Consider the following 57,671-nt stretch of genomic DNA (forward strand, 5'->3'; position numbering starts at 1 on the left):
TCAAGAGCCGATGTAGCTTCATCAAAAATCATTATTGGCGGATTTTTTAAAAGTGCGCGCGCAATTGATAACCTTTGTCGCTGACCACCGGAAATTTTTGTTCCATGCTCGCCAATTACAGTTTCATATTTATTTGGTATTTCCTCAATAAAATTATGGGCATTAGCAATTTTTGATACTTCAATTATTTTTTCAAGAGGATAATCTTTTAAACCATATGCAATATTTTTCTTAATCGATTCATTAAATAAAACTGTTTCTTGAGTTACAATTCCCATTAATTTTCTTAAACTTTCAAGAGAAATTTCTTTTGTATTAATTCCATCAATTATAATTTTGCCGGAAGTAGGATCATAAAATCTTGGTATTAAATCTACAAAAGTTGTTTTACCGGCACCGCTTCCACCAACGAGTGCAATTATTTCTCCTTTATTAACTTTGAGTGAAATGTTATCCAAAACAATTTCATCAGAATCATCATATTTAAAAGTTACATTTTGGAATTCTAAACTTTCTTTAAATCCATCGATGGTTATTGGGTTTGCAACATTTTTAATTTTTGGTTCAGTATCAATAACTTCAAAAATTCTATCACCGGCGGCAATTGCTTCTTGAATTCTATTATTTACGGTTGCTAATGTTTTCATCGGAGGAATCATTTGGAAAACTGCTAACAAGAATCCTAAAAATTCACTTGCTTTCATTGTTTGATCAACCAATACTAAAATTCCACCATAATAAATAATTACAACACCAACCAAAACCGCAATAAATTCAGTACTTGGAGACGATATCGATTGTATTCTAATTTTCTTAAGAGCTAATTTAAAATAAGTTCTAGTGAAGTTCATGAATTTACTGTTTTCATAATCTTCCATTCCAAATGCTTTTACAATTTTTACACCCGTAATTGATTCTTGTAAAATAGAAGTAATGTTTCCCATTTCTTTCTGAAGCATTTTGGTTTGTCTTCTTAATTTAACTCCAATTGTTCCAATTACAGCTCCGGAAATAGGCAGAATAAATAGTGATACCAAAAACAGTTTCCAGCTAATCGAAATAGCAATTCCCATAAAAACTATAATTGTAACTGGTTCTCTAAAAAGACTTAAGAAAAAAATTGAAAAACTATGCTGAACAACATTAACATCATTTGTAATTCTTGAAATTAAATCTCCGGTGCGTTCATTTTTAAAATAACTCATTGGTAATTTGTGCAAGTGTACATAAGCCGCATCTCTAATTTTTTTAATTGTACCCTGCTGTACATATGATAAATAGTAATCTTGCAAATAATCAAAAATTCCTTTAGCAAAAAAAGTTATTACAATTAGAATACAAATTTTGAAAAGTATTTCTGTTGTATCACCCATAAAAATAAAGTTGTGAAATGAATCAGAAATTGAATTTATAAAATCTATAATAAATTGCGGCGTAAAACTATTTTGAAGATTTTGTTTTACAGAAGAAGTTTTTTCAACATTTCCGGATTGGTTAAAAAGTGTATCAAGCAAAGGAATTGACAAATATACTGAAGCTCCGTGCATCAAAGAATAAAGAAATGTAAATAAAATTGCTAATATTAAATGTTTCCAAAAAGGAATAACAAAAGCTAAAATTCTTCTATATGTATTCAAATTTATTTACGTCTTAGTGTGTGATATGTAAAAATAGGCAAAGCTGAATAGGTAAACAAATAGATGAAATAAAAACTATTTTATCGAAATTCCTTTCTTGGCTAAAAATAATTTAATTTTTTCTGACATAATTTTTGTGGCATTTCCATTAAAATTATCAATCATAATTTTTGAATGATGTTTTCTTTTTTCAGAAAGAAGATTTTTATTTTTTAATGAATTTGGTAAAATATTTATTAATTCTTCAAAAGAATTTACTCTAAATGAAATTTCATCCAACATATTAATAATTTTCAAATTTAATCGACCTTTTTCTTCAATTCTAAAAGTAATTATTGGCTTATCAAGTGTGCAGAATTCGGCAATAATTGAAGAAGAATCGCCAATTAAAATATCTGCAAGTAATAAATAAGGAGCAGCTTTTTCATTTTCAATAAAATAAATATTATCCTCTGATTTAATTTTTTCAATAATGTTTTTTTCTGTAAATGAATGAGCAGTTACCAAAATATTGTAATCATTTGTTAATAATCTTAATTTATCATACCATTTTGTAATTGCAGATAATTCCGATTTATTCCAAGTTGCCGAAAACAAAATAATTGGTTTACCATTATTAAATTTTAATTTTACTTTTAGATTTTCTAATTCGTCAAATGAAATTTGTCCATTATGCAAAACATCAATTTTAGGAAATCCGCCAACATCGCCAATTGTAATTCCAATCTCTTTTGCTTCATTCAACTCATTTTGCGATGTGAAAAAATACAAATCAAATTTATTGTATTTCTTTTTGCTAATAAAACTTTTAAAATTATAAGCTCCGTGTCGCATTCCAATTTTAATTATTTTTTTCGCGGGAAACATATGTAAAGAATGTCTCGCCATAAATACAACTTTGGGGTAAACCGGCCATAGTATTGACGAAACGCCATGTTCAAAAAGTTTTTCTTGCACATTTCTGTTTTTTGAAACTATAGTAATTTCTTCAAATTCATTTAGAATTGGTTCGAATATTTCGTAATCAATAAAATCTGTACAATAAAAAACAATTGGGAAAGGATTAATTCTAGAATTTGTGAGATACCAAGCAATTGTATAAGGAATTTTTAATAATATTTCTGAAAATACCATTGCTTAATTTTCTTTTTTTGAATGAATAAATTTTGTTAATCCGTAAGCAATTTCATTTTCAATAGTATTTTTACTTTTTATAAATTTCCATTCATCATTTTGATTTTGATAAAAACCTTCCGAAAGTATAAAAACATTTAAACCAAAATGTAGTGCTTGAAATTCAAAAGTATAAAATTGATTTTGCGATTCACAAATATCTATTGATAAAAACGGCGTGTCAAATTTATCATAAAATGATTTTGCATAATTTAAAAGTTGAACATCAACATCAAAATTAAAATCAAATTTTTTTGCACCACTTGCTCTAAAATCGTTATCTCTATTATGTCTTTTAGTAATATAATATTTATCGTAAATAACTAAAATTCTGTAATCTGCTTTTAAGTTTGGGACAAATTCTTGCAGAATAAAATTATCCCTTTTAGTTACGTAATCTTTGTATTCGTAATAATCAACTTTGTTATTATAATTTGGGTATAGTTTGTAACTTTTCTTTTTTCTAAAATATTTTCTTCTGAGCAAATCTATTTTAGTGAACAATCCAATTTTTTCAAACTTGCTAAGTTTACTCACTAACTCATCTTTATTATTTACAAGGAAAACATTTTTTCCATTTGAGCCATTCACATGTTTCAATACAATCGGAAAAAATAAATCGGAAAATTCAACTTGTGATTTATCATTGAAATAAAAACTCTTGAGAGAATCAACATTTAACTGTTTTCGCAAAAGTTCTTGATAGCCTTTGTTTTCATGGCACAAAAGCAATTGGTAGGAAGGAATTATCAGATTATTAAAATAACTTAAATGTTGAATTAAATCTTTTATATAATCTCTTACATTTTCATTTTGACTAAAAGTGTAAAATATTATTGAATTTTCAATTCCAATATTTTTATTTATAACTTGCTGAAATTCATAGCTTTCAACCTTAAAACCATTTTTATTTAATTGAGTAATAATATTTTTTGTAACCATACTAACCCAAGGTTTTCTGGTTTGACCAAAAAAATTATTTTTCCCAGTAAGAAATACTATTTTGTTAAAATCAATTTGTTCTAAATTTATCATTATTAAATAATTTTTGTTTTATTTCTTGATAAACATAATCCGGTTTTAAATCCAGCATACATTTAAAATGACCAAGCGGACATTTACTTCCGCCGTGTTTCCCACATGGACGGCAATCTAAATCAATCTCTAATATTTTATCATTTCCTCTATATGGATAAAATCCAAATTCTTTTACTGTTGGACCAAATATAGCAATTACATCAGTCTTAACAGCATTTGCAATATGCATCGGTGCACTGTCATTTGATAAAAGTAAATTTAGATTTATAATTAGTGCCGCCGAATCAAGCAATGAAAGCTCTCCGGCTAAATTATGAATTTTCATTTTATTAATTTCAACAATTTCATTGCAAAGAATTTTATCTTCTTTTCCGCCGATTAAATAAATTTCAATATCATCGTCATTCATTAATTTTAAAAGTTCTTTAAAATATTCTTTCGGCCATTGTTTTGTAAATTGTGCAGAACTGGGTGCAATTCCTATTTTGAATCTACTCATTGAATTATTTAAAATGGAATTAATCTTTACTTCTTCCTTTTCACTATAAAATAATTCTGTATCATCATTCAAGGATTTATAACCAAAAGGTTCCAACAATCGCAACACGCGTTTACGCAAATGTAAACCTTTGACTAATTTAATTGTATGTGTGAGTAATTTTTGTCGAGGATATCCAATTCTAATTTTTATTTTTCCAATCAGCATCAATATTGAAGAGGTTAAAGAGCTTTGAACCGATATTGCCGCATCATATTTTTCAATATACAATTTGTATGAAATTTTAATGAAAGAAATAATTCTCGATGTAAATTTTTTCTTATCAAATTCTATTATGTTATTTACATGCGGATTATACCTAAACAAATTGCTTGTCTGTGGAATTACCAAAATGTCAAGAATTGAGTTTGGATAAATATCTTTTATTGCTCTTAAAATTGGAGTACTTAAAATTGCATCACCAATAAATGCAGTTTGAATTACGAGGATTTTTTTAATTGATTTTTTTTCAATCTCATTTAATAATAATTCTGGCATTTTTATTTCAATAATAAATCGTTATAAAGTTTCTTGTATTGCTCAATATTTTTATCGATAGAATAATTTACGGAATCTTTCTTTGCATTTTCAGAAACTAATTTTCTAAGTACCTTATTCTCAATTAGTTCAATAATTGCTTTTGATAAATCATTTGGATTTTTTGGTTCAACTAAAATTCCGTTATGATAATTTTTAATTAACTCCGGAATTCCTCCGGTATTTGTTGCAACAATCGTAAGCCCAATAGACATAGCATCAATAATTGAGGTCCCCAATCCTTCTTTTTTTGATGACAATACAAATAAATCAAAAATTTTTAAATACATTCCAATATCGTTTTGAAATCCCACAAAATAAATATCATAATAAATATTTAATTTTCTGGCAATATTTTCAATTTCATTCTTTAATGGACCATCGCCAACAATACATAATTTTGCATTTTCATATTTTGCTTTAACAATTTTAAATGCTTTTAATAAATTAGGATAATCTTTATGTCCCGCAAAAGCTGCAACTGTGCCGATTAAAAATGTATCAGAATTATTTTTCAAAGTTTTCATTAATTTATCATCAACTGAAATATTATCAAATTTATTTACGTCTGTTCCACTTCTAATTGATAATAGCTTATTTTCATCTATTCCATCTTCCATTAAAACTTTCTTTATAAATTCAGATATGCAAACAATCTTATCGACCTTTTTATTTGAATATTTTAATTTACTTAAAATATTTTTTCTAATATGAAAATCAACTCTTCTAACTGCAATTAGTTTTAATTTTGAATAAAATAATTTAGCAATAATTGCAATAGTTAGAGCATGTGCCGAATGGGCTTGAATTATATCAATTGTATTAGCTTTGCATAGTTTTGAAATTTTGTATGCAGAAAATAAATCAAGTTCACCTAAAATGTTTATTTCAATAAAGGGAAGATTTTTTTCTATGCAGCGATTCTTTATTTCAGAATTTTTATTACAAATTAATAACGATGATATTCCTTGTTTAATTAAACCTTCGTGAAGGTATAAAACTTGCTGCTGCCCGCCTCGCCAATATTTCTCGGTATCAACGTGAAGAATATTCATTATGCTTTTGCCAAACTTTAATATACTTTAGGTAAACTCCAATTGCTGAATGCAGACTTAACAAAAAACCAATTTTTCCATCAAGAAAACCTTTTTGTAAAAAATACATTTTCATGAATTTATTAATACCAAAAAATATCGAACTTATTATTGAATATTTTTTCTCTTCAGAAATATTTTCAATTGCCAAATCCGAATATCGGTTCATTTTAGAAATGTGCAAACTCAATGTAGGATAAGTATAATGAAGCAGCGGTTCATATATTTTTGTTTTCTCACCATTTAAAACAACTGATTCATGAACTAAATTGTCATTAAAATTTCCAAAATTTCTATTGAATAATCTTGATGGAAAATCTTTATCCCAACCGCAATAATTAATTTCCTTTCCAAGATAATATGATTTTCGTTTAATGTTGTAGCCGTTAAACATTGGGTTTACTAAAATATTCTCAATTTTTTTTTTAAGCTCATCAGTTACAACTTCGTCGGAATCAATCGAAAGTATCCAATCATTGGAAGAATTATCTACGGCAAATTTTTTAGTTATGCCAAAACCTTTCCATTCGGTTTGAAATATTTTGCAATTATATTTTTTGCAAATTTCAATTGTTCCGTCAGTTGAGAAAGAATCAACAACAATAATTTCATCAACCCATAATAATGATTTTAAACATCGTTCAATGTTTGCTTCTTCATTATTTGTAATAATTGTTGCGGATATTTTATTTTCTCTTTTTGACATAATTCAAAATTTAATTGCTATTAAAATTAAAGATTTTTCTTAATTCCTTTGCGCGATTTATCCACAAATATTTTTTTGCATAAATAAATATTTCATTCCGCATTTCATCAATTCTGTTTGGATTTAGAATTAATTCATCTATTCTATCCGCAAGTTCATTTATGTTTCCATTTCGAAAAAATAATCCGGTTTTATTTTCTACAATTAATTCGCGAGTAGTTGGTAAATCGCTTGCAATTACTGGAATGCAAAAACTATAATAATCAAATAATTTTAAGGGCGATGTTAAATATTTATTAAAAAAAGTTTTTTCCAACGGAACTATTCCGATTGCAGTTTTCTTTAAATATTCCTTTAATTCAATTTTATTAATCCATCCGGTTATTTTAACCAAGGATGAATCATAATTTTCATCAGCAAAATTTTGAATTGCGTCAATTTCAGATTTTGTTTTTCCGCCTATTATTAATAAATATGGTTTTGATTTAGCTAAAGACGCAGCCTTAATTAATTGAATAACTCCTTTGTGCTTATCCAGCGAGCCGATATAAGTTATATATTTTTTCTCTTGATTTATATTTTCTAAATTTTGAAGACCAGTTCGTGCAAGATGGATTTTGGTGTTTGGAAATTTATTTTCGTACAATTCTTTCTGCGAATTCTGAAGACAGATTACTCCATCAATTTGAGGGATATATTTGTTTTCAATTTTTTCAATTTTCTTTTTCTTTTTTTTATTTATGTCCTCACGCAATTTTGTATCCGCATAAAAATCATGTGATTCAAAAAAAACTTTTACATTGTATTTTAATTTAATCTTCATTAAATATTTTAGAAAAGTTGGATTCCGCGAAATTACAACATCAATTCTATTTTGCTCAATCAGAATTTTCAATTTGTTAAAAATTATTTTATAGTAAAAAATATTAGAATTAAAAATCCATGAATAATTAATTCTTTCAATAAATAAATTTTTAGGAATTGTTAAATCAAATTCTTGTGAAATAATTTCATCTGATGTTTTTTCAGAATTATTTTTTACAAACAAAAAACATTCGTCAAATTCTTGTGCAAGTGCGATTGCATTATTTGTTACAAAGGTAAAACTCGGTGAGTTGGAAGGCCATTTCCCAGTATGTACATAAGCAATTTTCATTTTTATTTTTTACACAACACTGCAAGATATGCAGCTTTATAGGGAAAAAGTAAATTCATAATTTTATCAATAAAAAGAGTAAAATTATTTATTGGAATTTTAAAATTTGAAAAGAGTTTATTTGATCTTTTATTTACAATTAAAAATGTTTCAACCAATTTGAAGCCGGATTTTTCAACACTTCTTTCTAATTTTTCCTTTGTAAAACTATGCAAATGTCCAACTTTGTGAATTCTATTTCCCGTTAATGGATCATCAATCATTTTTGCATTTAAATTTTCGTTGTACGGAACACAAAATAATCCAATGCCATCTTCCCTTATAAATAAATTCATCTTTGCAATTGCCGATTCATAATCTTCAATATGTTCCAAAACTTCTTGAGAAATTACCATATCAAAATTTTTCAAATTTATGTTAAACAAATTCTCGTGAACTTGAGTTATTGTAAATTGATTTGCAATTTCTTTAAACATATCTAAACTATTTTTTGATAAATCTACTGCTGTAATTTCTTTTCCGTTTTTAGAAAGTAAATAATCTAAGTATCCGGTTCCACATCCAATATCAATAATATTTTTAACGCCATTTTGTTTTTTAATAATTTCAAAAAGTTGATTATTCCTCAACATTTCATTTTTATACAATTTGGTATTTTTATTTGCAATCCAAATATTATAAAGTTTTTCATTTTCATAAATTGAATAATCGCTCATTTTAATCCTTCAAGATATTCTGGAATAAATTATAAAGTTGTTCTGCTTGCTTCTTTCTTTCAAATGATTGAATAAATTTTTGATTATTTGATTTTACCAAATTATTATTCTCAAAATTAGCAAGAATTTTTAAAATGCTATTTTGGATTTCTTCCAAGTTTGAATCAATCGCAATATAAGAATTACCGTATTCTATTAGTGTTTCGCTTAGTTCTCCTTCAGAAGAAATAATTGCAAAAACACTTTTTCTTAATCTAAAATATTCAAACATTTTTGCCGGAAACAATTCTGTAATATTCATATTAGTTGCAAACAATAAAAGTACATCAGCTTCATTTAATTTTAACAGCATTTTATCATGTGGAAGATATGATACAAATTTTATAATTTCATTTAATTCCGGATAATCTTTTAGCCATTTTTCATTACCGGAACCGCCAATAAATGTTACGGAAATTTTTTTGGAATTAATTTTATTACTTTTAATTAAAATTGAAAGAGATTTAAAAAAGCTATTTGGAGAATGAAGTTCATTAAGTCTTCCTGCGTATGAAATATTTAAAATATTTGAATTTATTAAAGATTTATTAAAATTCAAATTTTTAAAATCATCTTCGTCATAACCATTTCGAATTACGGTAATTTTTTCCGAAGAAATTCGTTGAGAAAAATTTTGTTTTGCTTTATTTGTGATTGTTGTAATGTGCGTGCAATTTTCTAGAATTCGTTTTTCAAAAATTTTATCTAGATCTTTTAATTTTGCTTTGTGAAATAATGAATTGTCCACCCATTCATCGCGAAAATCCGCCACCCATTTAATTCCAGATTTCAAAGAAATTTGTTCAGCAATAATTTGAGTTGAGTGCGGCGGTGATGTAGAAAAAATTAATTCTATATTTTGTTCTTTAATTATTTTTAATCCTTTTTTAACAGCAGTATATTTCCACAATGCAGATTTATCAGGAGTAAAAAAATTTTTAAATATTTTTTTAAGATCTCCGCTAACATAATCTCCCAAATCATAACTTTTATAAATTTCGCTTTTTTCAATATCAATAAAAAGTGAGTTGTCAATAATTTTATTTTTTTTTGCTGCTGTAAGAACAAATACTTTTGCATTTAATTGAATTAAATATTTCACAAATTTTGAAATTCGCTGAACTGCCGGTCCGCCTTCTGGAGGGAAATTGTATGCAATGATAAGAACATTCATTTAATTTTTACTTATCCAAAAGAATATAATTTTTAAATCCGCCAATTGAATTTCCGCTATTTAATATTTTTTCAATGTATGAAATTGCTCTATATTTTAAAGTTTCGTGTTTATGCAGCTCTCTATATTTATTGGGTTTCCCGAAAAATTGCAATTTACTTTTCCAATTAAAATTACTTATCATTTCTTTCATAACTTCCGGATGCGAATCTTTAAATTCTGCAAGTAAATTTAGTGGACCGTAATCAAATTCTTTGGGAGCTTTTTCATAAAAATCTTTCGCGCGGTTTAATCCCCAATGTACCGAATCTAAAGCTCTTTTTTTATTCTGCATTAAATGAGGAGGACGAACCCAGCCGTAATGATAAACCTCTGCATCGACTTTTGCTACTTTTAATTTTGTATGTCCGTTTTCTTGTCGCGGATTATCATAAAATTCAAATTTCCTAAACGATTGTGCGCTTTGCCACGAATGAATATCCGGTAAATTTCTTACAATTCTAATTTCATTCGGATACCAGCCATGACCATTATGATAATGATGATAATCACCCCAAAAATGTTTATATCTAAAAAGTAATCCCTCAACTTCTTTATCCTCAAGTAATTCCTCGCACCTATTTTTTATGTTTGATAAATATTTTTCATGAATTACTTCATCCGCTTGCAAATAAAAAAGCCAGTCTCCAATACATTTTTTCATTGCAATATCTGTCTGAATTGAATTTATAATTCCTTTCTTAAAATATTTTTCTTCCCAAATTGTATCTATAATTTTTACTTTCGGATCGCCAATTTTCTCAATTCTTTCACGAGTATCATCGCCTTCGCTGCTTTTTCCAACTGCTATATAAAATTCATCCACAATTGGCAGTATTGATTTTATTGATTCAACAATTGGGTAGTAAAGTGAAACTCCATTTTTAACAAAAGAAAAACCGCTAATTTTCATAATTTAGTTTTACCACATTTCAGATTTGAAAAATACTAACTGTTTGTTGCTTCTCAAAATATTTCTTACATACTAAAAAATCCGTTTACCCAATTCACAACATTCATAAAAATATCCCAAAGCGGACTGTAAATAAATAAAAATAATAATACCGTTCCATAGATTCCTAAGTTGAGCATTTTTGCTGTGTATTTATTTGGAAAAATATCAAACAAAATATGTGAACCATCCAACGGCGGAATAGGAAGTAAATTAAAACAGAAAAGAAATACATTAAAAATTATTGTAAGACGAAAAATATTATATAAAATATTGTTTAATTCAATTTGGGATGAAGAGATAAAAATGTAAACTGCGTAAGTTACAATTGCCAAAATTAAATTTGATAATGGCCCAGCAAACGAAACAATAGCATCATCGCGAAATTGATTTTTTAATTTACTGCGATTTACCGGAACCGGCTTTGCCCAGCCAATTAACATAAATCCCGATGTGAATGCTAAAATCGGCATAACAATACTGCCAATTAAATCAATGTGTTTAATTGGATTAAGTGTTAATCTACCTTGTAATTTCGCGGTATCATCTCCAAATTTGTTTGCAGAGAATGCATGAGCAAATTCATGAATGCTTAGCGAAATTAAAAATATTGGAAGGAAGTAAAACATTAAAATTAATTTTTCGTTTATTTGAATTTCCGGCAATTTTAACCTCGTGGATGAAAATCTTTATGAACTTGTTTAACATATTCTCTATCAATGTGCGTATAAATTTGAGTTGTTGAAATATCCGAATGCCCCAGCATTTCTTGAACTGCTCGCAAATCAGCTCCGCCTTCTAATAAATGTGTTGCAAACGAATGGCGAAAAGTATGAGGATGAACTTCTCGTTTAATTTCGGCTTCATCACAATATTTTTTTACAATTTTCCAAATTGACATACGAGAAAGTTTTGAACCTTTTGAATTCAAAAAAACTAAATTTTCACTCTTCATATTTTTTTGAAGAATTGGTCTAACTTTAGTTAAATATTCTTTCAACCATTTAATTGCGCTTGATCCAATTGGAACAATTCTTTGTTTTGAACCTTTTCCCAAAACTCTTATAACGTCATCACTTAAAAATAAATCTGAAATTTTTAAATTAATTGCTTCTGAAACTCTTAATCCGGAAGAATATAAAATTTCTAAAATTGATTTATCACGCAAGCCTAAATTTTCAGTAATATTTGGTCGATCTAGAATTTTCTCAATTTCATTAAAGGATAAAACTGCCGGAAGTTTTCTTGATAATTTAGTTGAATTTAAATTTGAGGTAGGATTTGATTCAACATATCCTTGCTGTTTTAAATATAAAAAAAAACCTTTTACCGATGAAGAATATCTGCTTACAGAAGTTGAAGTTATTCCGTCTTTCTTCTGCTGTTCAAAAAATTCTGTAATGTGTTTAATTTTAATTTGATTAAAATCCGAAAGATTTTTTTGCTCAAAAAAAATAATTAATTTTGTCAAATCATTACGATATGAAGCAATAGAATTTTCTGAAAGATTTTTTTCAATCCGCAGCAATGACAAATATTCTTTAACAAACTCTTGCATTACTGATCTGAGTCTTCCTTAATTTCGTTTTCCATTTCATCTTGTTTAGGATAACGAATTCTTTTATGATGTAAAGCCACCAAAGTTGCGTAAAAAGATTTTCTAATTTTTGTCAAATCAGAAAATGTTAAAGGAGATTCTTCCAATTGTTCATCTTTTAGTCTGCTGCTAATTATATTTGAAACAATATTTTCAATTTTTTCCGGTGTTGGTTCTGCCATTGCTCTTACTGCAGATTCGCAAGCATCAGCAAGCATTAATAGAGCAGTTTCCTTTTTCGTTGGCTTTGGTCCCGGATAACGATATTTGTTTACATCAACATTTTCAATCCCCTTTTCCTCAGCAGCTTTATCATAGAAAAAAGAAACCAATAATGTTCCATGGTGAGTAGTAATAAATTCAATTATTTCTTGAGGTAAATTATATTCTTGAGCCATTGTAACGCCTTGCGTGACATGCTCAATTATCATTTGGGCACTTTGTTCTGTGGTAAGCTGATCGTGAATATTATAATTATCAATTTGATTTTCTACAAACGCACTTGGATTTTGTGATTTCCCAATATCATGATACAAAGCTCCAACTCTTACGAGCAAAGGGTTTGCTCCAATTTCTGCTGCGGCACTTTCTACCATATTTCCCATTGTTAAAGAATGATTAAAAGTTCCTTGTGCATTTCTTGCTAATTCTTTTAAAAGCGGATTATTAAAATCAGTTAACTCAAGTAAAGTTATGTCAGTTGTAATTTTAAATAATTTTTCAAAGAAAATAATTAATCCGTAAGTTAAAACCGGACTAAACAAAGCGTTAGAAGCCGCAAATCCAATCTGCACGGCAATTTCTTCCCAAGGTGCAAATCTTTCCAATCCAAAAGCAAGAATGCTTACCATATAACCTAATAAAATAAATAGGAACGATCGGAAAATTTGATTTCGATTTTTTATATCTCTAACTGTATATGCCGCTAAACCGCCGGCTACTACATTCATAACGGTTAAAGAATAATCATTGCCTCTCAATCCTCCAACAATTAATGCTATTACTATTGTTGCATAAAATCCAATGCGCGAATCAAAGAAAATAGTTACAAGCATTGATACAACGGGAACTAAAATTAATAATTCAATTGGAGCATTTACGTTTATTTGATTTATGAGAAACGCAATGAAACTTATTAAAACTATAATTACTGTGATTAAAAATACTTTAGAATTATCATTAAAAATTTTGGGTCTGAATAAGAAAATATAAACACTAAATAAAGTTATAATTACCAATACGTGTAAAACTTTTCCAATTCCTTGAAGTAGTTTTGACCAAAATCCTCTTTCTTCACCTCTTGCAATTCTATATGAATCAATTTTAAGTTTTATATCTGGAGTAATTCTATTGTGCTTTGCAACTATTCGTTCATCTTCCTCAACAATTCCAACATTTCTTGATACTCTATCTTGAGCTATTTTTATTTCAAGCTCAGAAAGCTCCTTGCTAAATCTCACCGAAGGTTTAAAAAAGTATTGAGAATATTCAAAATAAATTGCCATTAAAGCGGGATCATCCGGAAGAGTTGAACTAATTAAGCTATTTAATCTTCTATCGTTTGCATTTCTATCTAAAATTTTTCCTTTAGGAATTAAGTTCTCAAATTTTCCGTCTCTTAAGGCAATTGTATCTTTTTCAATTTCACTATAATTCAAATTAAAAAAATCTTTTCTATAAACTTCTTCCGTAATATTTATGATATTTGAAAATAATTTTGCAGTTGTAATTGGATAACTTACAGAAAGTGAATTTTCGTATTTTCTGATTTCCTTAATTTTATTAAAACTTTCAATGCTCAGAAAACCAATATTTTTTCCGTCAATATTTTGCTCAATTTGTTTATCAATTTCTGAAAGAAGTCTTTTATTAAATATTATAATTGAATCCGAAACACTTTTCTGAATATTTCGATCAATTTCAAAAACCGGTAAAACACTTTCCGAAGCTTTCAATTTTTCAATTCGATAAGTTTCCGGATCTTTCAATATTTCGAATGGCATAGTGGCAATTAAATCATCTTGAATCCATATTGATCCAACAGCTACATCGAATTCAAGAGCTTCGCCCCTTGGAAACATAAGCGCAATTAGAACAGCTCCAACTAAGATAATAGATATTCTTATTCTTCTGCTTTTCTTAATTCTGCTAATAGAATCTTTGCTAAATATTTTAACCATTTTTAGCTCTAAGAATCATTTCTAAAAATTCTGCGGTTCCGTCTTCTACATTTGTTTTTGATGTAATAAAATCCGCCATTTTTTTTATTTCATCAACTGCGTTAGCAATTGCAACTTTTAATGCTTTAGTTTGAAAAAGTGATTTATCATTATACCAATCGCCCATTACAACCGTATTGTTAATATTTATTTTAAGATGTTTCAGCAATTTCAATAATCCATCGCCTTTTGAACAATTTTTATTTCTGATTTCTAAAAAATAAACTCCGTCTTGATCTTGTGATTTATAAAACGAAGTTTTCAAACCAATCGCACTCGGAAACTTCATTTTACTTTCAATTAATTTTATTGAATTTTTATAATCTCCGGTAATTACAATTTCTAAAGTTTTATCCATTAAATTTTCATAAGATTCAATTTCTTCAAACTTAGCTTCGTATTTATCCATAAGTCTTGGTATTAAAGAATTTTGTTCGGTATAGTAAATTGCTTCATCATGACTTAACGCAACTTTTAATAATAATTCATCCGCCATATCAATTGCTTTTTTTACATACTTTTGTTTTATGTATGATTCAAAAATAATTTCATTTGCCGGATAACTTTTTATAATTGCTCCATCCAAAGAAATTAATGGAGTCTGCAGATTTAAAATTTTTGCATATTCAATCATTGAATTATGAAGTCTGCCGGTTGCAAAAGTAAATTTTACTCCAAACTTTTTTAATTCATTTACCAACTCAATTGATTTCTCTCCAATTTCAGCATATTCATTTAACAAAGTGCCATCAAGGTCAAAAACAACTAATTCAATTTTCTTTAATCTGTTTGGATCAATCATAAATGTAATTCTGTTGTAGGAATAAAATTTATTTTTTACTTAAGTAAGATAAAAAAGTTCCAAGTAGTATGGTAGCAGTAACTCCAATAAGTGTAAACCAGGTCCATGCAGCTAATTTTAATGAAATAACCGTAATCATGATAAAAATTCCTCCGGTAAATGCAGCAAGCGCATCTTCTTGCGAGGCTTTTTTAACAAATAATCCCAACATAAAAGTTCCTAATAATCCGCCATAAGTAAATGATGCAATACTCAAAGCAAGTTCAACAACTGTTTGCGGAGAATTCATAAAAAATAAAGCTGCAAATATTAGCATTACCGTCCAGAAAATTGTAAAAATCCTTGAGACTTTTAAATCGTTTTCTTTATTTCTATTTTTCTTAAAAGGTTGATAAAGATCCATCATTGTGGATGAAGAAAGCGCGCTTACAGAACCGGCTAAAGTTGACATTGCCGCAGCAAATAATCCCGCGATAATTATTCCGGAAAATGGCGATGGAATATTTTCAATTATAAATTTTGGGAAAATTTCATCTGATCTTAATTCTAATTTTCCATAAAATGCATATAAAGCTACGCCAACTAAAAGGAAAATTACAAATTGAATAATTACTACAATTCCACTTCCAATGATTGCTTTTTGTGCCTGCTTTAAATTTTTTGTGCTCAATAATCTTTGCACAATTAATTGATCTGTTCCGTGTGAAGCCATTGATAAAAATGCGCCGCCGATTATTCCGCTAAATATTGTATAAGGCTGATTGAAAAATTCTGAAATCGAATTTCCAAAATTCAGATTAATAATATTAAGTTTGTTTTCAACTTGAGCAGAATTAATTAAAGTTGTAAATCCATCCGGTAAAAATTTGAAAAGTAAAAAATATCCGGCAAGCAAAGCTCCGCCTAAATAAATAAACATTAATAAAACATCAACCCAAATAATTCCTTTCATTCCGCCAGTAATAGTGTAAAGTAAAGTAACAATTGCAATTATAATTATTGCTGAAGTGTAATCAATTCCTAACATTAATTTTAATGGAATTGCCGTTGCGAAAAGTCTAACGCCATCTGCCGCAGTTCTGGTAAACAAAAAAACAATTGATGAAAATGATCTTGTTTTGTGTCCGAATCTATTTTCGAGAAATGCATAAGCCGTATTCAATTCACCTTTGAAATATGATGGAAGGAAAAATTTTGCAATTATAATTCTTCCTATTAAATATCCAAAAGTAACTTGTAAAAAATTCAGATTTGTTAAATAAGCTAAACCGGGAATTGAAATAAAAGTAAGTGTGCTTGTTTCTGCGGCAACAATTGAAAAACAAACTGCCCACCAAGGAATATTTTTTGAACCCAAAAAATAATCTTCAACTGTTTTTTGTTTTCCGCCTTTAAAAATTCCAAATAATGCAACACCAATTAAAAAAAGAACGATTACAACATAATCAAAAGTTTTATCCACAATAAAACCTAAATTGCTTTTAACTCATTTACAGCTTCTTCAACCGTTTCTTTTATTGGAAGTACACGATTTAGTTGAGAAATTTCAATTAAAGTTCTCACATTTTTTTGCGGAGCGGCTAATCTAATGTGACCATCATTTGTCTGCAGAATTCTAAACGATAATAAAATTGCGCTTAATCCTGAGCTATCGCAATATTCTATTTCGGATAAATCAAAAACTAATTTTTGTATATCTTCATTTGAAAGTAAAATTGTTAATTCGCCTTTTACCAAGCCGGCAATCGATGCATCAAATGTTTTTTCGTGCAATTTAAAAATTGCAACATCGTCAATTTTCTTAAACTCAAAGTTTACATTTTCATTCATATTATTACATTATTTTTTCAATTTGATAAAATTAAAATCAAAACATCTTTAATGAATTTAATAAATTTCTGTATGATATTTCAGAATTTATTTTTGAATTTACAAGCTGAAAATTATAAAGATTTTCTACATTATTTTTTTTAAATCCAACTTTAAATTTTGCTTTAATTAAACTTACTGCCGAAACTAAAAATAAGTTATCATCTCTTTCCAAATCTACAAGCACGTCAAATTTGTGATTTGCAATTTTATCTTGCAATTGTTTATTTGGCAAACCCAGCTTTGTAATGTCATCAAAATTATAAGTAATTGTATTAAAATTATTTGTTAACCGAACTAAATTTTTTCTATGCTCAGGTAAAAATAATGTTACATTTTTTTTATGAATTTGAAAATATTTTGCAACATCAAAACTATTGTTAAAATCAAGATCATTTAAAGGAAGAACTAAAATATAATCAAGTGATTCTTCAACAAAGTTATTGAACGAAAATTTGTCATTAAAATTTTTCAACATTTTCTTTTTGAAAATGTAATAGCCGATTCTATTTTTAAATTCTTCAAACAATTTTCAATTCTCTAACATTTGTTCAAATTTTGCTTCGTCAATAATTTTAATATTCAATTTCTGTGCTTTATCCAATTTTGAGCCGGCATTTTCTCCCGCTAAAACAAAATCTGTTTTGTTACTTATTGATGATGTTACTTTTCCGCCGTTTTGTTCAATTATATTTTTCGCTTCATCTCTTGTAAATTTTGATAGAGTTCCTGTAAGTACAAAAGTTAAGTTTTCAAAAATACTATTTCTTTGCGATTTATTTTCACTTTCAAAATTTAATCCGGCAGATTTAAGATTATTTATAATTTCCAAATTTTTAGGATTGTTGAAAAAACTTTTCACACTTGCTGAGATTTTGGGACCAATTTCCGGAACTTCTTCAATTTCTTCATTTGATGCATTTATTAAATTATCAATATTTCCAAAATGATTTGCTAATTTTTTTGCAGCTCCAGCTCCAACAAATCTTATCCCAATTGCAAATAAAACTTTTTCAAAAGGTTTAGATTTACTTTTTTCAATTGCATTTAATAAATTCACCACACTTTTTTCACCGAATCTTTCAATAGAAATTAATTCATTTTTTCTTCCGGGAAGTTTAAAAATATCAACGTATGAATTCAGCAATTTCATATCAACAAAAATATTTATTATTGATTCGCCCAAACCTACAATATCCATAGCTCCGCGCGATGCAAAATGTTCTATTCTTCCTTTTATTTGCGCGGGACAAAAATTATTTACGCAATAAATTGCAACTTCTTCTTTCGGATAAAATAAATTTTCTCCACAAACCGGACAAACTTTCGGAGTTTCAGTTTTGGCAATTCCGTCTTCACGTTTTTCCAAATCAACTTCAGAAATTTTAGGAATTACATCTCCGCCTTTTTCAATAATTACAATATCACCAACTCGAATATCTTTTCTTTCAATTTCATCTTTGTTGTGTAAAGTTGCGCGGCTTATTGTTGAACCAGCAAGAAAAACCGGTTCAAGTTCTGCAACGGGAGTAACAGCACCGGTTCTTCCAACTTGCCAAGTTATAGAAAGTAATTTTGTTGATATTTTTTTCGGAGGAAATTTAAAAGCTATTGCCCACCTTGGAGATTTTGCAACATTCCCCAGTTTTTTCTGAAGTTCAATATCATTTACTTTTATTACAACGCCGTCAGTTTCGTAAGGTAAACTTTCTCTTTTTTTATCCCAAATTTCACAATATTGAATAACTTCATTTATATTTTTACAAAGTTTAAAATTTTCGTTTACTTTAAATCCAAATGATTTCAAAATCTTCAAATTATTTTCTTGGCTTGCTAATTCTTGCTCTTCCGAAAATAAATAATATGTAAAAATATTTAATGGTCGCGAAGCAACAATTTTGGGATCTTGCAATTTCAACGTTCCAGCAGTAGAATTTCTTGGATTTGCAAAAAGCTTTAAATTTTCAGATTCTCTTTGTTCATTTAACTTTTTAAATTCCTCAATTTCCATAAATACTTCGCCGCGCACTTCAAACTTATTAGGAATTTTCTCTTTTTTCTGAATCAATTTTAACGGAACAGTTTTTATTGTTTTTACATTATTTGTAACGTCTTCACCGGTAATTCCATCACCGCGAGTTGCTGCACTTTTTAAAATTCCATTTTCATAAATTATGCTTATCGAAACTCCGTCAATTTTTAATTCCGCTACATATTCAATATCTATATTTATTTTTAAAAAATTTTTTATTCGATTATCAAAATCAATAAGTTCTTGTTCATTGTAAGAATTTGCCAAACTCAGCATTGGAGTTTTATGTGTAACCGATATAAATTCTTTTGTTAAATCTGAACCGACTCTTTGTGTCGGCGATTCGGTAGTAATTAAATGAGGGTTTTCATTTTCTAATTTTTGAAGTTCTTTATAAAGTTGGTCATACTCAAAATCAGTAATTTTTGGTTCTGCGAGAACATAATAATTGTAATCATATTCTCTTATTTTATTTCTTAATTCTTCAATATAATTTTGAATATCATTCGCCATTTTTTACTATTTTCTTCAAAGATAAATATTCAATTCCATTTTTAGTAATTATCAATTTTCTTGCTTTTCCAACAGCTTTATTAAAATCTAATTCCTTATTATTTAAAAATAATTTTACAGAACCGGAATTTCCGATGTGTAATAAAAATTGCTCTTGAGCATTAAAAATTTTTGTCATTTCTTTTGTAATTATAAACTCATTATTATCTTTTTCATCAATAACAGCACGTATCCAAGCTTTATCATCGCAAACTATTTTTAATTCAAGCCCGGATTTATTTGTTTGAATAATCTGAGATTCAATTGGTTCTTGTAACATTTGGTTTGCTGAATCTTGAATTGCACTATCTGAAATTTCTAATGAAGTTGTATCCTGATTAACAAAAGTATCAAGAATTGCAGTTTTGGGAAGTGTTTCCTCAAATGGCTTTTCCGTAATGAATGAATTTTCCTTATCTCTTAAAAATGTATTATACACAACAAAAATAACAAGTATTAATACTATTGCAAGAAGTGAATAATACATTGTATAATTTTTTTCTATATGTTTTGATACCGGTGCCTGTTTAAGATTTTCAACATTTGTTGAATTTTCATCATGAATTATTTCCGCAGTTTTTTCAATTTCATTCTTTACGGATTTGGATTCATTTTTCTTATCACTTTCTATATTTTTCGATTCAATATTTTCAGTCGGCTCAAAATTTAAACCTTGTTTTGCTATTTCAAATTTGGAAACAATTTCATCTGTATTTAAATCAATTGATTTGCAATATTCTTTTAAAAATGCCTTCATATAAACTTCTGGCATAATAGAAAAATTGCCATCTTCAATTGCTTCTAAAAATTTTTTATCTATTCTTGTTTTAGAATGAATTTGGTCAAGAGTTATTTTTTTTTCTTCCCTTTTTGATTTTAGCTGTTCAGAAAATTTTTTCAACATTTCATTCATTTCCCCCCCGGTTTCAGAATTTCCTTAAAATTTTTGCGACAAATGCTCCATCCATATTATTTTTATTTGGCAATGTTTGAACGCATCCATTTTCATCAATAACTTCTTGATTAAATGTTTCATTTAAGTTTACCAACTCAAAATTATTATTGGATGATAAAAATTTATTTACAATGTCTATGTTTTCTTCCGGTTCGGTTGTGCACGTACTATAAACAATTATTCCGCCAATTTTAACTGAGGCTGCGGCTTTCTCAAGAAGTTTAAGTTGAATATCATTCAACTTTCTAATATCACCTAAATCTTTCTTCCATTTTATATCCGGTTTTTTTGTTAATGTTCCAATTCCGCTGCAAGGAACATCTGCTAAAACTCTATCAAAATCATTTTCATCAAAATTTAAGGAATCTTTGACAACTGTTCTAACATTATTAATTCCTAATCTTTCAATATTTTTTTTCAAAATTTCCAATCTATTTTCAAATTTATCAACGGCAACAATTTCACCTTTATTTTTCATTTCATCAGCAAGAAACGCGGTTTTCCCACCGGGTGCTGCGCAAAGATCAAGAACTTTCATATCTGGCTTTACATCCAAAGCTTTACATGCAAAACCGGTGCTTTCATCTTGTATTGAAAAATATCCTTTCTGAAAATATTCCCAACTGCTAATATTTGTCAACGAAGATAACTCAAGATATTCCTCTAAATATTTTCCATTTTTATATTTAAGATCAACGGAATCTAAAAGTGATTTTAATTCATCAATATTTGTCTTTAACGAATTTATTCTAAGAGTGTGTTTGGGTCTATTATTATTTGCGATTAATAAATTTTTTGTTTCTTCTTCACCGAATCTTTTTACCCATCTTTTCACCATCCAAGTTGGATGCGAATAATATGCGGCTAAATATCCTACAATATCTTCCTCTTTATTTGGATATCTTATTGAGTCTTTACTTCTAATAATATTTCTTAAAACTGCATTTGTTAAATTTGCGGATTTTTCACCTTGAAGTTTTTTAACAAATTCTACGGATTCATTTACAGCTGCGTGTTCGGGAATTTTATCCAAAAATAAAATTTGATAAAGTGCAACTCTCATTGAGTTTTTAACATTGGGAATACATTTTGAAAATTGACCTTTGTAAAATCCATTTAAAATCCAGTCAATTCTGCCAAGCCATCTAATTACACCATGAACAATTTCAAATAGTAATGCTTTATCTTTTCCGCTAAGTTCTGAGTTTTTTATTTCAATATCTAACAATTTTTCTAAATAAGCGTCGGTTCTATCAACTCTATTTAGAAGTTTTACAGCAATTCCTCTAACGCCGGCATATAAATTAGTTTCGGAGCCAATTACGACTTGTTGCATAAAAGTTCAATTAATTTATTTATTAAATGTGAGTTAAATTTACTAAAAAGAAAAGAAAATAAAGAATTTTAGATTTTAAGAAATGAAAAAGCTTTCACAAAATAAACTATAAAGTCAGATTATTTTAAGAAAGCTTTAAATTATTTTTTCAAACCGTATTTTTTGTTGAATCTATCAACTCTACCGGTTGAATCTAACAATTTCTGTTTTCCGGTAAAAAATGGATGACATTCTGAACAAATTTCCAATTTTATATGATCAACAGTTGATTTTGTTGTAAAAGTATTTCCGCAAACACAAGATACTTCACAATTTTGATAATTAGGATGAATATTATTTTTCATTTTAAACCCGATAAATTTTAGCCACTAAAAATATCAAAACTTTCTATAAAATTCAATATTCTTAAGTTATCTTTCTTTTTGTTTGTACATTTCTCTTTTTAACGAATCAAGCTTTGCTTTTAAAGTTTCCACATATTTTTTATCAACTTCTTCTCTAATATAAAAACCGTCGAAAATTAAGGAATTACTTCTGTTTGCCAAAGTTGCTCTTCTATCAATAGTTCTTGGATTATTATCATTATTCTGAAGTGCTTGATCTAAATTTGTCGATTTATAATTATTGAACGGAAACTTGGATTTATCAAAACTTTGAGCAATTTCTTGAGATTTTTTTACTTCATTCTGAATATTTTTGTCCGAAATGTTTTCAGAAACCACCGATTTACTTTTAACAATTACATCGTTTTTATTTACTTCACTGTTAGAAGTTATACTTTGGGAATTCAATAAATTTCCGGCAGATTCAGTTCTAAGTTTGGGAGAAATTTGAAATGGATTTTCAAAATTTTCCGGATCAGCATTTAGAAAAAACAATGAAATTACTACTGCTGCTGTTGCAAAACTTCCAACCGGAATTAAAACTTTCCACGGGAAAAACGAAAACTTTTTATCGGTTTTAGTCTCAAAGTTTTTATTCTGAATTTTTACTTTAAGATTATACTCAAAATTATCATCCGCTTTAACTTTGGGAAGTTCTTTAAGTAAATTAATTACATGTTTATATTGCTCATCGTTAGAATTGTAGAGATTTTGCTCCATAAATTACCCACTGTAAATATTTTTTAATAATTCTTGAAGATGTTTTCTTCCTCTATTGATTCTTGATTTAACCGTACCAATCGATAATTCCGTAATTTCCGCAATTTCTTCGTATGATAAACCATCAATATCTCTTAAAATTACAACTTCTCTATAAACCGGTTTTACTTTCAATAAAGCTTTTTGAATAATTTCACCTTTCATTTCGCTGTCTGTAGCTCTTTCCGGCGAAACAAAAGAAGTATCTTCTACTTGAATTTTCTTTTCGTCATCATCATTATCCAGCGAAAAAATCATTCGTCTTTTTCGCCTTTTCAATTCATTACGTGCTAAATTTCCGGCAATTGTGTAAATCCATGTAGAAAATTTTGCAAACGATTTGTAAGAATCTTTATGCAAATAAAATTTAATCATCGTATCTTGAACAATATCGGTACAAAGATCTTTATCGCCCAAAAATCTGTAAACATAGTTTGTTAACGGATCTTTAAATCTGTTCACCAAAATTTCATAAGCTTCAAGAGTATTATTTTCTTGAAATTCTTGGATTAATTCTTCGTCAGTTAATTCGTTTAGTCTTCTATCCAATGATCTTTATACTTTTTGTTTATAAAAAGGTTTCAAAAATTAAGTAATTTTGAATAAAAATAATTCTATTCAATAAATATTTCGGTCAATAAAATTGTTGCTAAAGTTTTTTCTTCAATCCCAGAAGTTTTGAGAGAAAAATCGGCGTTAAAAAGTGCCTTAAATGCTTTATAAATTTTTTGTTCATTATTAAAATACGAAGCATTTTTACAATTAATATAATAATATTTGGAAACTCCAATTGCTTGCGAAGCTTCAACATCATTTAAACTTCTTTGCCTTAATTCAAATGATTGAGAAATTACGGTAAAAAATTTTGTAAGCATCGAAATAATAAAAATTAAATCTTTTCCGGTATCAAGAAGATTAAACATAACTTTTAAAGAATTGCTTTTATTTCCTTTCCCAATCGAATTTAGCAAATCAAAAATTGAATATTCTTTTGTTGCGGAAGAAAGACTTTTGATTTCTTCAGCAGTAATTTCTTTTTTATCATTTAAAAAACTTTTAATCTTTTGAAACTGCATTTCAAGCAATGATTTATCTTCGCCGATAATTTCAATCAACATTTTAACATTTTCTGAAGTTACATTAATTTCAAGCTGAGTGCATCTTTTTTTTACCCAATTTTCTAAATCGATTCCTTTTAATTCTTTTGCTTCAAAAAGAAATTCTTTTTCTGATAAAAGTTTATAAGGTTCCGAATTTAAATTTGAAATTGTACCGTAATTTGCAATTACAAGAATTGTACTTTCAGCCGGATTTGTTGTATAAGGATTGAGTAGTTTTTTGTTTGCAAAATTTTCAAAGTTTTTAACAATTAATAATTTTTTGCCGGAACCGAAAGGAAAAGTCAATGCCAAATCAATCAAATTTGTTATTGATTCCTTTTTATCAACATCAACTATTTCTTTATCAAAATCACTTGAAATTAATTGTGCGGATTTTTCTTCAATTATTTTTATTGCATTATTAATTGCAAAATGATCTTCTCCGAAAAAAAAATAAATTGGTTTAATTTCAGATTTTGGTAAGTCGGAAATTAGCGAATATATAGAAGGCGTATTTTCTTTATTTCTATACATTATTTTGTGAATGAGTTCATCTAAAAATTCAATTTATATATCTGTGAAAATTTAATTCTTCCGCGTAATTTATGTTCAATTTTTATATGAAAATTATTTTTAGACGAACTCAAAATATTTATTTGGATTTTTTTTCAATTGTTACTTTGTTCATCACAACATCTTTTAAAGGTTTATCAAAAGGTTTAGATGTTGCAACTTTTCCAATACTTTGCACAACTTCAAGTCCGGAAATAACTTTACCAAAAACAGAATGTTTTCCATCGAGCCAAGGAGTTGGAACAAGCGTAATAAAAAATTGACTTCCGTTAGTATTTGGTCCGGCATTTGCCATTGATAAAATTCCGGGGCCAGTGTGTTTTAAATCTTTATGAAATTCATCTTTAAATGATCCACCAAAATAACTATCGCCACCGGAACCTGTTCCCGTTGGATCTCCGCCTTGAATCATAAAATTATCAATTATTCTGTGAAATTTTATTCCGTTATAATAATCTTTTATTGCTAAGCCAACAAAATTTTCTACCGTTTTAGGAGTTTTATCAGCAAATAATTCAATTTCGAAATCTCCCATACTTGTATTAATTTTTGCAATTAACATTTCGTTTGGGTTAAGAGTCATTAATTCTTTCACTTTTACCTCATATGGATTTTGTTTTATATTTTCTTCTTTTGTTAATGTTTGTTTTCCGTTACAGCTAATAAAAATCGAAGCAATTACCAAAAATATTCCAAAGTATTTCATAAGCCCCCTTATGGATTTATAAGATTATTAAAAATCATAAGAATTATTACAGTTCCAATTATAATTCTGTAAACAACAAAAACATAAGTGGAATTCTTTTTCAAAAATTTCAGCAGAAATTCAATTGTTAAATAACCACTAATTGCCGATGCAATTGTTGCAACAACTAAAGTTACAATTCCGGAACCATCAATATATTCTAAAGCCTCATAAAGTTGAAGTAAACCGCTGCCTAAAATTGCGGGAATACTTAACAAAAATGAAAATCGCGCTGCGGTTTCTCTTTTAAATCCTAAAAATATTCCGGCAGTTAAAGTTGTTCCAGATCTTGAAGAACCAGGAATTAATGCAAGCGATTGTGCAAATCCAACAATTAATGCATCGTACCATTTTATATCTTTCAACTCTCTTTTAAATTTTCCTAATTTTTCTGCAACTGCTAGAATTATTCCTAAAACAATTAAACTTGTTCCAATAACGTATAAATTTTTTGTTAATGCGCCTTCAATTATGTCTTTAAAACCAATTCCAATTACAACAACCGGAATTGAACCCAAAATTATATACCATCCCATTTTTGAATTTTCTGATTGATTACTGAAACTTTTTCTTTTCAATATATTTTCATTTAAAAATTCTATTGTAATTTTCCATAAATCATTCCAGAAATAAATTAATATTGCGACTAAAGTTCCTAACTGAATTACCGCGATGAAAGATGTCCATTGTTCCGGATGTTCATCAGAAATTAATCCCATTAATTTTCCGGCAACAGTTAAATGACCGGTACTGCTAATTGGCAAGAATTCTGTTAATCCTTGAATAATCCCTAAAATAATTGCTTCAAAAATATTCACTGAATTTCCTTAAAAGTAATAAATTACACCGAGTTTTAATCCAACTCCAAAAGCAGCAACATTAAATTTGGCATAGCTAACAGTTTTAATTTCTCCGGGTGCATCATAAAATATTTCTCCGGCAATAAGCGCATAAAAATTTTCGCCAAGTTTTGTATCACCTTGAGCTTTTGCTAAAATTCCATATCCTTTTGTAATATAATTATTTTTACTCCCGTAACTTCCCAATTCTTCTTCTGCTTGAACAATTCTAATTCCTAAACCACCGCCAAATTTAAATTTGAAACCATTTCCTGTAATACAATAATAAAACAACAAAGAAGGTTTATGTTTATTCAATTGCAGATTATAATAACCCAATGAATTGAAAGAAAAGATATTAAAATTATACTCAACCCCAAGTTGGTATTTTTCTGATAAATTATAATTGAATTGTGTAAAAAAATCTGCCGATGTTGTAAATGAGGGAATATCTTCTCCGGAAGAAAAATTTGCGTTAATATAATCTCTAAGATCCGATGCATTAAAAAAAGACAAACCCATTCCTCCGCCGATTTCATATTGCGCATAAAATTTTTGTATTGATAAAAGAAATAGAATTACAATAATTTTTTTCATTACGATTTCTCTTTGCTTCTAAAAACAGTTAAGAAATTTGCTACAGGTAAGCCTTTCTTTTCTTGTACTTTATTTATTAAATATGAAAGCAAAATTGTAAAAACAATAAATAAAATGTATGAGGTTATATGTGTTAAAATTGCAAATGCTCCGCTGATTTCACTGCTGAAATTATACAAGCTTACCAAAACAGAAATTACAATTAAATGATATGAACCTGTTGCGCCAGGAGTTGGGATTATAACTCCGAATGCACTGATTGTCATAACAATCCATGCCATTGAATAACTTACCGGCTGTATTTTATCCATGTGAATTGAATAGAAAGCAATGTACGCTGTTAATCCATACAAATACATTATTAAAGCGGAAAGAAGAATTACCGATACGAAATTTTTTGTTCCTTTTAAACTTGCAAAACCATCGGTTAGCAAATGAAAACCTTTTGCTAAAACATTTGCAAACTTTTCTGAAAATCTCCCGATGAATTGCAAAATTGCGTTGTAAAATTTTTCCTTAAACTTAACGAGTAAAAACAAAAATATAATTATACTTATAATTGCCGCAAAGCCAATATATACAGTTGATTTCAGCCAGCTAATTTCTGAGTAAAGATTTCCCGAATAAATTGCAACACTTAATAAAACTGAAAATCCTAAAACCAAAATATCAATAACTCTTTCAACAACAATTGTTCCAACCATTGAGGATCTTGAAATATTTTCCCATCTGCCTAAAAATAAACCACGATAAAGTTCGCCTAATCTTGGCACAACACAATTAACTCCGTAACCAACCATTACTGCGCCAAATAAATTTAGAAGAGATGTATTTTCTTTTACGGATTTAATTATAATTTTCCATCGTAATGCTCTAACAATATGCGACATTGCCCAAACTACTAAATAAAGTAAAAACCATGTAATTGAAATGTTCTTTAAAATTGTAAAGACTTCAGCAAAATTAATATTGCTAAAAGCCATGTAAAGAAAAATAAACATCAGTATTATTGGAAATGCATAACTGAATATTTTTTTTAGATTTGCCAAGTTAGAATTATCTGAGGTCAATAATTTTCAATCCTTTAGTTTCTTTGAAGTTAAAAACAGTTGAAGATAAATCAACATTAATATTAATTTCTGAAAATCTAAATTCGAACTTGCTTCCGCTGAAATCTTCTATCAAAATTTTCGTAATAACAAATTCATTGTTAACCCAGAGTTTTGCAATTTTAAAATTAAAATTTGTCTCAGAGGCATCCAAAGAAATCAGGAAATTATTTTCATCAATTTTTTCTTCTGTTACTTTACATTCCTTAGGATAATCATAAATATATTCACGCAACGAAAATGCCAAAGGATCTTCATCAACATTGGAAATTATAACTTTCTTTTTTGAATTTTCAACATTCCAAATAGTTTTACCATCTGAAATTATTGTATTTTTTTCCAGCTCAATTCTGTAATTATTTTTTTGAGAAAAATAAAATTTCCCATTCATCACATTTACATTATTTGCCGATTGAACAAAATCTGCTTTTAAATTATTTGTGTTCTCAAATTTTTGTTGGATTTTTAAAATCAAATTTTCATTCTGATTTTGCAAAAAAGTTATCAGTATTGAAAAGATTAAAAATATCATATTGACCTTAACAAAGTTTCTAATTGTTCTTCATTCTCAATAATTACTTCACGGGCTTTACTACCTTCAGAAGGACCAACAACGCCGGCTTCCTCAAGCTGATCAACAATTCTTGCCGCACGCGAATAACCAAGTTTTAATCTTCTCTGCAAAAGTGAAACCGAACCTTGCTGATGACGAACTATTACACGTGCTGCATCTTCAAACATCGGATCTTTATCCTCAAGAAAATTTGCACCTTCGCTGCTTTTTTTATCATACATTGAAGGAAGAAAATATCTTTTTTTGTATCCGCCCTGCACATAAATAAAATTAGTAACTTTTTCTACTTCATCTGTTGATACAAAAGCATTTTGCATTCTTATTGGTTTTGGAACTCCGCCGGGAAGAAATAACATATCACCGCGTCCCAATAATTGTTCGGCGCCGTTCATATCAAGAATTGTTCTTGAATCAATTTTAGTCGCAACTTGGTACGCAATTCTTGCCGGAAAATTTGCTTTAATAACGCCGGTGATAACATTTACCGATGGTCTTTGAGTCGCAACAACTAAATGAATTCCAACTGCTCTTGCAAGCTGCGCCAATCTTGTAATCGGCGCTTCAACTTCCTTTCCGGATGTAATCATCAAATCCGCCAACTCATCAATTATAACAACAATATACGGAAGTTTATAATGTTTCATGTTTTCGGTATCTAACGGTCGTTGTTTGGGATTAGCAATTTTTTTATTGTAATCAACAATATGTCTAACTCCTAATTTTGCAAGTTTGTCATATCGTTTTTCCATTTCATGTTCAACGGATTTAAGAACCAATAAAGCATTTTGCGGACTTGTAATAATTTCTTCATTTAAATCCGGAGAAATTGCCAAATAATGTTTGCTCAATTTTCCGTAAAAAGATAATTCAATTTTCTTTGGATCAATAATTACAAATTTTATATCGGATGGATGTTTGGCATAAATCAAACTTGTTAAAAGCATATTAATACCAACACTTTTTCCGGAGCCTGTTGAGCCTGCAATTAATAAATGCGGCATAATTGCTAAATCTGTAATATAAACTTCGCCAACAATTGTTTTACCTAATGCAATTGGCAATTCTGCTTTAGATTTTCCAAGATGTGCCAAGACAGAACGTGCACTTACAAGTTGAGATTTTTCATTTGGAATTTCTACACCAATTGCACTTTTGCCGGGAATTGGCGCAATAATTCTAATTCCTCTTGCGGCAAGCGCTAATGCAATATCATGTTCAAGACTTACAATTCTGCTGATTTTAACTCCGGGCGCCGGAACAATTTCGTATAAAGTTACAACTGGTCCGGGAGTAACAGAAATATCATCAATATCTATATCAAAAAGTTTTAATTTTTCTTTAAGAAGTTCTGCATTTTGTTTTAATTCTTTTTCAGAAACAGCAACAGATTCATCCTCGGAATATTCCAGAAGCTCAAGAGTTGGCGGATTAAATTTAATATTTTCTTCCCATTGCTCTGGTTGATCTGCTTCTATTTTTTTATCAACTGCGGGAATTATTTCATCCGAATCTTTTGTTTTACTACTTGTAACAATAACTTCCGGTTCAACTTGCGGTTTGGAAATTTTTACTTCTTCTTCGGCTCTTACAATTCTAATTTTGGTTTCCGGTTGAGCTGGTTCTTCATCAGCAATTTCTTCTTTATCTTCCTTTGATTTAAAAAGTTTCTTTTTAGGAATCGTAATTTTTTTAATCTTTTCTAAGCTCTCAGAAATTTTATCTTTTTCTTCTAAATTTATTCTAATTGTTTCATCCGGTTTTTCTCTATTTAGATAACTGCTTATGTAATTTCTTACAGCTCTAAATCTTAAATCAAATGCAATAAAAAGTGAAATAAACATTCCCGTTAATAAAACAATTATACTTCCCAACATTCCAAAAATTCTGCTTAAAACCGTTCCAAAAAAATCACCGATATTTCCGGCTAAAACAATACTGTTAAAAATAAAATCTTGTTCAGTGTTTAATCTTATTACGCCAAAAAAAGTTGCTAAAATAATTCCAAAAATTAGGAGAAAGTTTGAAATATTTAATGCAAGTTTTTTATCGCTATTTTTTAGAATTGTGTAACCCCAGACAAATAAAATTATTGGAATTACAATTGAGAAATATCCAATTGTGGAATGAATTAAAAAATGTGCTGTGTAGGCTCCAAAAATTCCCAACCAATTATGGGTAAATTGAGTTCTATGAATATAATCCGGATCGGTTGAAAATACTTTGAAGAAATCCGTAAAATCAAAATGTAATCTTGCTTGGTCATAACTGGAAAAAGACAAAATACTTAACAAAAGTAAAACGGCAGAAATTACTAAAAATAATCCAAGTAACTTTTTTTTCTTTTCAAGAGAAACTATAAAGTAAGTTTGGTCAGTTGAATTTTGATTATTTTTATTTTGCTTTGCCATTTATTTAACAATTGTTTTTATAACACCGGTTTGATAAAACGGGACAATATCACAAACATTTTGCTGAGCTGCAAAATCTAAATCTTCATTAAATCCGGCTTCAATTAATTTTTGACCATGTTCGGTTTCAGCAAGCATTTTACTTAATTTCTTTTTGTGTTTATCAAAAATTATTTTACATGTTTTACTAGAATCATCAAGAATAACTTCATCATTTGCAGTTTGAATTAATGAAATTAACATACCGGCACAGACAGAATCTTCGTAAGAATATTTTCCATTATTTCCAGAGCAAAGAATTTCAAAATCTTCACCGGTTTCAAGAATTTTTTCTTTAACAGCATTTACATTTAAAAATGATAAGATAAATAAATTTGCTGCATATTTTGCTTTTACAATTGCTCTTGATCCGTTTGTTGTAAAAAGAACAATTGATTTTCCTTCAACAATTTCTCTTTTGTATTCCAAAGGTGAATTGCCGAGAGCAAATCCTTCAATTTTTAATGTGTTTCTTTCGCCTCCTAAAAGTGTGTGACCTTTAAAAGAATTTCCGGAAACAGTCATTGCAAATTCTACAGAGCTTACAGGAATAATTTCCTTTGCACCGTTTTGCAAAGCTGTTACAATTGTTGTTGTTGCTCTAAGTACGTCTATTACTACGACATTCTTTTTCGTAAAATAGAGTTCATCAACACTAAGCGGAGTAAGTAAAGTATTAATTTTCATTTTTTTTCTTTTATAAATGGTAGTTTAGTGATTATCGTTTCAACCCCCTTTCCCCTTATATTTGCTTGAAGAATTGTTCCTTCTTCAGTAAAATTTTTTTCTATATATGCCAAAGCAATTGGTTTATCAATTGTTGGACTAACAGTACCGCTTGTAATTTTGCCAATAATTTTTCCGTCGCACATTATTTCATAACCTTTTCTTGGAAAAACTTTATCATTAAAAATAATTGGAACTAATTTTCTTGTAATTCCGTTTTCTTTAACTTTTTCTAAAACATCTTTTCCAATAAAACTATCTTTTTTCAATTTTGTAATCCAGCCTAATCCAGCTTCCAAAGTATTTGTAGTTTGATCAATATCATTTCCGTAAAGGCAAAAACCCATTTCCAAACGAAGTGAATCTCTGCATCCTAATCCGGTTGGCTGAATATCAAATTCTTTTCCGCACTCAAATAATTTTTCCCAAATATTTTCCGCAAATTCTTTTGAACCTTTGAAATATAATTCAAATCCTAATTCTCCGGTATAACCTGTTCTAGAAACAATAATTTCATTCCCATCAAAATGAGTTTTGAAAAATGTATAATATTCCAAATTGATTTTTTGATCTAATAATTTCTCAATTACTTTTTGTGAATTTGGACCTTGTACGGCAAGCAATGAATATTCATCGGATTCATCATTAATTTCCACATCGAATTTATTGTTCTTTTTCATCCACTCAAAATCTTTATCTTTATTTGCTCCATTTACAACTAGCAAAAATTCCACATCGGATATTTTATAAACAAGCAAATCATCAACAATTCCGGCATCTTCATAACACATTGCCGAATATTGAACTTTTCCATCTGATAAAATTGCGGCATTATTTACTGTAATATATTGAACAAAATCTAAGGCGTTATTTCCTTTAATAAATATTTCGCCCATATGCGAAACATCAAAAACTCCAACCGAATTTCTAACAACTTTATGTTCTGCAATTATTGAAGAATATTGAATCGGCATTTCGTAACCGGCAAATTCAACTAATTTAGCTCCATACTTTTTATGAACATCAATAAATTTTGTCTGTTTCATTTTTTATCCGTTTAATTTTTTCCAATCTTTTAAGAATGTTTCTAATCCGCTGTCCGTCAAAGGATGATTGAATAATTTTTTAATAACGCTAAATGGAATTGTTGCAACGTGTGCGCCAAGTTCCGCGGCTTCTACCAAATGAAGCGGATGACGAATGCTTGCAACAAGAACTTGTGTTTGATAATTATAATTTCTGTAAATAGTTAAAATCTGATCAATTAATTGCATTCCGGAATGGCTAATATCATCTAATCTACCGACAAACGGACTTACATAAGTTGCGCCGGCTTTTGCTGCTAACAAAGCTTGGGTTGGAGAAAAACATAAAGTTACATTTGTTTTAATGTTCATCGAAGTTAAAGTTTTTACAGCTTTTATTCCTTCAAGAATTAGTGGAATTTTTATAACAATATTTGGATGAATTGCAGCCAATTCTTCGGCTTCTTTCATCATTCCGTTATAATCTGTTGAAACAACTTCCGCGCTGATTGGTCCATCAACAATTTTTACAATTTCATTTAGAAGTTCTTTAAAATCTCTTCCTTCTTTTGCAACTAGTGATGGGTTTGTTGTTACTCCATCTAACAATCCCATTGAAGCGGCTTCTTTAATTTCATTAATGTTTGCGGTATCAATAAAAAATTTCATTTCTATTCCCCAAATTTATTTAAGAGTTTTTAAGCAATTTTTTCACCGGTCTTTTTAGATTTAACTTCAAAATCTTGCGGATTCAAATGTTCATTATCTTCTAATCTGATTCTAAAAAAATATTTTAGCTGAAGTTTATTAATGGTTGAGAAAAATCCTATTCGTAAATCATTGCTTAAAGATGGATGAACACTTAAAATAAAACTTCTAATTTTTCCTTGCGATTTATATCTTTTAAACCATTCTTCAATATCATGAATTACACTTGATCTTTTGGTCATCAATCCTGAACCGTTGCAGTATGGACAAACTTCATTTATTGATTGAATAATATTTTGACGAACTCGTTGTCTTGTAATTTGTACAATTCCAAAATCTGTCATTGGAAGCAATGCAATTTTTGCTCTATCTTTTTTAAATTCTTTCTTTAATTCGTCATAGATTTTTTTTCTATTTTTTTCTTCTTCCAGATCAATAAAATCTATTACAATTAATCCGCCGATATCTCTTAATCTTAATTGTCTAACAATTTCACGTGATGCTTCCAAATCAGTTTTTAGAGAATTTAATTCTTGTTCTTTCTTTGCGGCATATCTTCCGCTGTTTACATCAATTACGGTCATTGCTTCGGTGTGTTCAATTACAATATGTCCGCCATTTGGAAGCGGAACTTTTCTTCCCATTAAAGTTTTTATTTGTTCTTCAATTTTGAAAGTTTCAAAAATCGGCATGCGAGATTTGTAAAATTCAATTTTGGGAACTAATTCCGGCTGAACTAATTGAACATAATCTCTAATTTCTCTAAATAAACTTTTAGAATCGATAAAAACTTTTGTAACATCCGGAGTAAATAAATCTCTAATTACACTTGTTGTTGTTGTTAAATCATTATATAATAATTCCGGCGGTTTTGATTCTTTTACTTTTGCCTGAATATTTTTCCAGCTATTTACTAAATATTTTAAATCACTTTCAAGAGAATTTTCTTCCTGTTCTTTTGCTGCAGTGCGAATTATCAATCCGCAATTATCAGGCAAAATACTTCTTGATAAAATTTTTAATCTTTTTCGTTCTTTGAAATCAGAAATTTTTTTTGATATTCCAATTTTATTATCAAACGGCAGAAGTACGCAAAATCTTCCGGGTATTGAAATTGATGATGTTATTCTAACTCCCTTATTTGCTACAGGTTCTTTAATAATTTGTACAATTATATCTTGTCCTTTATGCAGTTTGGGAATTTGTGGAGATTTTTTTTCTACTTCGATTGGTTTAACATTTTCTGTTTGATCATCTTCGTCAATTCCGATTTCAGTTTCATCATCTTCATCTAAAACATTTTGAAATTCGCGGAACTGATCGCCAATATCAGAAAAGTGAAGAAATGCATCGTGTTTTAAACCAATATCAATAAATGCAGCTCTAATTCCGGGTAAAACTCTAGCAACTTTTCCAAGATAAATATTACCGACCATTCTTCCTTTTTCAGCGTTATCAACAAAAAAATCTATTAGAGTTCCTTCTTCGGTAATTGCAACTCTATTTTGTGCTGTGGATGAATTAATTATTATTTCTTTTTGCATATAAACTCGATTGAAGCATTAGTTCGATTATGCAAAATAGGCAGAAAAAGTTGTAATATTATTTTAACTTATCTACAAGTTTTTAAAGAATATGAAATATTTAAAAATCATAAAAAAATTAAATGTTTGAGCAATTTCAAAAATCTGTTGCTTTCCGAAGATACAATTTTGTTCAAAATGACAATTGAAATTTTTCAAAAAATATTTCATAAAATAATTACTTTAAAAATTTTTCTTCCTCTTTTGCTAACCAAAAAAGAACTTTATTATTAAATTTTTTATTTATGTCTTCCACATCAGTATGCGGGTAAAAATTTTCATGCAATTTTATTGTATGATCTTTTAAAACGGCTTTAATTCCATCAAAAGTATTTTCAATATATAAGCGATCAATCAATTCCCAAACGCCGTCTTGATCTTTAAAATACCAAATTACATTTTTTTTGGCTTTATCTAAATTTTTAGTTAAACCCTGTTCTTTTTCAAGTAATTCTATGTGATTAAGTGCAACTTCAGAAATTTCTGTAATTGTAGGTTTATATTCTTTTCCATCGAGAAGGAAATTAATTTGTTTGAAAATAAATGGATTTCCTAAAGCTCCGCGTCCTAAAAGAACAGCATCACATTTCGTATCATTTATCATTTTTATTGCATCTTCTGCACTAAAAATTGAACCGTTTCCAATTACCGGAATTTTTACATTTTCTTTAACTTTGCAAATCCATTCCCATTCTGCTTCTGATTCGTATCTATCATTTCTGGTTCTTGCATGAACGGTAATTATTGATGCTCCGTTATCTTCAATTATTTTTGCATTATCAATTACATTAACTTTTTCTTTTGGGCCTAATCTAATTTTTACAGAAATAGGAATTCCTTCAGAATTTTTAACCATTTGGTTAACTATTTTTCCAAGTCTTTCCGGCTGCGAAAGTAAAAATGCTCCCATTTTGCAACTGTATACTTTATCAACCGGACATCCGGAATTTAAATCAATTATATCAGGTTTGTACTTAGCAATTTCTCTAACTGCTTTACCTAAAATTTCCGGATCATTTCCTAATAACTGAACGCCAATTGGCTTTTCTGCTCTGTTAAATGTAAATAATCTTAACGTTTCAAAATTGTTTTTAAGAACACCTTCGGCGCTGACCATTTGTGTGTATGTTAATCCAGCACCGTAATCTTTTGCAATTTTTCTAAATACAAAATCGGTAACTTCTGCCATTGGAGCTAAAAAAGCTCGGCTGCTTACGTTTAATTTACCAATTTGCATTTGATTTTCCTTTCTTTATCAAATTACAAGAAAAACAATAAAAAGAACAAATTAAATGAAACCTAAAGTTAAATCAGAAATTAATTTGCCTGTTCTTCAGTACTATTTTTTTCTGGTTCTACATCTTTTAATAATACTTTTCTTGATAAACTATATTTTCCGTTTTCAACTTTAAGAAGTTTTACTTTTATGAATTCACCTTCTTTAAGTACATCTTCAACTTTATTAACTCTTACAACATCAATTTGTGAAATGTGAAGTAAACCTTGCTGATTTGGTAAAAACTCAACAAACGCACCAAAATCTGCAATTTTAACAACTTTGGCATTATAGACTTTTCCAATTTCGGGTTCAGCAGTTATTCCAATTATTTTTTCTTTGGCTTTTTTAACATTTTCCGAAAGTTGTCCGGATATAAAAACTTTTCCGGTTTCTTCAATATTAATAATAACACCAAACTCTTTTTGGATTCCTTGAATCATTTTTCCGCCAGGCCCAATTACCATTCCAATTTTTTCCGGATTGATTTGAGTGGTTAATTGTTTTGGTGCGTAAACTGATAATTCTTTGTTTGGCTCAGGAAGAACACTATTCATAACTCCAAGAATTTCTAATCTTCCGGTTTTTGCTTGATTAAGAGCATTTTCCATTATTTCTAATGATAAACCTTGAATTTTTATATCCATTTGAATTGCTGTAATTCCATTTGATGAACCTGCAACTTTAAAATCCATATCACCAAGATGATCTTCATTTCCGGAAATATCAGAAAGTATAGAATATTTCTCGCCTTCTTTAATTAAACCCATTGCAATTCCGGCAATAGCACTTTTTGAAGGAACACCGCCATCCATAAGTGCAAGCGAACCGGCACAAACTGTTGCCATAGATGATGAACCGTTGGATTCTAAAATATCTGAATTCAATCTTATTGAATATGGAAAAATTGATTCATCCGGTATAGCAAATTTTAAAGCGCGTTCTGCTAAATTTCCGTGACCGATTTCTCGTCTGCCGGTATTTCCGAATCTGCCAACTTCACCAACGCTAAAAGGCGGAAAATTATAGTGAAGAATAAATCTCTTTGAATATTCTTCATCTAAACCATCAATAATTTGTTCATCGGATTTTGTACCCAAAGTTAATGTTGTTAAACTTTGAGTTTCTCCTCTTGTAAAAAGTGCAGAACCGTGAGTTCTTCTTAATAAGCTATGCTCAACTGTTATTGGTCTAATTTGTGTTGTTGTTCGTCCATCCAAACGTTGACCGCCATTTAGAACTTGCTTACGCATTAAATCTTTTTCAAGATCATGTAAAATTTCTTTTATCACATTTTCTTGATCAGGATATTTTTCTGCTAATGCCTCAAGAACGGTTTTATTTAATTCACTATTTTGGTTTGAACGTTCTTCTTTCCCTAATTTTGTTGCAACAATTTCAGAATATTTATTATACGCGAGATCGTTTACATCTTTAATTAATTGTTCATCAATAACTTTTTCGGTAACAACTAATTTTGGTTTTCCGCATTCAGTTCTCAGTTCATTTTGAATTCTGACAATTTTCTTAATTTCTTCATGAGCAGTTTTTAAAGCCGTCAATAATTCATCTTCGCTAATTTCTTGAGCTTCGCCTTCAACCATTACAATTGAACTTTCCGTTCCGGCAATTGTTAATTCCATATCAGATAAAGCTATTTCAGATTTAATGGGATTTACAATAAATTTACCATCATTTCTTGCTATTCTAACTTCACCAATTGGTTCTAAAAATGGAATATTCGAAATAGTTAAAGCTGCCGATGCGCCAACAGCTGCTAATACATCCGGATCATTTTGACCATCGTATGAATAAACTTGAGCAATAATCTGTACTTCATTCTTAAACGAATTAGAAAATAAAGGTCTAATTGGTCTATCAATTAATCTTCCGGAAAGTATTTCTCTTTCTGTCGGTCTTCCTTCACGTTTAAAAAATCCGCCCGGATATTTACCGGCGGCAAATGCTTTTTCTCTATATTCTACTGAAAGCGGAAAAAAATCTTGATCTTCTTTTGCATCGTTTGCCATTGTTGCAACAACCAAAACCATTGTTTCTCCGGATGTAACCATAACTGCCGCATTTGATTGCTTTGCATATCTTCCATATTCTATTGAAATTATTTTACCATCTATTTCTACTTCTTTGGTGTATATCATTAATTGCCCCATTATTTTCTAATATTTAATTCTTGAATTAAAGTTCTATATCTTGCAACATCTTTTCCCTTAATATAATCCAATAGTCTTCTTCTTTTACCAACCATTTGCATCAAACCTCTTCTTGAAGCATGATCTTTCATATGATTTGTAAAATGATCTTTTAAATCATTAATTCTTTCAGTTAAGATTGCTACTTGAACTTCTGATTTACCGCTGTCTTTTTCATTTGCTCCATATTTTTTAATTAGTTCTTCTTTTTTTTCTTTTGTTACTGACATTTTTCTACTCCTTTGTTGTTATTCGATTGAGTTCCAGTATTTACCGAAACTAATTAGTTAAATTCATTTATTAAACTTTTTGCAACTTCAACATCTTTTTTAATTTGGATTTCCAATTCTTCAATTGACTTAAACTTTTTCTCGTTTCTAAATTTTTTAATAAATTCAATTGAAATATTATCTCCGTAAATTTCTTTATTAAAATCAAATATAAAAACTTCCGTAATTGGTTCTTTTACATTGTTAAAAGTTGGTCGTAAACCAATATTTGCAACGCCAAAAAAGTTTTGATTATTTTGCAAAACCTTAACAAAGTAAACTCCGTTTGGCGGAATTAATTTATTATTTTCCGAAGGTTTTAAATTTGCTGTTGGATATCCTAAAGTTCTTCCGCGTTTAGCACCTTCAACAACAATTCCATCAATAAAATAATATCTCCCAAGCATTTTATTAGCAAAATCTAAATTATCATTTTTTATTGCTTCGCGGATTTTTGTACTGCTAACCGGTTCATTTTCAATTTCTTCCGAACCAACAATTGACATGTCTAAAAACTTTCCTTCAAGATAATCATGTAACTTATTTCCGTCGCCTTCTCTATTTTTTCCAAATTTATGATCATAACCAATTATTAAAAATTTTGCTTTTACTTTACCAATTACAATTTCATCAACAAATTCTTGATATGTTTTTTTCGAAAATTCTTTTGTAAATGGAATAATGTATAAATAATCAATTTCTAATTTTTCAAATAATTTTATTTTTTCATCAATCGGAGTTAAAAGTTTTACTTCGTTTCCTTCGCCCAAAACAACTCTCGGATGAGGATAAAAAGTAATTACAACACTTTTTAAATTTAATTCTTTCGCTTTCTTTTTAAGATTTTCAATTATTTTTAGATGACCAACATGCAATCCATCAAAAGTGCCGATTGTTACAACGCTGCTTTTAAGCTGCAATTCTGTGTTGATTTCTCTAATAATTTCCATATTTTGAAAATCTTCTAATCTTAATTATTTGTAAATTCTAATTTTTCAATTTCATCCAAAGTGAAAGAATCTTCAACTTTAAATTCGCCAATTTTAGTTCTTCTTAATTCACTTAAATAACCGCCGAAACCTGTTTTAATTCCAAAATCATTTGCAATAACTCTTATGTATGTTCCTTTTGAACATTCAATTTCAAAAGTCAAATCCGGAATTTTAATTTCTTTTATATCAAATCTATAGATTAAAACTTTTCTCGGATTTCGTTCAATCTCAATTCCTTTTCTTGCATATTTATAAAGTGATTTCCCTTTATGTTTTAATGCAGAAAACATTGGAGGAACTTGTTCAATCTCTCCAACAAAGGAATTTTTTATTTCAAGAATTTTATTTTCATCTAAATTTTTAACTTCTATTACGTTATTTAATTCAGTTTCGCTATCCATTGAAATTGTTGAAGCGCCTAATGTAATAGTTCCAGAATAAACTTTATGCATTTCTTGAAATTGATTAATTTCTTTAGTTTTTTTTCCAATACAAACAATTAATAAACCGGTTGCTGCGGGATCCAGAGTTCCGGCGTGACCAACTTTTTTTATTCCAAACTTTTTTCTTATAACATTTACAACAAAAAAAGATGATCTATTTTTCGGTTTATCAATTAAAAGAACAGCTCCTTCGGATAATTCAGAAGGATTAATTTTTGTCGTCGTTTTCGTTATTATCATGTTTTATCGAATTCAAAATCTCATTCATTTTATCAACATAATCTTGCGTTTCATCTAAGAAGAAATTAAGCTCCGGAGTAATTCTTAAATCCACTCTTTTTGCCAATTCAGATCTCAAAAATCCTTTTATTGATTCAATATGTTCCATAACATATTTACGTTTTTCTTTTTCATAAACTGAAATGTAAACATTCGCAATTTTTAGATCGGGACTAACCTTAGCACGTAAAATTGTAATGAATCCTAAATTAGGATCTTGAACTTTTTGTAAAAAAATTAAACTCAAAGTTTCTTTTACAAGGTTCGATATTTTTTCTTGACGTAATGACATTATTCAAGTTTCTGTTTTGTTTCAACAAGTTCGTATGATTCAATAACGTCGCCGATTTTAATATCATTAAAGTTATTTATGTTTAACCCACACTCATATCCGGCATCAACTTCGCGCACATCGTCTTTAAATCTTTTCAATGTTGAAAGATGACCTTCGTAAATTTTTATTCCGTCTCTAAATAATCTAATTTTATTATTTCTTAATATTTTTCCATCTTGAACATAACATCCGGCAATTGTTCCAACTTTAGGAACTTTGAAAGTTTCTCTAACTTCAATAGTTGCAACAAGTTTTTCTGAAATAATTGGTGAAAGCATTCCTTCCAACGCAGATTTAACTTCATTGATTGCATCGTAAATAATATTATACAATCTGATATCAACTTTTTCATTTTCTGCAAGTCTGCGGGCATTTATATTTGGTCTAACATGGAATCCAATAATTATTGCACTTGATGCAGTAGCTAAAAGAACGTCGCCTTCAGAAATTGCTCCAACTCCTTTGTGAATTACTTGAACTCTAACTTCACTATTTGATAATTTCATTAAGGAATCTGATAGTGCTTCAACCGAGCCGTCCACATCACCTTTAACAATAAGTGGAAGATCTTTTAATTCACCTTTGCCAATTCTGCTTGCAATATCATCTAAAGTTACCATTCTAACTTGTCGCTGATCTTGTTCTCTTTGTAATTGCTGACGTTTAATTGCAACTTCTCTTGCTTCTCTTTCTGATTCAACAACTACAAAAGTATCGCCAGCTTGCGGCGCGCCTTCAAATCCTAAAACTAAAACCGGAGTGGATGGACCAGCTTCAGAAATTTTATAATTTCTTTCATCAAACATAGCTCTAACTCTTCCATGATAATTTCCGGCAACAAACGGATCACCGACTCTCATAATTCCTTTTTGAATTAATATCGTTGAAGTAATTCCTCTCCCTTTATCTAATTGGGTTTCAATTACTGTTCCTCTTGCTAATCTTTTATAATTTGCTTTTAGGTCAAGTAATTCAGCTTCCAGAAGAATTTTTTCTAAAAGAAGATCAATATTTAAACCGGTTTTTGCAGAAATTTCCACACACTGATATTTTCCGCCCCAATCTTCAACCAACACTTTTCTATCGGCTAATTGTTGTTTAATTTTATCAATATTAGAACTTGGTTTATCAACTTTATTAATTGCAATAATAATTGGTACACCAGCTGCAAGCGAGTGATTTATTGCTTCAACTGTTTGAGGCATTACGGCATCATCAGCAGCAACAATTAAAATTACAATGTCCGTAACCTTTGCTCCCCTTGCTCGCATAGCCGTAAAAGCTTCGTGACCGGGAGTATCTAAAAATGCAATTTCTTTTCCTTCACTAAGTTCAACTTTATATGCACCAATATGTTGTGTAATTCCGCCAGCTTCACCCGCAACAACATTTGCTTTTCTTATATAGTCAAGCAGAGATGTTTTACCGTGATCAACATGTCCCATAATTGTAACAATGGGCGGGCGTGATTCTAATGTTTCTTCAGGATCGTTACTATCAGCAAGAACATCAGAAGTATATTCTTCTTGAAATTCAACTTCAAAACCAAAATCATCAGCTATTAAAGTGATTGTCTCAACATCTAATCTTTGATTTATTGAAACCATTAATCCCAAACCAATACATTTGGAAATTACTTCGCTTACGGAAACTTTCATCAAATTTGCTAATTCATTAACCGCAATAAACTCAGTAACTGAAATTTTTGTGTTTTTTTCTATTTGTTTTTGTTCAAAAATTTCATCTTCAATCTCATGTTTTTCTTTTCTTTTCTTTTTCCTAACCGCTGCTCTTCCGCCAATTCCCGTATTTCCAACACCCTGTAAAGTTCTTTTTATTGATGCATCAACTTCTCTTTTATCGATAACAAACTTTTTAACTTTTTTATTTTTCTTTGCTTTTAAAGACTCTTCACTTATTTCTATGGATTTGGATTTATTTTTAGCTTTTAATTTTTTCTTTCTTTTTTTACCGTCCGGATCATCTTCACTTTCTTCAACAACCGGAGCAACTACTTCAACAGCTTTTGTTTGGGGAATTTCTTTCTCTTTTAATGGTTTAACTGGTTTTCTTTCTGATTGAAGATCCATTTTTCCGACAATTTTCAATCCGGATTTTCGTTTCTGAAGTTCTATTTCTGATTGAGTTTTGAAACTTCCAATTTTTTCTTCTACCGGAATTGGTTGCTCAGTCTCTGTTTTAATTTCATCAGATTCAATTTTTTCTTTTACTTCTTCATTTATTTTTTCTTCTACTTCTGAAGTTTGCTCAAATACAATTTCTTCTTTAACAGTTTCTTCATTTTCTTGTTCTTGAACTGCTACAACAACTTCAACAATTTCTGTTTCCTTTACTGGAGTTGGCTCTTCTTCTTTTTTAATATTCCCGAGACTTCTTTGGAACTCTGTAATTTTTCTATAATGATGTTCAGATTTTTCAATATCCTTTTTGAAATGTACACGGATATCATCAATCATTTCATCAGTTAAAAGTGAAGCATGAGATTTTACATTATAATTTTTAGACTTTAAAAATTCAACCAACGAATCCGTTGAAAGATTATACTCAGCCGCAAATTTATAAATTCTTAATTTCTTTAGTTTATCATCAGACATAGTTTATGTACCGTTTTTATTCTTCTTCTTCAAATTGACTTTTAATAATTTCAATAATTTCTTTTGCTTTTGCTTCGTCTAGTTCTTCGATTTCTTTTAATTTATCAACTCCGGCAGAAAGAACTTCAACTGCTGTATCAAATCTATTGTTAATAAGTAAATCAACAATGTCTGAACCCAATTCTTCTCTTAAGCTTACCAATTCTATGTCATCTTCATATTCATCAAAATGTTTTTCTTCGCGGATAATTTCAATTTCATAACCTGTTAATTTTATCGCTAGTCTAATATTTACTCCGTTTCTTCCAACAAGTAATGAAACTTGATCGCTATCGGCTGTAACCGTGCAGCTTTTTTCATCTTCATCCAATTCTAATTGTTTTATTTTTGCTGGAGCAATTGCTCTTTGAATATAAATAATTGGATCATCGGAATAGTTAATTACATCAATATTTTCATTGCTTAATTCTCTAACTATTGCATGAATTCTTACGCCTTTCATTCCAACGCAAGCGCCTACTGCATCAATTCTTGCATCGTGAGAAACAACGGAAACTTTTGCTCTTTCTCCGGGTTCTCTAGCAATATCTTTTATTTCTATAATTCCATCATAAATTTCCGGAATTTCAATTTCGAATAATCGTTTTAAGAAAAGATTATCTGCTCTTGAAATAACTATAATAGGTCCGTTTGGAGTTTTCTTTATTTCTTTAATTACTGCACGGATTGTATCGCCTTTTCTATATTTTTCTCTAAGTATTTGTTCTGAGCGAGGCAAGATCAATTCGTTCTTATTATGGTTTACGAGAATATCATTTTTCCTAACTTGATAAATATCACCAACAACAATTTCGCCAATCATTTCTGAATATTCTTTATAAACAATTTCTTTTTCAATTTCTCTAATTCTCTGATTCAAATTTTGTCGGGCAAGATTTATATGTCTTCTTCCAAAAGCGCTTAAATCAATTTTCTCAATAAAATCTTCGCCTACTTCAAGTTCATCCTCGTTTCCTTTTGCGTTAACTTCATCAATACTAATTTCTGTATTTGGATCATTAACTTCCTCAACAATTTCTCTTTCGAGGAAAATTTCGATATCACCTTTATCCATGTTTACAACAACTTCAAACTTAGCTTCTTGACCATATTGTTTTTTAACAAGTACGCCAAAAACATCTTCTATAATTCCCCCGAGGACGTCTTTATCTAAACCTTTTTCTCTTACCATATAGGAAAACGATTCAACAATAGAACTATTCATTTGTTAAGCCTCCATCATCAAAAACTTATTTTTACTTTTGCTTTTTTAAGATTTTTATAATTTATTTTTAACTCTTCATTTTTAAACAAAAATGTTAATTCATCATTCTCAATTAGAATTAACTTTGCTTCAATACTTTGAATTGCCGAACCATCGTCATAAGAAATTTTAAATTCTCTGTTAAGATGTTTATAAAACTGATCAAGATATTTTAGAGGTTCATCAGTTCCCGGCGAAGAAACAGTTAGATTATAATCATACTCAGAAAATTCCGATGTTTCTATTCTTGCTTTTACTTCTCGGCTAAATTCAGCGCAAAGATCGGTTGTAATTCCTTCTTTATTATCAATATAAATTTCAAAACTTGGCTTTTTATTACTTCCTCTAAATACCATATTTACAAGGAATAAACCGCGTTCGATTGCAATTTCTTGAACAATATTTTTTACTGTATTTTTCATAATATATTTGAAACAAAAATCGCCCTTACGGGCGAAAATTAGACTGCAAAATTTAACATAAATATTACACAATTCCAACATTTATATAACGAATTGCAGATTTGTTAAATTACGTGATTATTATGTTTTTAAATTCTTCTCTTGCCTTAATCTTATTCTTAATCTTTATTTTGTTTATCTCATAAAAGGAAAATTATAATAAAGCAGAGTAAGAAAAAGATTAAGAGTATGATTAAGAAAAAAAACTATGTCAAGATTTTCGAAAAAAACTAATCATTATTTGCATAAATTTTTTGTGCTTTCTCTGCCGCAGTAACAATTCCTTTTATCATTGATGAACTAAATCCGTTATGCTCCATTTGATTCAAACCGGAAATTGTAATTCCCTGCGGAGTTGTAACTTTATCAATTTCGCGTTCGGGATGTTTTCCTTCTTTGAGCAGCATTGATGAAGCGCCTTTTGCTGTTTGCGCCGCCATTATTAAAGCCTCATGTGCATGAAATCCAATTTCAATTCCTCCTTGTGAAGCTGCGCGAACTGCGCGTAAGAAAAACGCTGTTCCGCAAGCACATAATGCAGTTGCGGCTCCCATCAAATCTTCATTAATTTGAATTGTTTTTCCGACTGAATCAAAAATTTGTTTTGCAATTTTTACAGATTCAACATCTTTTTCATCTGCGCAAATGCACGTCATTGATTCCTGAATTGCAATTGCTGTATTCGGCATAACTCTCACAACCGGAACTTCGCTAGCCAAATGTTTTTTAATTTGCTTGATTGAAGCACCGGAAACTACCGACATTACAATATGTTTTTCCGGCTGAATTGCTGATTTTATATCTTCCAAAACAACATTTAATTGCTGAGGAGTAACGGCAAGAATAATAATTTCTGATTGTGATACAGCTTTTTTATTTTCTGTTGTTGTCTTAAAACCAAGATTTTTAAACTCTTCAAAATCTTCCGATTTTCTCTTAGTTAAATAAATATTACTTGGTTTATAATTTGATTTTACTAATCCATTTGCAATTGCAGAGCCAATATTTCCGCAACCAATAATTGAAATAACTTTTTTAACACTCATTTTTATCCTCTTAAATTTCACTTTTAATTTACACAAAAAAATAAAATTTGTTGATTCAAAAGATTTACTGAAACTAATTTTTTTGATCAAATGAAAATTTTATACAGTGAAATTAATTTTTAAATCAATTTGGAAATTATTTCATCGCAAATAATATATCCTTTTTTTGTGCAGAAAATTAAATCATCATTTTGTTTTAGATAATTTTCTTTAACAAAATTGTCAATAATATTCTTTTTTTCAAGAATCCAACTTTTAGAATATTTTGTAATTTCAGAAATTTTGATTCCATTACTTCTTAAAGCCAGCATTACAAATTCATCTAACATTTGATTTTGCGAAAGAATTTCAAAACCCCTTTTTGCATTATGATTCAATTTGATTTCAGCAATATATTTGTTAAGACTTGAATAATTCCACCATCTTTCTCCATTTACAAAAGAATGAGCAGCGGTTCCGAAGCCAATGTAATCTTTATATTCCCAATAAAATTTATTGTGTAAACATTCAAAACCCGGTTTAGCAAAATTTGAAATTTCGTATTGAATAAAATTTTTACTCGTCAAAAAATCCATTGTATATTGATAAAGTTCGGCATCATATTTTTCAGAAGCCATTTTAACTTTTCCATCTAAAACTAATTTATTTAAAATAGTACCTTTTTCTAAAATTAAACTATACGCAGAAATATGTTTGATCGGCAGATTTACCGCAATATTTAAATTTTCTTCCCAAGTTTTTTTTGTTTGATTTGGAAGATTAAAAATTAAATCAATGTTGATATTTTCAATTCCAATTTCTGTAGAATTTTCAACAGTTTCAATTGCAGTTTTTTTATCATGAATTCTTGTAAGAAATTTCAATTCACTTTCATCAAAAGTTTGTATGCCGATGCTTATCCGGTTAATTCCACTTTTTTTGAAATCAAGCAATTTTATTTTATCAACTGTTCCAGGATTTGTTTCTAAAGTGATTTCAACATTTTCAGCAATGATGAAATTCTTGAAAATTTCATTAATAATTTCTCCGATATAATTTGGAGCCATAAAAGACGGAGTTCCTCCGCCAAAAAATATTGAGTTTACAATTCTATCTTGAGAATATTTTTCGGCGTAAAATTTTATTTCTAGTTTTAATGATTTTAAATATTCTTCAACATTTTCATAATTAATGAGTGAATAAAAATCACAATAAATACATTTGTGATCACAGAAAGGAATATGAATATAAATTGCCGTGTTTTTCAATTTGAAAATTGTAAATAATTTGGAATGTATTATAACAAACTTTGAGGAATAATTCTGGTAAGAAAAAAGAGGACTATTTCTAGTCCTCTCAAAAAATATTTAAAGCTCTACTGCGGCTTCAATTACAATTTCTACTCTTCCGGTTAACTGATATGGAGTTGTTGTTCCGGTAATATCTGAAATTGTTAAACTTGAATTGAAACATTGATCATTATCATTTTCACTCAATAATTCGAGGTAATCATTTAACGCTTGAATTTCAGATTCGGTTAATTCTAACGTAAATGGTTTATCAATATTATCTGCAGCCTTATAATTATTTAAAACTACAGAAAATATTATGTTACCAAATTGATCAGAAAGTTGAACATTTATATCTCCCTGTAATCCTGCAGAAGCGCTTTCAGTCCAATAAGCTGCGGAAAGATAAGTTGCAGATTGAACTTTATCTTGATTTTCACGCCACTTTTCATAATCAGAAAGACAGAAATTTTCCGATTCTGAAATTGTTGTATTATTTCCGGATGTTGAAAAATTTACAACGATAGGAATATTTACCGGAAGATTATTTAATTCATCACATCCGCCGGAAAATGAAATTCCGATTAAAAAAGTTAGTAATAAAAATTTGCTGATTATATTTTTCATTTTATTTCTCCTTAAAATACAAAGTTTAAGCCGGCGACAAATGCTGTTTGTGAACCAACGTTTACATCGGCATTAATTACAAATATTGCTAATCTTAGTGCTGCGCCTAATGTTAATCGGATATTATTTTCACCTTCCAAATCAACTTTTAATTTATCGTCTTCAAAAACTCCTTCCAAATCATCACCTGTAAAAGTATATTCAATATCCATTGTAGTTTTTTCGTATTGAAGTCCGCCGTATAGAATTGCAATTCCAAATGATTTACTAACGTGAGCGTTAAACGCCATATTTGTTGTTGAAATATCAAGATCAGCAGAAGCAATAGATAATTTATTATACATTGCTTGAACTGCAATATCAACCGGACAAAGTGGAATATATTGACTAATACTGTGTTTTAAAGCTCCGCCAAGCAAATCAATTTTTACATCTTCAACTTCCGTTTCCGGTACAAATCTTAACATAATTTCTGTTCCTAAAGCACTTAATGCAATTTGTGGAATTGCTGCCGGAACCGATGTTTGATTAACTCCGGGAGGATAAACTAAATAGCCTTCTGTTTCCGGAACCGCCGCTCCTTTTTCACCAAAAAATGTTGCTGTTTCTGTTCCGTCTTCAAGTTTAAATGTTCGTTGGTCTTCGGGAATCATAATCATCATTCCGATAAAACTTAATTTAAACCCGAATATTTTTGAAACATCTGCTGAAAAATATCCGCCGGAATTTAAATATGTGCCGGTCCATGTTGCCAAAGGTGTTGAATAACCTTTTTGCAAATCTTCCGAAAGTTCATTAATTCGGTCTTCAAATTGAGCTTGGGTTTGAATTGAAAATAAAATAATTAATAATGGGAATATTACTTTTTTCATCTATTACTCCCCCTTTGGTTTGTTTGTAAAATTGATTTTTATTGATAATAGTTGTTTCTAATTTAATGAATTACAGATAATGTGCAACATAAAAGTATTGCCAAGTATTATCGAATAAATTTATAAGAATATAATATCATCAATTTCTAATGTTTGAAATTAACTCTTTTGCCGCATCAATATTATTTTGAGTTATTTTTTCGCCGCTTAATAATTTTGCAATTTCAGTAATTCTATTTTCCGGATTAAGTGAAATTAATTTGCTAATTACGCGTTCGCCTTTTATTTCTTTTTCAACAGAAAAATGTTGATTTGCAAAAGCTGCAATCTGCGGCAAATGTGTTATGGAAATTATTTGATGTGATTGAGAAAGTTCACTTAAAACTTTTCCAACTTTTTGAGCAATTCTTCCGCTAACGCCCGTATCAATTTCATCAAAAATTAATAACGGCAATTTTTCTGTGTTTGCAAGAACACTTTTAATTGCAAGCATAACACGTGAAATTTCTCCTCCAGAAGCAATTTTGGATAGCGGTTTTAAATCTTCGCCTAAGTTTGTGGAAATATAAAATTCAACAATATCAATTCCGTTATTTTGCAGATTTATTTTGTGAGAATTTAGATTTATATAATTTTCTGAAGTTACATTTTTATCAAAACTAAAATCAATTTTAAATTTGGAATCATTAATCCCAAGGAAACTAAGCATTTTTACAATTTCTTTCTCAATTTTCCCGGATTCTTTTTTTCGTTTTTCACTAATTTTTTGCGAAACATTTTTAATTTTTTCTCTAATTAAATTTACTTCTTTTGATAAACTTTCAATTTTATCGGAAAAATTTTCGGCAATATTTAATTCTTCTTCAATTCTATTTTTATGAAGAAGTACATTTTCTAAAGTTCCGCCGTATTTTTTCTTAAGCAAATAAATTGCTCCGGATCTGGCTCGTAATTCTTCAATTTTTTCGGGATCAATATCAATTTTATCTTTATAATCTCTTGTAAAATGTGCAATATCTTTCAGCAATTCCAACGCGGAATTTGCATCATCAAACTTTGGAATAAAACTTTCATCAATTTTTTTTAAGTCATCAATTTTATTTTTAATTTCCGTAAGAATTTCAAAAACGGAATTTTCATCATCATAAAGTGAAGAATAAATTTGGGATGAAGTTTCAAAAAGTTTTTCGGAATTTTCTAAAATTAAAAGTTCTTTTTCAATATTTACATCTTCATTTTCTACGGGAGAAACCGCATTAATTTCCTTTAACTGAAATTGATAAAGTTCGGCTTTTTCTTTAAGATTTTTTTCGTTTGATTTTAGCGTATTTATTTGCGATAAAATTCCGGAAAGCTGTTTTTTTAGATTTGTAAATTCGATAAATTCATTTTCCAAATCGCAGAATTCATCAAGAAAATCAATGTGAGTTTCATTTCTTAAAAGCGATTGATGATCATGCTGCCCGTGAAGGTCTATCAACAAATTTCCAATTTGCTTTACAAAAGTAAGCTGAACCGGAGAATCATTAACAAAACATCTATTTGTACCTTTTACGGAAATTTCCCTTCTTAAAATTAATTCAGCAGTATTTTCAATTTCATTTTCTTCCAATAATTTTGATACTTTTTTATTGCTGCCGATTTCAAAAATTCCTTCAATTACGGATTTTTCCGCACCTTTTCTAACAGTTTCCGAAGAAGCTCTTTCACCGAGCAGCAAACTAAGCGCACCAATTAAAATTGATTTTCCCGCGCCAGTTTCGCCGGTAATAATATTTAATCCGCTGCCAAAATTAACATGGATTTTTTCAATCAGCGCGTAATCTTTTATTTCCAATGAAGTTAGCATATGCAATAATATTACTTGTTTACATCACTTCAAAATTAGTGATATTACGGTAATATTAAAAGTAACTTGCTTTTAAATACAAAAGAGATTAAGTTAGTAATCCTTTTATGAAAGTTTTTGTTCTTTTAACATAGATTTTGATCGCGGGATGGAGCAATTGGTAGCTCGTCGGGCTCATAACCCGAAGGTTCTAGGTTCAAGTCCTAGTCCCGCTACAACGAAAGCCTTAATTTAACAAAATTAGGGCTTTTTTATTTTATGGAAATATTTTATTTATTCTATTTGCATAATCAAAAGTGATGAAGGTTTTGTTTATAAATTTTTATTATTTTTAAAAGAGTTTTCTTCTACATAAAAATAAAGTCAAATCAAGTTTCTTAAGGGGGAATTTTGGATAGGCTTTCCGAAGAATTGAATACGATTAAAACAAATAATAAAAAATATATTCTAATTTTAGTTTTTTTTATTGTAGTGTATTCGGCATTTATACAATATGATGTTCATTTTGCTTACCATGTAATTTTTATTTTTGGCGCTGCATTTCTAACAATTGGATATGATAAAATTGAAAAGGAACTTGCCACGGTTAAAATGAAAAATTTTTATATTAAAGCTAAATTATCATATAAAATTGATGAGATTGATAATACAATAAATAAAAATAAAGATGATTTTGATAAGAAAGTTTTGCAGAATATTTTAGAGGAAATTCAGCTGTAAAAGAAAGTTAAATGTAAATTTTTATTTCCCAATTTTCTCCAATTCTTCCCATCTATTAAAAAGATTTTTTACTTTTTCTTGAGCTAAACTTAATTCACTATTTAGTTCGTTTGTTTTAGTTCCGTATTTTTCATAAAAATCTTCCGAAGAAAATATTTGTTCAATCCTATTTACTTCTACTTCAGCTTTTACAATTTCTTCTTCAATTGTTTCCAACTCTTTCTTTTCTTTCCAAGTTAATTTTCTTGGTTTCACTTTTTCAACAATTATTTCTTTTTCAACTTTTGGAATAATTTTATTTTCTGCAAAATTTCTACTCGATTTTTTTTCATTATAATAATCATAATTTCCTTCGCTAAAATATAATTTTCCATTTTCCTCAAAAGCTAAAATTCCGTTGCAAACTCTATTTAAAAAATATCTATCATGACTTACAACCACAACGCATCCGTTAAAAGCCAATAATGCTTCTTCAAGAATTCGCAAAGTTGGCAAATCCAAATCATTTGTGGGTTCATCCAACATTAAAAAGTTACCGCCGTTTTTAAGAATTCGCGCAAGTGTTAATCTGCTTTTTTCTCCGCCGGAAAGTCTTCCGACTAAAGTATTAATTCTATCATCAGTAAAGAGAAATCTTTTTAGATAAGTCCAAACTGTCATTTGCTGATCGCCGAATTTTATAAAATTATTTCCGTCACTAATTGCTTCAATAACTGAATCTTCATCGTTAAGTAATAATCGCGATTGATCAACATAATTGAATTTGGTTTTCTCACCGATTAAAATATTTCCTTTATCCGGTTTTACTTCATCGAGTAAGATTTTTAGTAATGTAGTTTTACCAATTCCGTTTTTACCAATAATTCCAAGTTTTCTATCGGGCGAAAAAATAAAATTTAAGTCATCAATCAATAAATTATTTTCAAAAGAAAAACTAATATTTTTCAACTCAAGAATTGTATTACCAAGTTTTTCCGGCGGCGGAATTACCAAATCAACATCAAGTTCTACTTCCAAATTTTGCTGGGATGCAATTTCATAATATGCATCTAAACGACTTTTAGCTTTTGTCCTTCTGGCTCTTGGTCCACGGACAACCCACTCCAATTCTCTACGTAAAAAATTTTGTCGTTTTTTTTCTTCAACTTCTTTAATTGCTTGTCGTTCCGCTTTGTTTAACAAATAATCTGTATAATTTCCTCTGTGTGAAATAAATTCACCTTGAGATAATTCAACAATTCGGTTTGCAATTCTATCAAGAAAATATCTGTCGTGAGTTACAAAAATGCAAGTCCCCTTATAATTGCTTAAATAATTTTCAATCCATTCAATTGATTCAGTATCAAGATGATTTGTAGGTTCATCTAAAATTAATAAATCTGGCTGGGCTATAATTGATCGGCACAAAGCAACTCTTCTCTTTTCGCCGCCGGATAAAGTTTGAATATCTCTATTTCCATCCGGAGCATTTAAAGATTGTAGAAGCTGTTTAATTTTGTTTTCTAAATTCCAGCCATCCAAAAATTGAATTTTTTCTTCAAGCAAAAATCTTCGCGGTGAATCAAAACTTAATTTTTCGTATTCATCAATTAATTTTAAAATATTTTCCGCACCAATTAATATATTTTGAAAAACATTTTTTGTATAATCTAAAGTAAATTCTTGAGTTAAAAATCCCACTACAAGCTCTTTTCTTTTTGCAATATTTCCGGCATCCGGTTTTAAAACATCAGAAATAATTTTTAAGAATGTTGATTTTCCGGCACCGTTTCTTCCGACTAATCCAATGCGATCACCCTCATGAATACTAAGCGAAGCTTTATTTAAAACAATTTGTTCACCGTAATGAACTTCAAGGTCCATCGCGGTTAAAATTACAGAACTAATATTATTTTCCATTGTACTCATTTTAAAAGTGGAGTGAAATATAACTAAGAATTAGATTTAAGATGAAAGATATGAGATAAAAGATTTTATAATTTTTTCACTTTTTCCGTTAGCTAACGGATTTTCACTTTTGACTGCTCTTCCAAAATTCCTTTTCCCAATTGCCTCATTTGTCTTTGAATCCACAAAACTCTACGCTGTCTGTAATTTGTTAATGTATTGACTTTATATTTTTTTGGATTTGGCAAAACCGCTGCCAGCATTGCTGAATTCTTATTTGTTAGTTGATTTGCATTTCGCTTAAAATATTTTTTTGCCGCAGATTGAACTCCGTAAACATTTTCACCAAACTCGGCAATGTTTAAATAAACTTCCAAAATTCTTTCCTTCGACCAAATTAATTCTAAAAGCAATGTAAAATAAACTTCCAAACCTTTTCTTATGAAACTTTTATCAGACCAAAGAAATAAATTTTTTGCAGTTTGCTGAGTAATAGTACTAGCGCCTCTTGTTATTTTACTATTCTTATTTCTTTTTAGTGCTTTCTCAATTGATTGGAGATCAAAACCAAAGTGATTAAAAAATTTTTGATCTTCCGCTGCAATTACCGCAAGTTTTGCTGAGTTCGAAATTTCATCGTAATCAACCCAATCATAAATTAACGGCTCAAAATTCTCATTAATTATATTTGATATTCTTTGCTGAGTCATAAAAGAAGAAGTTGGAATTGGAAGGAAACGAAAAATTCCTACAGTTAGAATTGTTGTAACAAAATAAAATAATATAAATGAAAAAAAAACTTTCCAGATTTTCTTCAGCATAAGAATTTTAAATTTTTATTTTCTGAAAAATAATGTTTTCAAAAATCATTTCTAAATTTTGATGAATTTATAATTTAGATTATGATATATCCACACGGTATGATTTTTATTTTCTAATAATGAAATAAAATTAATCTAAATTAAATAAATTAAGAAAAAATAGCTGGAAAAATTGTTAGGTAATAATTTGAACAATGTACAAATGTGATTAGTAAAATTTCTTTATTATTTAGTTTTTCAAAATTCTCATTGGATGTAATTGAGAATTCGTAATTAAATTTATTCCATTTCATAATTGGTTGGATTGCCAACAATTCTTGATCATTTTCATCCAAAACAAGATAATTACTTTTAACTATTCCTTTATGCTTGAAAAAATAATGATTTACTTTTTTTTCAAGTTTTGATGTTATTACAATATTTCCATTCCAACTCATGGTAAAACTTAAATAAATTTTGTCGCTGTCTTTAACTTCAACGGTTGTTCCTAGAAATCCCTTTGGTTCAATCTTAAGTTGCTTATTAGTCAATTCTGCATTAGCTTTTAACGAATACCAATGTTCGTAAATTAATTTGCCAAGAAGTTTTTCATCATATGTTAGAGAAAAATTTTTTGAGTTATCTGCTTTAACTTTGTATTCAGCCATTTTAATTCCAAAATAATTTAACTAAATAAATTCAAATAATAATTTTTTTACCAAATTTTTTGCCAATTGAATTTTATAAGAATTCATTTCTAATGCCTCTGATTTAGTAAATGCTAACGAAGATAATTTCTCAATATTATTTTCATCAATATTAAAATTACTTAATGCAGCATTAACTTTTTCTTCTTCCCACGGAATTGGAGCAACTCCGCCGAAAGTTATTTTTCCGGATTTTATAATATTGTTTTCGATTTCAAAAGCTCCGGCAATACTAACTAAAGCAAAATCCCAAGCTCCTCTTTCTTTCACTTTTATATATTTTGAAATTTTGTTTGATGTTTTTGGAATAATAATCTCGGTTAAAATTTCTCCGTCTTTCAAAATATTTTCTTTTTGATCATTTACATTTGGCAGTACAAAAAAGTCTTTCGTCGGAATTACTTTTTCTGATTTTCCATCTGAAATTTTAAATTTTGCATTTAAAGCTAAAAGTGCAACTGCAGAATCTGAAGGATGAACAATGTAACAAGGTCCTCCGCCAACAATACAATGGTATTTATTATTTCCGGTTACCGCAAAGCAAGTATCGCCGCCTTTGCGTATGCAATCAAAATCTCCTCTAAAATAAAAGCAACGCGGGCGCTGACAAATATTTCCGCCGATTGTTCCAACGTTTCTTAATTGCAGAGTTGCAATTTCTTTTACTGCTTGATACAATAAATTGAATTCTTTTTTTACAATTTCACTTTTTTCAATTTCACTTAATTTTGTAAGTGCACCAATTATTAAGCCTTCTTTATCATCTAATTTTATGTAACTAAGTGATTTGATATTTTTCAAATTTACCAATTGCTTCGGCGAAAAAATATCATCTTTAATCAATCCTAAAACATCAGTACCACCGGCATATAAAATTGAATCATTATTTTTTTGCAAATATTTTGCCGCTGATGCAATATTTTCCGGCTGCATATATTCAAAATTGTTCATACAATTCCTCAATTTTTATAAAGTACATTTATAATTTTATCTGGAGTAATCGGCAGACTTTTTATTCTAATACCAATTGCATTGTAAATTGCGTTTGCAATTGCCGCCGCAGTTGGAATTATTGCCGGTTCGCCGATTCCTTTAACTCCCATATTGTTAGCTTGTTCATCCATTTCATTAACTATTACAATTTCTATTTCGGTCGGCGTATCAAGCATTGTGGGAATTTTATAATCATGCATATTTGGGTTTAACATTTTTCCATAATCTTCATCCATAATTCTTTCTTCGGTTAACGCAAAACCCAATCCTTGTATAATTCCGCCGTGAAATTGATTTTCAAGTGTTTGGCGATTTAGTGTTCTTCCGATATCATGAGCGGCAACAATTTTATTAACTTTTACATTTCCGGTTAAAGTATCAACTTCAACTTTTGCAAATTGAGCCCCAAATGTTTGCGCAACAAGTCCTTGAACATTTTCTTCACGAGAACCTTTTGTAAATAATGTTTCATCATCAACTTGTTTAGCAATTTCTTCGATGTTAATTAATTTTTTATTTTCGGATGAAAAAATTCCTTCAGAATAATTTAATTTATCTTCAGAAATATTAGTCAACGCCGAAGCTGCCGAAAATAATTTTTTCTTCATTTTTTCTGCTGCATCTCTAACTGCCGGTGAAATTGAAGGAGCTGTTGTACTTCCTCCGCTTGATGGACCAAAAGGATAATCAGTATTTCCCAAATGAACTTTAATTTTATTTAACGGAATTTCCAAAATTTCCGCTGCAATTTGGGATATAAAAGTATAAGTTCCGGTTCCAATATCTTGCGTGCCGGAATAAACATGAACAATTCCATCTTTTTCAATTTTCATATTTGCATGTGCGGGTGGACCGCCGCCTCCCCACCAAATTTGTGATGCCATTCCAATTCCGGTTTTTAAATATCCCTCAACTTTTCCCGGAATTTTGTTTCTATCTTTCCATCCAATTTTTTCTGCACCAATTTTATACGCTTCTCTCAATTTCTTAGAAGTATAACTCGCTCCCCAAACTTGATCTTTCTCCGCATAATTTTTTAATCTAAATTCAATCGGGTCCATTCCAATTTTTTCTGCCGCATCATCCATAATAGAATCAAGTGCAAAAGTTCCTTGAACATGCCCGGGCGCTCTAAAAGCTCTTCCTCTTCCGGTATTTGTAAAAATGCTGTAATCAACAGTTTTTACATTTGGAATTTGATACATACTTCTTGCGGGCCAACTGCATCCGCCGCCGTTCGGATAAGCTCCAACATTTGCAATTGAATTATGACTTAATGCTGAAATTGTTCCGTCTTTTTTTATTCCTAACTTTAATGTTTGTTTTGAGTCTGGGCGATTGCCAACTGCCAAATTCATTTCTTTTCTATCTAAAACAATTTTAACCGGGCG

The 57,671-nt window shown here is 29.2% G+C and carries 54 protein-coding genes and 1 tRNA gene (2 of these 55 running past the window's edge); 2 read left to right on the forward strand and 53 right to left on the reverse strand.

Features of this window, described 5'->3' with window-relative positions; translation table 11 throughout:
- The 48 genes from IPH62_02215 to recN all read right to left on the reverse strand — a co-directional run.
- A protein-coding gene (locus IPH62_02215; GenBank protein MBK7104081.1) for an ABC transporter ATP-binding protein crosses the window boundary here: on the reverse strand, positions 1–1,637 show its 5' portion. It extends 223 nt beyond the left edge of the window; only the first 1,637 of its 1,860 coding nucleotides appear in the window; the start codon lies at positions 1,635–1,637; its stop codon lies off the left edge, out of view.
- Positions 1,638–1,712: 75 nt separating this feature from the next.
- On the reverse strand, positions 1,713–2,771 hold the full coding sequence (locus IPH62_02220; GenBank protein ID MBK7104082.1) for a CDP-glycerol glycerophosphotransferase family protein: 1,059 nt from the start codon (positions 2,769–2,771) through the stop codon (positions 1,713–1,715).
- A gap of 3 nt (positions 2,772–2,774) precedes the next feature.
- Complete coding sequence (locus IPH62_02225) at positions 2,775–3,845, reverse strand: hypothetical protein (protein ID MBK7104083.1); 1,071 nt, start codon at positions 3,843–3,845, stop codon at positions 2,775–2,777.
- Entirely contained in the window at positions 3,823–4,884 is a 1,062-nt protein-coding gene (waaF, locus tag IPH62_02230; GenBank protein ID MBK7104084.1) for a lipopolysaccharide heptosyltransferase II, read from the reverse strand. Before waaF ends, IPH62_02225 begins: the two co-directional genes overlap by 23 nt.
- Positions 4,885–4,886: 2 nt before the next feature.
- Complete coding sequence (locus IPH62_02235; GenBank protein ID MBK7104085.1) at positions 4,887–5,978, reverse strand: glycosyltransferase family 4 protein; 1,092 nt, start codon at positions 5,976–5,978, stop codon at positions 4,887–4,889.
- Positions 5,959–6,723 (reverse strand): glycosyltransferase family 2 protein, encoded by a 765-nt coding sequence (locus IPH62_02240; protein ID MBK7104086.1) that lies wholly within the window; start codon positions 6,721–6,723, stop codon positions 5,959–5,961. Before IPH62_02240 ends, IPH62_02235 begins: the two co-directional genes overlap by 20 nt.
- Before the next feature lie 10 nt (positions 6,724–6,733).
- Complete coding sequence (locus IPH62_02245) at positions 6,734–7,879, reverse strand: glycosyltransferase (GenBank protein MBK7104087.1); 1,146 nt, start codon at positions 7,877–7,879, stop codon at positions 6,734–6,736.
- 2 nt (positions 7,880–7,881) lie between these two features.
- Positions 7,882–8,595 carry a class I SAM-dependent methyltransferase gene (locus IPH62_02250; GenBank protein ID MBK7104088.1) on the reverse strand — a complete coding sequence of 238 codons (714 nt, stop codon included), beginning with the start codon at positions 8,593–8,595 and terminating at the stop codon, positions 7,882–7,884.
- 1 nt (position 8,596) lies between these two features.
- Positions 8,597–9,808, reverse strand: a complete 1,212-nt coding sequence (locus tag IPH62_02255; GenBank protein MBK7104089.1) for a glycosyltransferase — start codon at positions 9,806–9,808, stop codon at positions 8,597–8,599.
- A 7-nt stretch (positions 9,809–9,815) separates the two neighbouring features.
- Positions 9,816–10,760 (reverse strand): hypothetical protein, encoded by a 945-nt coding sequence (locus IPH62_02260; GenBank protein ID MBK7104090.1) that lies wholly within the window; start codon positions 10,758–10,760, stop codon positions 9,816–9,818.
- A gap of 65 nt (positions 10,761–10,825) precedes the next feature.
- A complete protein-coding gene (locus tag IPH62_02265; GenBank protein ID MBK7104091.1) occupies positions 10,826–11,464 on the reverse strand; it encodes a site-2 protease family protein in 639 nt (212 codons plus the stop codon).
- Between the two features lie 2 nt (positions 11,465–11,466).
- A complete protein-coding gene (gene xerD / locus IPH62_02270; protein ID MBK7104092.1) occupies positions 11,467–12,357 on the reverse strand; it encodes a site-specific tyrosine recombinase XerD in 891 nt (296 codons plus the stop codon).
- A complete protein-coding gene (locus IPH62_02275; GenBank protein ID MBK7104093.1) occupies positions 12,357–14,576 on the reverse strand; it encodes an HDIG domain-containing protein in 2,220 nt (739 codons plus the stop codon). The genes xerD and IPH62_02275 overlap by 1 nt, the downstream gene beginning before the upstream one ends.
- On the reverse strand, positions 14,569–15,417 hold the full coding sequence (locus IPH62_02280) for an HAD family hydrolase (protein ID MBK7104094.1): 849 nt from the start codon (positions 15,415–15,417) through the stop codon (positions 14,569–14,571). The genes IPH62_02275 and IPH62_02280 overlap by 8 nt, the downstream gene beginning before the upstream one ends.
- A gap of 28 nt (positions 15,418–15,445) precedes the next feature.
- Positions 15,446–16,882 (reverse strand): sodium/solute symporter, encoded by a 1,437-nt coding sequence (locus IPH62_02285; GenBank protein ID MBK7104095.1) that lies wholly within the window; start codon positions 16,880–16,882, stop codon positions 15,446–15,448.
- 5 nt (positions 16,883–16,887) lie between these two features.
- Positions 16,888–17,247: an STAS domain-containing protein gene (locus IPH62_02290; protein ID MBK7104096.1), complete on the reverse strand. Its 360-nt coding sequence runs from the start codon at positions 17,245–17,247 to the stop codon at positions 16,888–16,890.
- Between the two features lie 37 nt (positions 17,248–17,284).
- Positions 17,285–17,815 (reverse strand): hypothetical protein, encoded by a 531-nt coding sequence (locus IPH62_02295; protein ID MBK7104097.1) that lies wholly within the window; start codon positions 17,813–17,815, stop codon positions 17,285–17,287.
- A 3-nt stretch (positions 17,816–17,818) separates the two neighbouring features.
- Entirely contained in the window at positions 17,819–19,831 is a 2,013-nt protein-coding gene (gene ligA / locus IPH62_02300; GenBank protein MBK7104098.1) for an NAD-dependent DNA ligase LigA, read from the reverse strand.
- Positions 19,821–20,783, reverse strand: a complete 963-nt coding sequence (locus IPH62_02305; protein ID MBK7104099.1) for a helix-turn-helix domain-containing protein — start codon at positions 20,781–20,783, stop codon at positions 19,821–19,823. Before IPH62_02305 ends, ligA begins: the two co-directional genes overlap by 11 nt.
- A 13-nt stretch (positions 20,784–20,796) precedes the next feature.
- Positions 20,797–22,161, reverse strand: a complete 1,365-nt coding sequence (rsmB, locus tag IPH62_02310) for a 16S rRNA (cytosine(967)-C(5))-methyltransferase RsmB (protein MBK7104100.1) — start codon at positions 22,159–22,161, stop codon at positions 20,797–20,799.
- Positions 22,162–22,301: 140 nt separating this feature from the next.
- Positions 22,302–22,505 carry a 50S ribosomal protein L31 gene (gene rpmE, locus IPH62_02315; GenBank protein MBK7104101.1) on the reverse strand — a complete coding sequence of 68 codons (204 nt, stop codon included), beginning with the start codon at positions 22,503–22,505 and terminating at the stop codon, positions 22,302–22,304.
- 66 nt (positions 22,506–22,571) lie between these two features.
- Positions 22,572–23,264 (reverse strand): hypothetical protein, encoded by a 693-nt coding sequence (locus IPH62_02320; GenBank protein MBK7104102.1) that lies wholly within the window; start codon positions 23,262–23,264, stop codon positions 22,572–22,574.
- 3 nt (positions 23,265–23,267) lie between these two features.
- Complete coding sequence (locus IPH62_02325; protein MBK7104103.1) at positions 23,268–23,852, reverse strand: sigma-70 family RNA polymerase sigma factor; 585 nt, start codon at positions 23,850–23,852, stop codon at positions 23,268–23,270.
- Positions 23,853–23,917: 65 nt separating this feature from the next.
- A complete protein-coding gene (holA, locus tag IPH62_02330; protein ID MBK7104104.1) occupies positions 23,918–24,937 on the reverse strand; it encodes a DNA polymerase III subunit delta in 1,020 nt (339 codons plus the stop codon).
- Between the two features lie 118 nt (positions 24,938–25,055).
- On the reverse strand, positions 25,056–25,682 hold the full coding sequence (locus tag IPH62_02335) for a peptidylprolyl isomerase (protein ID MBK7104105.1): 627 nt from the start codon (positions 25,680–25,682) through the stop codon (positions 25,056–25,058).
- Positions 25,683–25,690: 8 nt separating this feature from the next.
- Positions 25,691–26,539, reverse strand: coding sequence for an undecaprenyl-diphosphatase UppP (uppP, locus tag IPH62_02340; GenBank protein ID MBK7104106.1), 849 nt, complete (start codon positions 26,537–26,539; stop codon positions 25,691–25,693).
- 9 nt (positions 26,540–26,548) lie between these two features.
- Positions 26,549–27,157 carry a hypothetical protein gene (locus IPH62_02345; GenBank protein ID MBK7104107.1) on the reverse strand — a complete coding sequence of 203 codons (609 nt, stop codon included), beginning with the start codon at positions 27,155–27,157 and terminating at the stop codon, positions 26,549–26,551.
- A complete protein-coding gene (locus tag IPH62_02350) occupies positions 27,157–28,227 on the reverse strand; it encodes a flippase-like domain-containing protein (protein MBK7104108.1) in 1,071 nt (356 codons plus the stop codon). Before IPH62_02350 ends, IPH62_02345 begins: the two co-directional genes overlap by 1 nt.
- The gene (locus IPH62_02355; protein MBK7104109.1) at positions 28,214–28,741 is read right to left on the reverse strand and encodes an outer membrane lipoprotein carrier protein LolA; all 528 of its coding nucleotides are present in this window, start codon (positions 28,739–28,741) and stop codon (positions 28,214–28,216) included. The genes IPH62_02350 and IPH62_02355 overlap by 14 nt, the downstream gene beginning before the upstream one ends.
- Before the next feature lie 53 nt (positions 28,742–28,794).
- Positions 28,795–31,248, reverse strand: coding sequence for a DNA translocase FtsK (locus IPH62_02360; GenBank protein ID MBK7104110.1), 2,454 nt, complete (start codon positions 31,246–31,248; stop codon positions 28,795–28,797).
- Complete coding sequence (locus IPH62_02365; protein MBK7104111.1) at positions 31,249–31,974, reverse strand: 2-phosphosulfolactate phosphatase; 726 nt, start codon at positions 31,972–31,974, stop codon at positions 31,249–31,251.
- A complete protein-coding gene (gene gcvT, locus IPH62_02370) occupies positions 31,971–33,059 on the reverse strand; it encodes a glycine cleavage system aminomethyltransferase GcvT (GenBank protein ID MBK7104112.1) in 1,089 nt (362 codons plus the stop codon). The genes IPH62_02365 and gcvT overlap by 4 nt, the downstream gene beginning before the upstream one ends.
- 3 nt (positions 33,060–33,062) lie before the next feature.
- A complete protein-coding gene (fsa, locus tag IPH62_02375) occupies positions 33,063–33,707 on the reverse strand; it encodes a fructose-6-phosphate aldolase (GenBank protein ID MBK7104113.1) in 645 nt (214 codons plus the stop codon).
- 29 nt (positions 33,708–33,736) lie between these two features.
- Positions 33,737–35,290, reverse strand: coding sequence for an Rne/Rng family ribonuclease (locus IPH62_02380; GenBank protein MBK7104114.1), 1,554 nt, complete (start codon positions 35,288–35,290; stop codon positions 33,737–33,739).
- 217 nt (positions 35,291–35,507) lie between these two features.
- Positions 35,508–36,566: a tRNA dihydrouridine synthase DusB gene (dusB, locus tag IPH62_02385; protein MBK7104115.1), complete on the reverse strand. Its 1,059-nt coding sequence runs from the start codon at positions 36,564–36,566 to the stop codon at positions 35,508–35,510.
- 80 nt (positions 36,567–36,646) lie between these two features.
- Positions 36,647–38,761: a polyribonucleotide nucleotidyltransferase gene (pnp, locus tag IPH62_02390; protein MBK7104116.1), complete on the reverse strand. Its 2,115-nt coding sequence runs from the start codon at positions 38,759–38,761 to the stop codon at positions 36,647–36,649.
- 14 nt (positions 38,762–38,775) lie between these two features.
- Positions 38,776–39,045, reverse strand: a complete 270-nt coding sequence (gene rpsO, locus IPH62_02395; GenBank protein MBK7104117.1) for a 30S ribosomal protein S15 — start codon at positions 39,043–39,045, stop codon at positions 38,776–38,778.
- A 53-nt stretch (positions 39,046–39,098) separates the two neighbouring features.
- A complete protein-coding gene (locus tag IPH62_02400) occupies positions 39,099–40,034 on the reverse strand; it encodes a bifunctional riboflavin kinase/FAD synthetase (protein MBK7104118.1) in 936 nt (311 codons plus the stop codon).
- A gap of 20 nt (positions 40,035–40,054) precedes the next feature.
- Positions 40,055–40,759, reverse strand: a complete 705-nt coding sequence (gene truB / locus IPH62_02405) for a tRNA pseudouridine(55) synthase TruB (GenBank protein ID MBK7104119.1) — start codon at positions 40,757–40,759, stop codon at positions 40,055–40,057.
- Positions 40,728–41,093 (reverse strand): 30S ribosome-binding factor RbfA, encoded by a 366-nt coding sequence (gene rbfA, locus IPH62_02410; GenBank protein ID MBK7104120.1) that lies wholly within the window; start codon positions 41,091–41,093, stop codon positions 40,728–40,730. The genes truB and rbfA overlap by 32 nt, the downstream gene beginning before the upstream one ends.
- On the reverse strand, positions 41,090–43,747 hold the full coding sequence (infB, locus tag IPH62_02415; protein MBK7104121.1) for a translation initiation factor IF-2: 2,658 nt from the start codon (positions 43,745–43,747) through the stop codon (positions 41,090–41,092). The genes rbfA and infB overlap by 4 nt, the downstream gene beginning before the upstream one ends.
- 16 nt (positions 43,748–43,763) lie before the next feature.
- Entirely contained in the window at positions 43,764–45,011 is a 1,248-nt protein-coding gene (gene nusA, locus IPH62_02420; protein ID MBK7104122.1) for a transcription termination factor NusA, read from the reverse strand.
- Positions 45,012–45,028: 17 nt separating this feature from the next.
- Positions 45,029–45,472 carry a hypothetical protein gene (locus tag IPH62_02425; protein ID MBK7104123.1) on the reverse strand — a complete coding sequence of 148 codons (444 nt, stop codon included), beginning with the start codon at positions 45,470–45,472 and terminating at the stop codon, positions 45,029–45,031.
- Between the two features lie 269 nt (positions 45,473–45,741).
- Positions 45,742–46,557, reverse strand: coding sequence for a pyrroline-5-carboxylate reductase (proC, locus tag IPH62_02430; protein ID MBK7104124.1), 816 nt, complete (start codon positions 46,555–46,557; stop codon positions 45,742–45,744).
- A gap of 119 nt (positions 46,558–46,676) precedes the next feature.
- Positions 46,677–47,804 carry a radical SAM family heme chaperone HemW gene (gene hemW, locus IPH62_02435; protein ID MBK7104125.1) on the reverse strand — a complete coding sequence of 376 codons (1,128 nt, stop codon included), beginning with the start codon at positions 47,802–47,804 and terminating at the stop codon, positions 46,677–46,679.
- 99 nt (positions 47,805–47,903) lie between these two features.
- A complete protein-coding gene (locus tag IPH62_02440) occupies positions 47,904–48,452 on the reverse strand; it encodes a hypothetical protein (GenBank protein ID MBK7104126.1) in 549 nt (182 codons plus the stop codon).
- Positions 48,453–48,463: 11 nt separating this feature from the next.
- Positions 48,464–49,324 (reverse strand): hypothetical protein, encoded by an 861-nt coding sequence (locus IPH62_02445; GenBank protein ID MBK7104127.1) that lies wholly within the window; start codon positions 49,322–49,324, stop codon positions 48,464–48,466.
- A gap of 139 nt (positions 49,325–49,463) precedes the next feature.
- Entirely contained in the window at positions 49,464–51,173 is a 1,710-nt protein-coding gene (recN, locus tag IPH62_02450) for a DNA repair protein RecN (protein ID MBK7104128.1), read from the reverse strand.
- Positions 51,174–51,315: 142 nt separating this feature from the next.
- On the opposite strand from recN, the gene IPH62_02455 reads away from it, so the two are divergent.
- Positions 51,316–51,388 (forward strand) — tRNA-Met (locus IPH62_02455).
- A gap of 175 nt (positions 51,389–51,563) precedes the next feature.
- On the forward strand, positions 51,564–51,893 hold the full coding sequence (locus IPH62_02460) for a hypothetical protein (protein MBK7104129.1): 330 nt from the start codon (positions 51,564–51,566) through the stop codon (positions 51,891–51,893).
- 21 nt (positions 51,894–51,914) lie between these two features.
- Here IPH62_02460 and IPH62_02465 read toward each other — a convergent pair whose 3' ends face one another.
- From IPH62_02465 to IPH62_02485, 5 genes are all read right to left on the reverse strand, one after another.
- Complete coding sequence (locus tag IPH62_02465) at positions 51,915–53,792, reverse strand: ATP-binding cassette domain-containing protein (protein ID MBK7104130.1); 1,878 nt, start codon at positions 53,790–53,792, stop codon at positions 51,915–51,917.
- A 101-nt stretch (positions 53,793–53,893) separates the two neighbouring features.
- On the reverse strand, positions 53,894–54,601 hold the full coding sequence (mtgA, locus tag IPH62_02470; GenBank protein ID MBK7104131.1) for a monofunctional biosynthetic peptidoglycan transglycosylase: 708 nt from the start codon (positions 54,599–54,601) through the stop codon (positions 53,894–53,896).
- Between the two features lie 149 nt (positions 54,602–54,750).
- Complete coding sequence (locus tag IPH62_02475) at positions 54,751–55,248, reverse strand: hypothetical protein (protein MBK7104132.1); 498 nt, start codon at positions 55,246–55,248, stop codon at positions 54,751–54,753.
- A 21-nt stretch (positions 55,249–55,269) separates the two neighbouring features.
- Complete coding sequence (locus IPH62_02480) at positions 55,270–56,238, reverse strand: xanthine dehydrogenase family protein subunit M (GenBank protein ID MBK7104133.1); 969 nt, start codon at positions 56,236–56,238, stop codon at positions 55,270–55,272.
- Positions 56,239–56,246: 8 nt separating this feature from the next.
- On the reverse strand, positions 56,247–57,671 hold the 3' portion of the coding sequence (locus tag IPH62_02485) for a xanthine dehydrogenase family protein molybdopterin-binding subunit (GenBank protein MBK7104134.1). It continues 858 nt past the right edge of the window; 1,425 of the gene's 2,283 nt are visible here — the last part of the coding sequence; its start codon lies beyond the right edge, outside the window — the gene reads right to left on this strand; its stop codon occupies positions 56,247–56,249.

It is taken from the genome of Ignavibacteriota bacterium (assembly GCA_016708125.1).
Taxonomy (GTDB): Bacteria; Bacteroidota; Ignavibacteria; order Ignavibacteriales; family Melioribacteraceae.

What these genes read in the sequence shown, in the direction of transcription:
- IPH62_02220 (MBK7104082.1), bottom strand. Translation starts at nt 2,771, where the DNA reads ATGGTATTTTCAGAAATATTATTAAAAATTCCTTATACAATTGCTTGG.
- IPH62_02225 (MBK7104083.1), bottom strand. Translation starts at nt 3,845, where the DNA reads ATGATAAATTTAGAACAAATTGATTTTAACAAAATAGTATTTCTTACT.
- waaF (MBK7104084.1), bottom strand. Translation starts at nt 4,884, where the DNA reads ATGCCAGAATTATTATTAAATGAGATTGAAAAAAAATCAATTAAAAAA.
- IPH62_02235 (MBK7104085.1), bottom strand. Translation starts at nt 5,978, where the DNA reads ATGAATATTCTTCACGTTGATACCGAGAAATATTGGCGAGGCGGGCAG.
- IPH62_02240 (MBK7104086.1), bottom strand. Translation starts at nt 6,723, where the DNA reads ATGTCAAAAAGAGAAAATAAAATATCCGCAACAATTATTACAAATAAT.
- IPH62_02245 (MBK7104087.1), bottom strand. Translation starts at nt 7,879, where the DNA reads ATGAAAATTGCTTATGTACATACTGGGAAATGGCCTTCCAACTCACCG.
- IPH62_02250 (MBK7104088.1), bottom strand. Translation starts at nt 8,595, where the DNA reads ATGAGCGATTATTCAATTTATGAAAATGAAAAACTTTATAATATTTGG.
- IPH62_02255 (MBK7104089.1), bottom strand. Translation starts at nt 9,808, where the DNA reads ATGAATGTTCTTATCATTGCATACAATTTCCCTCCAGAAGGCGGACCG.
- IPH62_02260 (MBK7104090.1), bottom strand. Translation starts at nt 10,760, where the DNA reads ATGAAAATTAGCGGTTTTTCTTTTGTTAAAAATGGAGTTTCACTTTAC.
- xerD (MBK7104092.1), bottom strand. Translation starts at nt 12,357, where the DNA reads ATGCAAGAGTTTGTTAAAGAATATTTGTCATTGCTGCGGATTGAAAAA.
- IPH62_02275 (MBK7104093.1), bottom strand. Translation starts at nt 14,576, where the DNA reads ATGGTTAAAATATTTAGCAAAGATTCTATTAGCAGAATTAAGAAAAGC.
- IPH62_02280 (MBK7104094.1), bottom strand. Translation starts at nt 15,417, where the DNA reads ATGATTGATCCAAACAGATTAAAGAAAATTGAATTAGTTGTTTTTGAC.
- IPH62_02290 (MBK7104096.1), bottom strand. Translation starts at nt 17,247, where the DNA reads ATGAATGAAAATGTAAACTTTGAGTTTAAGAAAATTGACGATGTTGCA.
- ligA (MBK7104098.1), bottom strand. Translation starts at nt 19,831, where the DNA reads ATGGCGAATGATATTCAAAATTATATTGAAGAATTAAGAAATAAAATA.
- IPH62_02305 (MBK7104099.1), bottom strand. Translation starts at nt 20,783, where the DNA reads ATGAATGAAATGTTGAAAAAATTTTCTGAACAGCTAAAATCAAAAAGG.
- rsmB (MBK7104100.1), bottom strand. Translation starts at nt 22,161, where the DNA reads ATGCAACAAGTCGTAATTGGCTCCGAAACTAATTTATATGCCGGCGTT.
- rpmE (MBK7104101.1), bottom strand. Translation starts at nt 22,505, where the DNA reads ATGAAAAATAATATTCATCCTAATTATCAAAATTGTGAAGTATCTTGT.
- IPH62_02320 (MBK7104102.1), bottom strand. Translation starts at nt 23,264, where the DNA reads ATGGAGCAAAATCTCTACAATTCTAACGATGAGCAATATAAACATGTA.
- holA (MBK7104104.1), bottom strand. Translation starts at nt 24,937, where the DNA reads ATGTATAGAAATAAAGAAAATACGCCTTCTATATATTCGCTAATTTCC.
- IPH62_02335 (MBK7104105.1), bottom strand. Translation starts at nt 25,682, where the DNA reads ATGAAATACTTTGGAATATTTTTGGTAATTGCTTCGATTTTTATTAGC.
- IPH62_02345 (MBK7104107.1), bottom strand. Translation starts at nt 27,157, where the DNA reads ATGAAAAAAATTATTGTAATTCTATTTCTTTTATCAATACAAAAATTT.
- IPH62_02360 (MBK7104110.1), bottom strand. Translation starts at nt 31,248, where the DNA reads ATGGCAAAGCAAAATAAAAATAATCAAAATTCAACTGACCAAACTTAC.
- IPH62_02365 (MBK7104111.1), bottom strand. Translation starts at nt 31,974, where the DNA reads ATGAAAATTAATACTTTACTTACTCCGCTTAGTGTTGATGAACTCTAT.
- gcvT (MBK7104112.1), bottom strand. Translation starts at nt 33,059, where the DNA reads ATGAAACAGACAAAATTTATTGATGTTCATAAAAAGTATGGAGCTAAA.
- fsa (MBK7104113.1), bottom strand. Translation starts at nt 33,707, where the DNA reads ATGAAATTTTTTATTGATACCGCAAACATTAATGAAATTAAAGAAGCC.
- IPH62_02380 (MBK7104114.1), bottom strand. Translation starts at nt 35,290, where the DNA reads ATGCAAAAAGAAATAATAATTAATTCATCCACAGCACAAAATAGAGTT.
- dusB (MBK7104115.1), bottom strand. Translation starts at nt 36,566, where the DNA reads ATGCAAATTGGTAAATTAAACGTAAGCAGCCGAGCTTTTTTAGCTCCA.
- rpsO (MBK7104117.1), bottom strand. Translation starts at nt 39,045, where the DNA reads ATGTCAGTAACAAAAGAAAAAAAAGAAGAACTAATTAAAAAATATGGA.
- IPH62_02400 (MBK7104118.1), bottom strand. Translation starts at nt 40,034, where the DNA reads ATGGAAATTATTAGAGAAATCAACACAGAATTGCAGCTTAAAAGCAGC.
- truB (MBK7104119.1), bottom strand. Translation starts at nt 40,759, where the DNA reads ATGATAATAACGAAAACGACGACAAAAATTAATCCTTCTGAATTATCC.
- infB (MBK7104121.1), bottom strand. Translation starts at nt 43,747, where the DNA reads ATGTCTGATGATAAACTAAAGAAATTAAGAATTTATAAATTTGCGGCT.
- nusA (MBK7104122.1), bottom strand. Translation starts at nt 45,011, where the DNA reads ATGAATAGTTCTATTGTTGAATCGTTTTCCTATATGGTAAGAGAAAAA.
- IPH62_02425 (MBK7104123.1), bottom strand. Translation starts at nt 45,472, where the DNA reads ATGAAAAATACAGTAAAAAATATTGTTCAAGAAATTGCAATCGAACGC.
- proC (MBK7104124.1), bottom strand. Translation starts at nt 46,557, where the DNA reads ATGAGTGTTAAAAAAGTTATTTCAATTATTGGTTGCGGAAATATTGGC.
- IPH62_02440 (MBK7104126.1), bottom strand. Translation starts at nt 48,452, where the DNA reads ATGAAAAATATAATCAGCAAATTTTTATTACTAACTTTTTTAATCGGA.
- IPH62_02445 (MBK7104127.1), bottom strand. Translation starts at nt 49,324, where the DNA reads ATGAAAAAAGTAATATTCCCATTATTAATTATTTTATTTTCAATTCAA.
- recN (MBK7104128.1), bottom strand. Translation starts at nt 51,173, where the DNA reads ATGCTAACTTCATTGGAAATAAAAGATTACGCGCTGATTGAAAAAATC.
- IPH62_02465 (MBK7104130.1), bottom strand. Translation starts at nt 53,792, where the DNA reads ATGGAAAATAATATTAGTTCTGTAATTTTAACCGCGATGGACCTTGAA.
- mtgA (MBK7104131.1), bottom strand. Translation starts at nt 54,601, where the DNA reads ATGCTGAAGAAAATCTGGAAAGTTTTTTTTTCATTTATATTATTTTAT.
- IPH62_02475 (MBK7104132.1), bottom strand. Translation starts at nt 55,248, where the DNA reads ATGGCTGAATACAAAGTTAAAGCAGATAACTCAAAAAATTTTTCTCTA.
- IPH62_02480 (MBK7104133.1), bottom strand. Translation starts at nt 56,238, where the DNA reads ATGAACAATTTTGAATATATGCAGCCGGAAAATATTGCATCAGCGGCA.